Source organism: Streptomyces sp. NPDC001599, assembly GCF_042893535.1.
Taxonomy (GTDB): Bacteria; Actinomycetota; Actinomycetes; order Streptomycetales; family Streptomycetaceae; genus Streptomyces.
Genome location: NZ_JBIAVA010000003.1, coordinates 724,724 through 780,586, shown reverse-complemented (window position 1 = coordinate 780,586; position 55,863 = coordinate 724,724). Strand labels below are relative to the sequence as shown.

Annotated in this window: 53 protein-coding genes (2 of these 53 only partly in view); 37 read left to right on the top strand and 16 right to left on the bottom strand. The window is 73.0% G+C overall.

The genetic code is table 11. From position 1 onward, the window contains the following. The 23 genes from ACFYZ3_RS12425 to ACFYZ3_RS12315 form a co-directional block, all read left to right on the top strand. Positions 1–927, top strand: the 3' portion of a protein-coding gene (locus tag ACFYZ3_RS12425; protein ID WP_388515878.1) for a catalase. 537 nt of this gene lie to the left of the window's left edge; the window shows 927 of its 1,464 coding nt (coding positions 538–1,464); its start codon lies off the left edge, out of view; its stop codon occupies positions 925–927. 102 nt (positions 928–1,029) lie between these two features. Continuing rightward, positions 1,030–1,425, top strand: a complete 396-nt coding sequence (locus tag ACFYZ3_RS12420; RefSeq protein WP_388515876.1) for an ankyrin repeat domain-containing protein — start codon at positions 1,030–1,032, stop codon at positions 1,423–1,425. Positions 1,426–1,888: 463 nt separating this feature from the next. Next, the gene (locus ACFYZ3_RS12415; RefSeq protein WP_388515875.1) at positions 1,889–3,364 is read left to right on the top strand and encodes a sugar transferase; all 1,476 of its coding nucleotides are present in this window, start codon (positions 1,889–1,891) and stop codon (positions 3,362–3,364) included. Positions 3,365–3,434: 70 nt separating this feature from the next. After that, positions 3,435–4,760, top strand: a complete 1,326-nt coding sequence (locus ACFYZ3_RS12410) for a nucleotide sugar dehydrogenase (protein ID WP_388515873.1) — start codon at positions 3,435–3,437, stop codon at positions 4,758–4,760. Next, positions 4,750–6,060: a glycosyltransferase family 4 protein gene (locus ACFYZ3_RS12405; protein ID WP_388515871.1), complete on the top strand. Its 1,311-nt coding sequence runs from the start codon at positions 4,750–4,752 to the stop codon at positions 6,058–6,060. The genes ACFYZ3_RS12410 and ACFYZ3_RS12405 overlap by 11 nt, the downstream gene beginning before the upstream one ends. Next, positions 6,057–7,424, top strand: coding sequence for a Wzz/FepE/Etk N-terminal domain-containing protein (locus ACFYZ3_RS12400; RefSeq protein ID WP_388515869.1), 1,368 nt, complete (start codon positions 6,057–6,059; stop codon positions 7,422–7,424). The genes ACFYZ3_RS12405 and ACFYZ3_RS12400 overlap by 4 nt, the downstream gene beginning before the upstream one ends. Beyond that, positions 7,421–8,950, top strand: a complete 1,530-nt coding sequence (locus tag ACFYZ3_RS12395; protein ID WP_388515868.1) for a Wzz/FepE/Etk N-terminal domain-containing protein — start codon at positions 7,421–7,423, stop codon at positions 8,948–8,950. Before ACFYZ3_RS12400 ends, ACFYZ3_RS12395 begins: the two co-directional genes overlap by 4 nt. A 3-nt stretch (positions 8,951–8,953) precedes the next feature. Next, positions 8,954–10,888, top strand: a complete 1,935-nt coding sequence (gene asnB, locus ACFYZ3_RS12390; RefSeq protein WP_388515866.1) for an asparagine synthase (glutamine-hydrolyzing) — start codon at positions 8,954–8,956, stop codon at positions 10,886–10,888. 72 nt (positions 10,889–10,960) lie between these two features. After that, complete coding sequence (locus ACFYZ3_RS12385; protein WP_388515864.1) at positions 10,961–13,153, top strand: bi-domain-containing oxidoreductase; 2,193 nt, start codon at positions 10,961–10,963, stop codon at positions 13,151–13,153. Beyond that, positions 13,150–15,117 carry an alginate lyase family protein gene (locus ACFYZ3_RS12380; RefSeq protein ID WP_388515862.1) on the top strand — a complete coding sequence of 656 codons (1,968 nt, stop codon included), beginning with the start codon at positions 13,150–13,152 and terminating at the stop codon, positions 15,115–15,117. The genes ACFYZ3_RS12385 and ACFYZ3_RS12380 overlap by 4 nt, the downstream gene beginning before the upstream one ends. A gap of 22 nt (positions 15,118–15,139) precedes the next feature. Next, the gene (locus tag ACFYZ3_RS12375) at positions 15,140–16,675 is read left to right on the top strand and encodes a right-handed parallel beta-helix repeat-containing protein (RefSeq protein ID WP_388515861.1); all 1,536 of its coding nucleotides are present in this window, start codon (positions 15,140–15,142) and stop codon (positions 16,673–16,675) included. Position 16,676: 1 nt separating this feature from the next. Next, complete coding sequence (locus tag ACFYZ3_RS12370) at positions 16,677–17,909, top strand: O-antigen ligase domain-containing protein (RefSeq protein WP_388515859.1); 1,233 nt, start codon at positions 16,677–16,679, stop codon at positions 17,907–17,909. A 2-nt stretch (positions 17,910–17,911) separates the two neighbouring features. Next, positions 17,912–19,153, top strand: coding sequence for a glycosyltransferase (locus ACFYZ3_RS12365; RefSeq protein WP_388515857.1), 1,242 nt, complete (start codon positions 17,912–17,914; stop codon positions 19,151–19,153). Then, positions 19,150–20,400 (top strand): methyltransferase domain-containing protein, encoded by a 1,251-nt coding sequence (locus tag ACFYZ3_RS12360; protein ID WP_388515856.1) that lies wholly within the window; start codon positions 19,150–19,152, stop codon positions 20,398–20,400. Before ACFYZ3_RS12365 ends, ACFYZ3_RS12360 begins: the two co-directional genes overlap by 4 nt. Further along, the gene (locus tag ACFYZ3_RS12355) at positions 20,397–21,206 is read left to right on the top strand and encodes a glucose-1-phosphate cytidylyltransferase (RefSeq protein WP_388515854.1); all 810 of its coding nucleotides are present in this window, start codon (positions 20,397–20,399) and stop codon (positions 21,204–21,206) included. The genes ACFYZ3_RS12360 and ACFYZ3_RS12355 overlap by 4 nt, the downstream gene beginning before the upstream one ends. Then, on the top strand, positions 21,203–21,850 hold the full coding sequence (locus tag ACFYZ3_RS12350) for a PIG-L deacetylase family protein (RefSeq protein ID WP_388515852.1): 648 nt from the start codon (positions 21,203–21,205) through the stop codon (positions 21,848–21,850). The genes ACFYZ3_RS12355 and ACFYZ3_RS12350 overlap by 4 nt, the downstream gene beginning before the upstream one ends. Positions 21,851–21,853: 3 nt before the next feature. Further along, complete coding sequence (locus tag ACFYZ3_RS12345; RefSeq protein ID WP_388515850.1) at positions 21,854–22,879, top strand: NAD-dependent epimerase/dehydratase family protein; 1,026 nt, start codon at positions 21,854–21,856, stop codon at positions 22,877–22,879. Beyond that, complete coding sequence (locus ACFYZ3_RS12340) at positions 22,876–24,150, top strand: DUF4910 domain-containing protein (RefSeq protein WP_388515848.1); 1,275 nt, start codon at positions 22,876–22,878, stop codon at positions 24,148–24,150. The genes ACFYZ3_RS12345 and ACFYZ3_RS12340 overlap by 4 nt, the downstream gene beginning before the upstream one ends. Before the next feature lie 5 nt (positions 24,151–24,155). Then, on the top strand, positions 24,156–25,445 hold the full coding sequence (locus ACFYZ3_RS12335) for a hypothetical protein (RefSeq protein ID WP_388515846.1): 1,290 nt from the start codon (positions 24,156–24,158) through the stop codon (positions 25,443–25,445). Next, complete coding sequence (locus ACFYZ3_RS12330; RefSeq protein WP_388515844.1) at positions 25,442–26,389, top strand: glycosyltransferase family 2 protein; 948 nt, start codon at positions 25,442–25,444, stop codon at positions 26,387–26,389. The genes ACFYZ3_RS12335 and ACFYZ3_RS12330 overlap by 4 nt, the downstream gene beginning before the upstream one ends. Then, complete coding sequence (locus tag ACFYZ3_RS12325) at positions 26,386–27,618, top strand: polysaccharide pyruvyl transferase family protein (RefSeq protein WP_388515842.1); 1,233 nt, start codon at positions 26,386–26,388, stop codon at positions 27,616–27,618. Before ACFYZ3_RS12330 ends, ACFYZ3_RS12325 begins: the two co-directional genes overlap by 4 nt. Continuing rightward, complete coding sequence (locus ACFYZ3_RS12320) at positions 27,615–28,166, top strand: dTDP-4-dehydrorhamnose 3,5-epimerase family protein (protein WP_388515840.1); 552 nt, start codon at positions 27,615–27,617, stop codon at positions 28,164–28,166. The genes ACFYZ3_RS12325 and ACFYZ3_RS12320 overlap by 4 nt, the downstream gene beginning before the upstream one ends. 7 nt (positions 28,167–28,173) lie before the next feature. Then, a complete protein-coding gene (locus ACFYZ3_RS12315; RefSeq protein ID WP_388515839.1) occupies positions 28,174–29,499 on the top strand; it encodes a glutamate-1-semialdehyde 2,1-aminomutase in 1,326 nt (441 codons plus the stop codon). 41 nt (positions 29,500–29,540) lie between these two features. Here the strand turns inward: ACFYZ3_RS12315 and ACFYZ3_RS12310 are convergent, their stop codons facing one another. Together ACFYZ3_RS12310 and ACFYZ3_RS12305 are read right to left on the bottom strand one after the other, a co-directional pair. After that, on the bottom strand, positions 29,541–30,269 hold the full coding sequence (locus ACFYZ3_RS12310; RefSeq protein WP_388515990.1) for a phosphatase PAP2 family protein: 729 nt from the start codon (positions 30,267–30,269) through the stop codon (positions 29,541–29,543). A gap of 379 nt (positions 30,270–30,648) precedes the next feature. Continuing rightward, positions 30,649–31,212 (bottom strand): CGNR zinc finger domain-containing protein, encoded by a 564-nt coding sequence (locus ACFYZ3_RS12305; protein WP_388515837.1) that lies wholly within the window; start codon positions 31,210–31,212, stop codon positions 30,649–30,651. A 117-nt stretch (positions 31,213–31,329) separates the two neighbouring features. On the opposite strand from ACFYZ3_RS12305, the gene ACFYZ3_RS12300 reads away from it, so the two are divergent. Then, positions 31,330–32,022: a haloacid dehalogenase type II gene (locus tag ACFYZ3_RS12300; protein WP_388515836.1), complete on the top strand. Its 693-nt coding sequence runs from the start codon at positions 31,330–31,332 to the stop codon at positions 32,020–32,022. A gap of 33 nt (positions 32,023–32,055) precedes the next feature. Here the strand turns inward: ACFYZ3_RS12300 and ACFYZ3_RS12295 are convergent, their stop codons facing one another. Next, positions 32,056–32,874: an SAM-dependent methyltransferase gene (locus tag ACFYZ3_RS12295; protein WP_388515834.1), complete on the bottom strand. Its 819-nt coding sequence runs from the start codon at positions 32,872–32,874 to the stop codon at positions 32,056–32,058. A 98-nt stretch (positions 32,875–32,972) separates the two neighbouring features. On the opposite strand from ACFYZ3_RS12295, the gene ACFYZ3_RS12290 reads away from it, so the two are divergent. The 3 genes from ACFYZ3_RS12290 to ACFYZ3_RS12280 are packed head-to-tail and all read left to right on the top strand — an operon-like array spanning position 32,973 to position 35,441. Beyond that, on the top strand, positions 32,973–33,644 hold the full coding sequence (locus tag ACFYZ3_RS12290; protein WP_388515832.1) for a HEAT repeat domain-containing protein: 672 nt from the start codon (positions 32,973–32,975) through the stop codon (positions 33,642–33,644). Positions 33,645–33,647: 3 nt separating this feature from the next. Next, entirely contained in the window at positions 33,648–34,652 is a 1,005-nt protein-coding gene (locus ACFYZ3_RS12285; RefSeq protein ID WP_388515830.1) for a MerR family transcriptional regulator, read from the top strand. Between the two features lie 42 nt (positions 34,653–34,694). Then, positions 34,695–35,441, top strand: coding sequence for a class I SAM-dependent DNA methyltransferase (locus ACFYZ3_RS12280; RefSeq protein WP_388515828.1), 747 nt, complete (start codon positions 34,695–34,697; stop codon positions 35,439–35,441). Positions 35,442–35,599: 158 nt separating this feature from the next. Here the strand turns inward: ACFYZ3_RS12280 and ACFYZ3_RS12275 are convergent, their stop codons facing one another. Together ACFYZ3_RS12275 and ACFYZ3_RS12270 are read right to left on the bottom strand one after the other, a co-directional pair. Beyond that, entirely contained in the window at positions 35,600–36,064 is a 465-nt protein-coding gene (locus ACFYZ3_RS12275; protein ID WP_388515827.1) for a spore-associated protein A, read from the bottom strand. A 136-nt stretch (positions 36,065–36,200) separates the two neighbouring features. Beyond that, on the bottom strand, positions 36,201–37,271 hold the full coding sequence (locus ACFYZ3_RS12270) for an NAD(+)/NADH kinase (protein ID WP_388515825.1): 1,071 nt from the start codon (positions 37,269–37,271) through the stop codon (positions 36,201–36,203). 148 nt (positions 37,272–37,419) lie between these two features. Between ACFYZ3_RS12270 and ACFYZ3_RS12265 the strand changes: the two genes are divergently transcribed. Both ACFYZ3_RS12265 and ACFYZ3_RS12260 read left to right on the top strand, forming a co-directional pair. After that, positions 37,420–37,659, top strand: a complete 240-nt coding sequence (locus ACFYZ3_RS12265) for a hypothetical protein (protein ID WP_003978454.1) — start codon at positions 37,420–37,422, stop codon at positions 37,657–37,659. Continuing rightward, the gene (locus ACFYZ3_RS12260) at positions 37,659–38,042 is read left to right on the top strand and encodes a hypothetical protein (protein WP_003978453.1); all 384 of its coding nucleotides are present in this window, start codon (positions 37,659–37,661) and stop codon (positions 38,040–38,042) included. The genes ACFYZ3_RS12265 and ACFYZ3_RS12260 overlap by 1 nt, the downstream gene beginning before the upstream one ends. A gap of 27 nt (positions 38,043–38,069) precedes the next feature. Here the strand turns inward: ACFYZ3_RS12260 and ACFYZ3_RS12255 are convergent, their stop codons facing one another. Both ACFYZ3_RS12255 and sigJ read right to left on the bottom strand, forming a co-directional pair. After that, positions 38,070–38,672: a GPP34 family phosphoprotein gene (locus ACFYZ3_RS12255; protein WP_388515823.1), complete on the bottom strand. Its 603-nt coding sequence runs from the start codon at positions 38,670–38,672 to the stop codon at positions 38,070–38,072. Between the two features lie 51 nt (positions 38,673–38,723). After that, positions 38,724–39,629: an RNA polymerase sigma factor SigJ gene (sigJ, locus tag ACFYZ3_RS12250; RefSeq protein WP_388515821.1), complete on the bottom strand. Its 906-nt coding sequence runs from the start codon at positions 39,627–39,629 to the stop codon at positions 38,724–38,726. 101 nt (positions 39,630–39,730) lie between these two features. Here sigJ and ACFYZ3_RS12245 point away from each other — a divergent pair, with 101 nt between their 5' ends. Next, on the top strand, positions 39,731–40,093 hold the full coding sequence (locus ACFYZ3_RS12245; protein WP_361001724.1) for a hypothetical protein: 363 nt from the start codon (positions 39,731–39,733) through the stop codon (positions 40,091–40,093). Between the two features lie 6 nt (positions 40,094–40,099). Here ACFYZ3_RS12245 and ACFYZ3_RS12240 read toward each other — a convergent pair whose 3' ends face one another. Further along, complete coding sequence (locus tag ACFYZ3_RS12240) at positions 40,100–40,705, bottom strand: DUF998 domain-containing protein (protein ID WP_388515819.1); 606 nt, start codon at positions 40,703–40,705, stop codon at positions 40,100–40,102. A 61-nt stretch (positions 40,706–40,766) separates the two neighbouring features. Continuing rightward, positions 40,767–41,513, bottom strand: coding sequence for a DUF1838 domain-containing protein (locus tag ACFYZ3_RS12235; protein ID WP_388515818.1), 747 nt, complete (start codon positions 41,511–41,513; stop codon positions 40,767–40,769). 117 nt (positions 41,514–41,630) lie between these two features. Here ACFYZ3_RS12235 and ACFYZ3_RS12230 point away from each other — a divergent pair, with 117 nt between their 5' ends. Together ACFYZ3_RS12230 and ACFYZ3_RS12225 are read left to right on the top strand one after the other, a co-directional pair. After that, positions 41,631–42,290, top strand: coding sequence for a dihydrofolate reductase family protein (locus ACFYZ3_RS12230; RefSeq protein ID WP_388515816.1), 660 nt, complete (start codon positions 41,631–41,633; stop codon positions 42,288–42,290). An 85-nt stretch (positions 42,291–42,375) separates the two neighbouring features. Next, a complete protein-coding gene (locus tag ACFYZ3_RS12225) occupies positions 42,376–43,365 on the top strand; it encodes an NAD(P)-dependent alcohol dehydrogenase (RefSeq protein WP_388515815.1) in 990 nt (329 codons plus the stop codon). A gap of 33 nt (positions 43,366–43,398) precedes the next feature. On the opposite strand, the gene ACFYZ3_RS12220 is transcribed toward ACFYZ3_RS12225, so the two are convergent. The 5 genes from ACFYZ3_RS12220 to ACFYZ3_RS12200 all read right to left on the bottom strand — a co-directional run bounded on the left by ACFYZ3_RS12220 (position 43,399) and on the right by ACFYZ3_RS12200 (position 49,870). Continuing rightward, positions 43,399–44,424 carry a homoserine dehydrogenase gene (locus ACFYZ3_RS12220; RefSeq protein WP_388515813.1) on the bottom strand — a complete coding sequence of 342 codons (1,026 nt, stop codon included), beginning with the start codon at positions 44,422–44,424 and terminating at the stop codon, positions 43,399–43,401. Between the two features lie 42 nt (positions 44,425–44,466). Further along, the gene (locus tag ACFYZ3_RS12215) at positions 44,467–45,138 is read right to left on the bottom strand and encodes a response regulator (RefSeq protein WP_388515812.1); all 672 of its coding nucleotides are present in this window, start codon (positions 45,136–45,138) and stop codon (positions 44,467–44,469) included. Then, positions 45,135–46,313: a sensor histidine kinase gene (locus tag ACFYZ3_RS12210; protein ID WP_388515810.1), complete on the bottom strand. Its 1,179-nt coding sequence runs from the start codon at positions 46,311–46,313 to the stop codon at positions 45,135–45,137. The genes ACFYZ3_RS12215 and ACFYZ3_RS12210 overlap by 4 nt, the downstream gene beginning before the upstream one ends. A 92-nt stretch (positions 46,314–46,405) precedes the next feature. Next, on the bottom strand, positions 46,406–48,631 hold the full coding sequence (locus ACFYZ3_RS12205) for an MMPL family transporter (RefSeq protein ID WP_388515809.1): 2,226 nt from the start codon (positions 48,629–48,631) through the stop codon (positions 46,406–46,408). A 288-nt stretch (positions 48,632–48,919) separates the two neighbouring features. Next, positions 48,920–49,870 carry a PmoA family protein gene (locus ACFYZ3_RS12200; protein WP_388515807.1) on the bottom strand — a complete coding sequence of 317 codons (951 nt, stop codon included), beginning with the start codon at positions 49,868–49,870 and terminating at the stop codon, positions 48,920–48,922. Between the two features lie 198 nt (positions 49,871–50,068). Here ACFYZ3_RS12200 and ACFYZ3_RS12195 point away from each other — a divergent pair, with 198 nt between their 5' ends. The 3 genes from ACFYZ3_RS12195 (at position 50,069) to ACFYZ3_RS12185 (ending at position 51,772) form a co-directional block, all read left to right on the top strand. After that, on the top strand, positions 50,069–50,299 hold the full coding sequence (locus ACFYZ3_RS12195; RefSeq protein ID WP_388515805.1) for a hypothetical protein: 231 nt from the start codon (positions 50,069–50,071) through the stop codon (positions 50,297–50,299). A gap of 80 nt (positions 50,300–50,379) precedes the next feature. Next, positions 50,380–51,216 carry an alpha/beta fold hydrolase gene (locus ACFYZ3_RS12190; RefSeq protein WP_388515803.1) on the top strand — a complete coding sequence of 279 codons (837 nt, stop codon included), beginning with the start codon at positions 50,380–50,382 and terminating at the stop codon, positions 51,214–51,216. 22 nt (positions 51,217–51,238) lie between these two features. After that, positions 51,239–51,772, top strand: coding sequence for a TetR/AcrR family transcriptional regulator (locus ACFYZ3_RS12185; RefSeq protein ID WP_388515988.1), 534 nt, complete (start codon positions 51,239–51,241; stop codon positions 51,770–51,772). A gap of 71 nt (positions 51,773–51,843) precedes the next feature. On the opposite strand, the gene ACFYZ3_RS12180 is transcribed toward ACFYZ3_RS12185, so the two are convergent. Next, on the bottom strand, positions 51,844–52,791 hold the full coding sequence (locus ACFYZ3_RS12180) for an aldo/keto reductase (protein ID WP_388515801.1): 948 nt from the start codon (positions 52,789–52,791) through the stop codon (positions 51,844–51,846). Positions 52,792–52,875: 84 nt separating this feature from the next. Here ACFYZ3_RS12180 and ACFYZ3_RS12175 point away from each other — a divergent pair, with 84 nt between their 5' ends. Further along, positions 52,876–53,499, top strand: coding sequence for a TetR/AcrR family transcriptional regulator (locus ACFYZ3_RS12175; RefSeq protein WP_388515799.1), 624 nt, complete (start codon positions 52,876–52,878; stop codon positions 53,497–53,499). A 22-nt stretch (positions 53,500–53,521) separates the two neighbouring features. On the opposite strand, the gene ACFYZ3_RS12170 is transcribed toward ACFYZ3_RS12175, so the two are convergent. Further along, positions 53,522–54,850, bottom strand: a complete 1,329-nt coding sequence (locus ACFYZ3_RS12170; RefSeq protein WP_388515797.1) for an SGNH/GDSL hydrolase family protein — start codon at positions 54,848–54,850, stop codon at positions 53,522–53,524. 297 nt (positions 54,851–55,147) lie between these two features. Here ACFYZ3_RS12170 and ACFYZ3_RS12165 point away from each other — a divergent pair, with 297 nt between their 5' ends. After that, positions 55,148–55,863 carry the start of a S8 family serine peptidase gene (locus ACFYZ3_RS12165; protein WP_388515795.1) on the top strand. Its footprint extends 3,022 nt past the window's final position, so only the first 716 of its 3,738 coding nucleotides appear in the window; the start codon lies at positions 55,148–55,150; its stop codon lies beyond the right edge, outside the window.

Sequence of the window (55,863 nt, the reverse complement as noted above, 5' to 3'; positions counted from 1 at the left end):
ATCGTGATGTCGGAGCGCGGCATCCCGGCCTCCTACCGGCACATGCACGGGTTCGGCTCGCACACGTACAGCCTGATCAACGCCGAGGGCGAGCGGTTCTGGGTCAAGTTCCACCACCGCACCCAGCAGGGCATCAAGAACCTCACCGACGCCGAGGCCGAGGCCCTGGTCGGCAAGGACCGCGAGTCGCACCAGCGCGACCTCTTCGACGCGATCGAGGACGGCGACTTCCCGAAGTGGAAGCTGTTCATCCAGGTCATGCCGGAGGCCGACGCCGAGAACTACCGCTTCCACCCCTTCGACCTCACCAAGGTCTGGTCGAAGAAGGACTACCCGCTGATCGAGGTCGGCGAGTGGGAGCTCAACCGCAACCCCGACAACTACTTCGCCGACGTGGAGCAGGCCGCCTTCAGCCCGGCCAACGTGGTCCCGGGCATCAGCTTCTCCCCCGACCGGATGCTGCAGGGCCGCCTCTTCTCCTACGGCGACGCCCAGCGCTACCGCCTCGGCGTCAACCACCACCAGATCCCGGTCAACGCCCCGAGGAACCCGGTGAACTCCTACCACCGCGACGGCGCCATGCGCGTCGACGGCAACCAGGGAGCCACCCCGGGCATCGAGCCCAACTCCTACGGCCGCTGGCAGGAGCAGCCGGCCTACCGCGACCCGGCCCAGGCCGTGGGCGCCGTCGCCGACCGGTTCAACTACCGCGAGGACGACGACAACTACTTCGAGCAGCCCGGCAACCTGTTCCGGCAGATGAGCCCGGAGCAGCAGCAGGTTCTGTTCGAGAACACGGCGCGCGCCATCGACGGCGCCTCGGAGCAGACCATCGAGCGCCACATCGGCAACTGCACCCAGGCCGACCCGGCCTACGGCGCGGGCGTCCGCAAGGCGATCGAGGCCCTGGCCGCCGGCAACCTCTGATCCCGCCGGTCAGCAACACACGCGGTACACCCGCACCGCACCGGCGCGGGCACCCTGGGGTGCCCGCGCCGGTGCGGGCGTACCGCCACGGAGACCTATTTCATGGACATGCACAACAGCGGTGGACTGACCCCCGAGCAGACGGAGCGCGTGGTCGCCATCGCCATGGATCTGGCCCGCGAGGGCGGCACCGAGCAACTGGTGGAGTTCGTACAGCACGGGCTGCCGGTCGACGTACGGGACCCCGCGGGCAACTCCCTCCTCATGCTCGCCGCCTACCACGGTCACGCCGACACCGTGCGGAGCCTGATCCGGCACGGCGCCGACCCCGACCTTCGCAACGACCGCGACCAGTCCCCCATCGCCGGCGCCCTGTTCAAGGGTGCCGACGACGTCGTAGCGGTACTGCGTCGGGCCGGCGCGGACCTGGACTCCGGCACGCCGACCGCGCGGGCCGCCGCGGCCATGTTCGGCCGGGACCACCTGCTCGCGAACTGATGCGGCGGCGCCGCCGCGCCGGGCAGCTCGACCCTCACATGGCGTGAACCATCGGTGCGGACGTGCGCCGGAAGCGGGAGAATGGCCGCCGAACTCGCCACCCGGCATTACGTGGTGGCGCGAATACATCGGCGGACATTCACAGGTTTCTTGATCAACTCCCAAAGCGTGAGCACGAATTACACACATCCCCTCTACACAGTGGCCCCGATGGTCTAGATTGACCGTGCTTCAGCTGTTCAGGCACGAGGCGACCGGTAATGATCTTTAGGTCCGGAGCAGGGGGGTCTGCTGATGTCACTGTGCACGCTCGTATTGATGTGACATAGCCGGAACGTTGTGCGCGGGCAGGCCGGGGGGCCGCCCGTGGGGAGGAACAGCGCGGCGCGGGAGGGGGGGCCTCCCGAGGGGGAGGAACAGTGCTAGGCGAACTCGTCGAACCACTGGGAACCTGGGGGGTTCTGTGCGGCAAGGGGGATTGGTCAGCCCGTTTCCGTCTGCGCGCGGGCAGTTGGCGGACGGGGCAACCAGCCGGCTCGCGAGCGACTGGGAGCAGCGGTACCGCCGTACCGTGATCACCAGCGACGCCGCGACCACCGCTTTCGTGGTGGCGGGCATCGGCAATTTCTTCGGGGTCCGGGACGCGGCCAACTGGCACGAGAAATGGGGAATTCTCGCGTTCGGCACCTGGCTGCTGGTCCTGGGCGCCCTCGCGGTGAGCCGGTCGTGGGCACCTGCCGTACTCGGCCAGGGCGCCGAGGAATTCCGTCGGCTCGGTCGCTCACTGTTCATGGCGACCGTCGTGCTGGCGCTCGGCGGAATCGCCCTCACCTCGCGCAACATCAAACTCTGGATCTTCGTCGCCGTCCCCGCGATCGCTATCTGCACCATGGTCGCGCGCTACGCGCTGCGCGTCCGGCTGCACAGACAGCGCAAGCAGGGGCGCTGCCTCAGACCGGTGCTCGCCGCGGGAAGTCCGGCCACGGTGCGCGATCTGATCGCCCGGACCCGGCGGTTCCCGCACCTCGGCTGGCGCGTGGACGCGGTGTGTGCGACGGACGACGGGCTCGAGGGTGACCAACTGGACGGAGTGCCGGTCGTCGGCCCACTGGAGCACGTCGCCCACCATGTCCGCCGCGACGGCTACCGGGTGGTCGCGGTCACCCCGGACCCGCACTGGTCACCGCACCGCCTGCAACGACTGGCCTGGAACCTGGAGGGCAGCGACGCCGAGATGGTCGTCGCTCCCGTCCTGATGGAGGTGGCCGGCCCGCGGCTGCACGTCGACGCGGTGCTCGGGATCCCGCTCCTGCGGGTCAGCATGCCGACCTTCACCGGGGGCCGCCGCGCGGTCAAGGCGGTCGTCGACCGGTTGGGCGCGGCGATCCTGCTGACAGTGTTCGCGCCCCTGATGCTGTTCGTCGCGCTCCTCGTCCTCGTGGACAGCCGGGGCGGGGCGTTCTACCGCCAGCGCCGGGTCGGCAAGGACGGCCGCGAGTTCACCATTCTCAAGTTCCGCACCATGGTCGCGGGCGCCGACGGGGCACGTGCCGCGCTGGCCGACCGCAACGAGGGCGCGGGCCTGCTGTTCAAGCTCCGCCGGGACCCGCGGGTCACGCGGGTCGGGGCGGTGCTGCGCCGGTACTCGGTCGACGAGTTGCCGCAGCTCTTCAACGTGCTCACCGGATCGATGTCGCTCGTGGGACCGCGGCCGCCGCTGCCCGAGGAGTCCGCCGCCTACGGCCCGGACATCCGAAGACGGCTGCTGGTCAAGCCGGGGCTCACCGGCCTGTGGCAGATCAGCGGACGCAGCGATCTGCCGTGGGAGGAGGCGGTCCGGCTGGATCTGCGGTACGTGGAGGACTGGTCGCTCGCGCTGGACACGGTGATCTTGTGGAAGACGCTGCGCGCGGTGGTCCACGGGCAGGGGGCGTACTGATGCGCGGCGGCCGCCGGGCCGACGCGCGAGGCGCAGGCCGTCGGGGCCTGCCTGGGGGGAGGAACGGGTCATGAGGGTCAGCGTTTTCGGCCTCGGCTACGTGGGCTGCGTGTCGGCCGCGTGCCTGGCCGGCATGGGGCACCAGGTCATCGGGGTGGACGTGAACCAGGTGAAGGTCGACCTGGTCAACGACGGCAAGGCCCCGGTGGTCGAGGAGCGGATCGGCGAGCTGATCGCCCAGGTGGTGGGCAGCGGGGCGTTGCGCGCCACCGGTGACGTCCGCGAGGCGATCATGGAGAGCGAGATATCCCTGGTCTGCGTGGGCACCCCGTCGGAGCCCAACGGCAGCCTGTGCACCACGTACTTGGAACGGGTCACCGAGGAGATCGGGGCCGCGCTGGCGGACCGTGGTGGGCACGGCGGGCGGCACACGGTGGTGTTCCGCAGCACCATGCTCCCGGGCACCTGCACGAACCTGCTGGTGCCGATCCTGGAGAAGTACGTCGGCGGCACCGCCGGGGTGGACTTCGGGGTCGCGGTCAACCCGGAGTTCCTGCGCGAGGGCACGAGCGTGCGGGACTTCTTCGACCCGCCCAAGACCGTCATCGGCGAACTCGACCCGGCGAGTGGCGACGCGGTGCTGGCGCTGTACGACAGCCTGCCCGGCGAGGTGTTCCGGGTGCCGGTCGCGACGGCCGAGGCGATCAAGTACGCCGACAACGCCTTCCACGGCCTCAAGATCGGCTTCGCGAACGAGCTGGGCGCGGTGTACCAGGCGCTCGGAGTGGACTCGCACCAGGTGATGGACGTGTTCCTGGCCGACCGCAAGCTGAACATCAGCCCCGCCTACCTGCGGCCCGGTTTCGCCTTCGGCGGCTCCTGCCTGCCCAAGGACCTGCGGAGCCTGGTCCACGCGGCACAGCGGGCCGACGTGTCGGTGCCCATCCTCTCCCATGTGCTGCCCTCCAACTCCGCGCACCTGGAGCGCGCGGTCGAGCTGGTGGAGCGCACCGGGAAGCGCCGGGTGGGGATGTTCGGCCTGTCCTTCAAACCCGGCACCGACGACCTCCGCGAGAGCCCGCTCGTAGAGCTGGCGGAGCGCCTCTTCGGCAAGGGCTACGACCTCCGGATCCACGACGCCAACGTAAGCCTGTCCCGACTGCTCGGCGCGAACCGCGAGTACGTCGAGACCCGGCTGCCGCACCTCGCCCAGCTGCTCGCGGACTCCGTCGACGACGTCCTCGACCACGCCGAGGTGTGCCTGGTCGGGACCAGGGACCCGGCCGTGCTGGCGGCACTGCCCCACGGCGGCAGTCCACTGCTGATCGACCTCATCCACCTTCCCGACGCCGACACGCGCCGGACCGAACCGGGGTACATGGGCCTTGCCTGGTGACACGACGTCTGGTGAAACGCCGTTCGGTGGCACAGCCGGCGACCGGCCGGGGCGGCGCGCCCTGATCCTGGTGGAGAACCTGTCGGTGCCCTTCGACCGGCGGGTGTGGCAGGAGGCGACGACCCTGCGCGACGCGGGCTGGGAGGTGCACGTCATCTGTCCCCGGGGCAGCAAGCGGGACACGGAGGCGGAAGCGGTCGTCGACGGGGTGCGCATCCACCGCTACCCGTTGCGCGCGGCCACCGGAGGACCAGCCGGCTACCTGCGGGAGTACGGGGCGGCGCTCTGGCACACGGCCCGGCTGGCCCGCCGGGTCGGACCGGTCGACGTGGTCCACGCCTGCAACCCGCCGGACCTGCTGTTCCTGCCGGCGCTGTGGCTGAAGAGGCGTGGTGCGCGGTTCGTCTTCGACCAGCACGACCTGATACCCGAGCTGTACCTGTCCCGGTTCGGCCGCGGGAAGGACCTGCTCTACCGCGCCGTGTGCGCGCTGGAACGGTGGACCTACCGGGCCGCGGACGTCGTGCTCGCCACGAACGAGAGCTACAAGGACGTCGCGATACGCCGGGGCGGCCGCCGCCCCGACGACGTCTTCGTGGTGCGCAGCGCACCCGCGACCGACCGCTTCCAGCCGGTGCCGCCCGAACCGGAGTTGAAGCGGGGCAAGCCCCATCTGCTGTGCTACCTCGGCGTCATGGGACCCCAGGACGGGGTCGACTACGCCCTGCGGGCCCTGGCGAAACTGCGCGACGAGGTCGGGCGGACGGACTGGCACGCGGTGTTCGTCGGCTCCGGCGACGCCTTCGACGCGATGGTGGAGCTGTCCCGGTCGCTCGGGCTCGACGACCAGGTGCGCTTCACCGGGCGCATTCCGGACGCCGACCTGGTGCGCCACCTCTCCACCGCGGATGTGTGCCTCTCCCCCGACCCCCGCAATCCGCTCAACGACGTGTCGACGATGAACAAGGTCCTGGAGTACATGGCGATGGGCCGGCCGATCGTCTCCTTCGACCTCCGGGAGGCGCGTGTCTCCGCCGGGGAGTCCGCCCTCTACGCACCCGCCAACGACGAGGCGGCGTTCGCCCGGCTCGTCGCGCGGTTGCTGGACGATCCGGACGAGCGCGCCCGGATGGGCAAGATCGGCCAGGAACGGGTCACCGGACGGCTGTCCTGGAGCAACTCGCAGGCGGCGCTGCTCGCCGCGTACGCCGCCGCCTGCCGTGACCGCACTCCGGTGTCGGCGGGCGCCCCGGTCCGATCAGGGTTCAGGTTCAAAGCAGGGAGAAGGCCGCGCAGTTGAGCGATGACACGATACGCCTGGTCACGGTCGGGCGAATTCTCCGGCGGCGCCGGCGGCTGCTCGCCGTCCTCGTCGTGCTGGGCGCGCTGGTCGGCTACGGCGTGTCGGTGCTGTTCCCGCCGCGCTACACGGCGTCGGCGTCGGTCCTGCTGCCGGGACCGTGGGAGCAGCGCGAGCTGATCACCCAGGTGGAGATCGCGACCAGTTCGGCGGTGGTCGCCCGGGCGGCCGACGAGCTGCGCTGGAGCGGGGTGAGCGACAGCGAGCTGCGCGACCGGGTGAGCGCCGAGACCGCCGACGGGAACATCGTCAAGATCTCGGGGACGGCGGAAACCCCGGAGCGTGCGCAGCGGCTCTCCGACGAGGTGGCCCAGCAGTTCGTGACGTACGCGGCGAGGATCGCGAGCGGCACCACGGGGCCCGACGAGGCGGCGGGGCCGGAGGCACTGCGGGAGCAGGTGACGCGGACCAACCGCCGCATCACCGACCTGGCCAACGCGGCCGATCCCGGGCAGACCGTGGAGAGCGTCCAGGCCCGCACCGAGCTGGAGAAGCTGCGCAGCGCGCTGCAGGACGCCATGCAGAAGCTGGAGGAGGCCGACCCGTCGAACAACCGGGCCGGCATGGTCGTCATGGGTCCGGCGGCCCGGCCGACTGGCGAGGCTCCGCCGACGCGGCTGCAGCTGATCGGCGGCGGCGCGCTGCTGTTCTTCGTGCTCGCCGTCATCGGTCATCTCACCGCGGCGCGGATGAACCGGCGGCTGCGCTCCGAACCCGAGATCGCCGCGGCGCTGGGAACGGCGCTGATGGGGACCGTGGACGTGCCCGGCGACCGGCGCGCCCACCGGCCGAAGGCGCGCGGCGCGCGGGCCCGGTTCCGGCGGCTGCTGGGCGTCGACGTCCGGTGGGACCTGCCGGCGCCGCAGTCCTCCGGCGACGAGGCCGGCCGGCGGCTGCGCTACCGGCGGGTCCGGGCCCGCCTCAGGGAACGGGTGCCCACGGCCCGGCGGCTGCTGGTCGTCGTGCCGGACGACGACGAGGTGGCCCGCCGGGCGGCCGGGCAGCTCGCCGCCGGGGCCGAGGACGATCCGCGGCTGCGGGTGGTGGAGGTCTCGGTGGCCCGGCCGATGGTGCCCGACCGCGACACCGAGACCGGGGCCCTGATCGTGCTCAGCGCGGGCGCCCGGACCGCCGAGGAACTCGCCGGTGTCGCCGAGGCGTGCGCGGACGGCGGGCACGAGGTCGTCGGCGTCGTCGTCGCCGGCGCGGTCCGGTCCCGTCCGACGGAGTCGGCCGACGAGTCCCGGGAGAACGCCGCCGCAGGGGCTGCGGTGCACGACCACGCGACGGGAGGTGTCGCATGACGACGGGCACGGCTGCACAGCCGTCGGCCTCCGCTCCCCTGCTGGACCTGCAGGCACTGGTCGTGGCGGTGCGCAGACGACGGCGCCTGTGGGGCTCGCTGGCCCTGCTGGGCCTGCTGCTCGGCGCGGCGGTGGCGGTCCTGCTGCCGCCCCGGCCGACCGCGGTCACCAAGGTGCTGGTCGCACACAAGGACGACCAGCCCAACGACACCGGAACACTGATCCGCACGGACGTCGAACTGCTGGACACCACGCGGATCGCCGCCGCCGCCCTGCGCTCCCTCGACTCCCGGGAGAACCCGGAAGACTTCATGCGGGACTACCGGGGCACCGGACTGACGAACAACCTGCTGCAGATCGACGTGACGGCCGACAGCGACGCGGAAGCGGTCGCCCGGGCCAAGGCACTGGCCGACACGTTCGTCGCGGACCACGTGCGGCGGATGCGGCAGGCCGCCGAGGCCGAGTCCAAGTCCCTGCTGGACCAGCGGGACCGTATGCGCAAGGAGCTCGCCGAGGTCAACAGCGCGATCGGGGACCGCTCACCGGACGACGAACCGAAGGCGTCGGCGAGCATCGAGTCGCTCTTCGCCCGCCGGGCCGAACTCGACTCGCGGATCGCCGAGTTCGACCAGCGGGCCGCGGAAGCGCTCACCGGCACGCCCGAGGTCGTCGCCGGCACGCAGATCGTGGACGCCCCGCACGCGGTGGAGCACTCCCTGCCCAGGGCCGTGGGCACCGACGCCGCCATCGGGCTCGCCCTCGGGCTCGTCCTCGGGCTCGCGCTCTCCGCGGTGGGCGCCGTGGTCGCGGACCGCCCCGTGCTGCGCCGGGAGATCGCGGCGAACCTGGGCGCCTCCGTCCTCGCGGAGCTGCGCCGCGGGCCGCGCCGGTCGGCCCGGTCGTGGCGGCGCCGGCGGACCAGGGCGGCACGTGAGCGGCTCACCACCACGCTGACCCGTCTCGTGCGCGGCTCCGCGGAACCGGTGTCCCTGCTGGAGCTGGGCTGTGCGCGCGGCACCGGCCTGATCGCCCTGGACGTCGCCGGAGCGCTGGAGGCGGACGGGCCCGTGGTCGTCGTCGACGCTCTGCCCGGCACGCGGCTGGCGGGCGCCCACCGGAAGTCCGGGGGCCCGACCGTGCTGAGCGGCGAACGGGCCACGGCCGAAGGGCACCAGGGGCGCAGGCTCGGCGTCGGCTCGGTGGCGCCCGGCACGGCGTGGACCGACCTGCGGTACCTCGGCAGCCGGACGGTGCTCGTCGTGCGGGCCGGGCACGGCAGCACCGCGTGGCTGCACACCGTGGCGCGGCAGCTCGCGGACCAGCGCATCACGGTGATCGGCGTGGTCCTGATCGACCCCGATCCGCGTGACCGGACCGACGGCACCCTGTGGGACGGCACGCACGTCGCGCCACGCGGCCATGACGAACGGCCGAGGCGGCACAACGGGACCGGGAGACTCCGGGCGGAACGGCCGTCGATGCCGGCCGCGACGGTCCCGGACAGCGATCAGGAGGCTCGGTAGCACATGTGCGGCATCGCAGGCACGTACCACTGGCCGGACGGCAAGGCCGTGACCGACCGGCTCACCGACGTCCTCGCCCACCGCGGTCCGGACGGGGCGGGCCGCTACAGCCACGCCGCCGGCGTGGGCGAGGTGCATCTCGGGCACCGCCGGCTGGCCATCATCGACCTGTCCACAACCGGCGCCCAGCCGATGGTCTCGGACGGGCTCGCCCTGTCGTACAACGGCGAGCTGTACAACGCGCCCGAGCTGCGCACCGAGCTGGAGTCGGCCGGGGTCCGCTTCCGCGGCACCTCCGACACGGAGGTGGTCCTGGAGGCCTGGCGGCGCTGGGGCACGGACTGTCTGCCCCGGCTGCGCGGCATGTTCGCGTTCGCGGTCTTCGACGAGCGCACCGGTGAACTGGTGCTCGCGCGCGACCAGCTCGGCATCAAGCCGCTGTTCCTGCTCCGGCGCGGCGCGGGCCTGGTGTTCGCCTCCGAGCTCAAGGCGCTCGCCGCCGCGACCGGCGGGAAGCTGGAGGTGGACCACGCGGCCCTGGTGGCGTCGCTGCTGTACTACTGGGTGCCGGACTCGCGCTGCGCGTTCCGCGAGGCGGAGAAGCTGCCGCCGGGCAGCTGGCTGCGGTGCCGGCCCGACGGCCGGGTGGAGCGCGGCCGGTTCTGGAACCTGCGGGACGTCGCCGCCGAGGGCCGGGAGCGTGCCCTGAGCGGCGAGCGGCCGGACCTGGCCGCCGTCGTCGAGGAGTCGACCCGGCGCCACCTGCTCTCCGACGTGCCGGTGGCGACGTTCCTCTCCGGCGGGCTCGACTCCAGCTATCTGACCGCGCTGGCCGCCCGCGACCGGCCCGGGATCTCCGCCTACACGATCGGGTTCCGCGCCGAGGACGCCAGGTTCGAGGCGATGCCCGACGACCTGCGCTACGCCCGGCAGGTGGCCGAGCGGTTCGGCGTCGACCTGCACGAGATCGAGATCGCCCCGGACGTGCTCGACCTGCTGCCGCGGATGACGTACCACCTGGACGAGCCGATCGGCGACCCCGCGGCGATCAACACCTTCCTAATCTGCTCGGCCGCCCGTGAGGCCGGGGTCAAGGTGATGCTCTCGGGGATGGGCGCCGACGAGCTGTTCGCCGGCTACCGCAAGCACCTGGCCAACGTGCTGGCGCTGCGCTACCAGCGCGTCCCGCGGCCGCTGCGGCGCGGGGTGTCCGCGGCCGTGGGCCGGCTGCCGGTGGCGTCGAGCCGCCGGGGGTACCGGTCGGTGCGCTTCGCGAAGCGCTTCCTGTCCTTCGCCGATCTGCCGCAGGAGACCGCCTTCCGCCGCAGCTACACGATGTACGACCGTCAGGAGCTGATCGGCCTGATCGATCCGGATCTGGCGGGCACGGTCGAGGACGTGCTGACCGAGCATGCGGACGTCTACGAGGACAACGACCTCGACGACTTCGTGAACCGCATGTGCCTGGCCGACGCCCGGATGTTCCTGCCGGGCCTGAACCTCGCCTACACGGACCGCTCCAGCATGGCCGCGTCGACCGAGGTGCGGGTGCCGTACGTGGACGTCGAGGTGGTGAAGGCGGCGTTCGCCGTGCCCGGTGAGCGCAAGATCGTCGGGCGGCAGGGCAAGGCCGTCCTGAAGGAGGCGGCCACCTCGGTCCTGCCCCGGGAGATCGTGTACCGGCCCAAGGGCCTGTTCAGCGCCCCGCTGCGGGCCTGGATGAGCCGTGACCTGGCGCCGCTGGTGCGCGAGGTGGTGAACGACGGCGAACTCGTCAGGGCCGGGTTCCTGCGCCGGGACGCGCTGCGGCGGCTCGTCGCCGAGGACGCCGCCGGGCAGCGGGACTTCTCCAAACACCTGTGGCACGTGCTGACCCTCGAGTACTGGTACCGCGGCGCGACCTCCGGATCCGGCCATCCGTCCTCGTCGACGGAGTAGCGCCTCGGCACCTCCCGCGCACCTCAGCACCTCCCCCGCACCACGACCGGCAGAGAGACAAGAGGACCTTCGGTGAAACAGGTTGTGCAGAACTACAAGAGCGGCGAGCTGGCGCTGCTCGACGTGCCGGTGCCGGGCTGCAAGCCGGGCGGCGTACTGGTGCGGACCGCCTACTCCCTGATCTCCACCGGCACCGAGCTGATGAAGGTGTCCGAGGCCGGCATGTCGATGCTGGGCAAGGCGAGGTCACGGCCGGACCAGGTGGCCAAGGTCGTGCAGAGCGTGGCCACCAACGGGGTGCCCGCCACCTATCGCAAGGTGATGGGCAAGCTGGACTCCTACACACCCCTCGGCTATTCGCTGTGCGGGGTGGTGGAGCAGGTCGGCGCCGGAATCGACGACGTGAAGGTCGGCGACCTCGTGGCCTGCGCCGGCAACGAGCACGCCCTGCACGCCGAGCTGAACTGGGTGCCGCGGAACCTCTACGCCCCGGTGCCGGACGGTCTCGCGCCGCGGGACGCGGCCTTCGGCACCGTCGGTTCGATCGCGCTGCAGGGTGTCCGCCAGGGCGAGTCGCGGCTCGGCGAAACGGCTCTGGTCATCGGGCTCGGGCTGATCGGCCAGCTGGTGGTGCAACTGCTCGTCGCCTCGGGTGTCCGGGTGGTCGGGGCCGACCCCGACGCGGAGCGCTGCGCACTGGCCGAGCGGCTGGGCGCCGCCGCCTGCGGCGATCCCGCGTCCCCGGCCGTGGAGAGTGCCGTCGCCGAACTCACCGACGGCCATGGCGTGGACCAGGTGTACCTGGCCGCCGGCGGCGGCAGCAACCAGCCCGTCGAGCTGGCCGCGCGGCTGTGCCGGGACCGCGGCCGGGTCGTCGACATCGGCAAGTGCCGCCTGGACCTGCCGTGGAACGCGTACTACGAGAAGGAGCTGGACGTCCGGTTCTCCCGCTCCTACGGCCCCGGCCGCTACGACCCGGAGTACGAGCTGGAGGGGCGGGACTACCCGATCGGCTACGTGCGCTGGACCGAGCGGCGCAATCTGGCGTGCTTCCTGGACCTGGTGGCCCGGGGCCGGGTCGACGTGGCGCCGCTGATCACCCGAACCGCGGACTTCGAGGACGCGGTCGAGACGTACCGGAGCCTGGAGGACGGCGCCCTCAAGGCCGTCGCCGTGCTGTTCCGGTATCCCGGGCGGCCCGACGGGGAGGCACCGGCCGAGGCACCGGCGGTGAAGGTGCCCGCGGTGCGGCGCGGCGCCGGCGCGTCCGTCCCGGCACGGGCCGCCCGGACACCGGTGCGGCTGGCGTTCGTCGGCGCGGGCAACTACGCGACGTCGATGCTGCTGCCGCATCTGGCCCGGCGCGAGGGCGTCGAGCTGTCGACGGTCGTCACCACGACGGCGCTGTCCGCGGCCAACGCGCAGCGGAAGTTCGGGTTCAGGGAGGCGACCACCGATCTGGACGCCGTGCTCGGCGACGCGTCCGTGGACGCGGTGTTCGTGGTCACCCGGCACAGTTCGCACGCCGAACTGACGCGCAAGGCGCTGCTGGCCGGCAAGGCCGTGTTCGTGGAGAAGCCGCTGGCGCTGACCGAGGACGAGCTGACCGGTGTGCTCGCGGCGGTGGAGGAGTCCGGCAACGACCGGGTGCAGGTGGGCTTCAACCGCCGGTTCGCGCCGCTGCTCCAGGAGGCGGGGAAGCGGTTCGGTGCCCGCACCGGGCCGGCGAGCCTGCGCTACCTCGTCAACGCGGGGCGGCTCGACCACGGCAGCTGGTACCTCCAGCAGGGCACCGAGGGCTCGCGGTTCGCCGGTGAGGGCGGGCACTTCGTCGACACGGCGAGCTGGCTGCTCGGGGCCGACCCGGTCTCGGTGTACGCGCTCGCTTCGTCCGGCAACGAGGACCTCCAGGTCGTGCTGGGCTACCCGGACGGGTCCACCGCCACCATCAGCTACGTCACCACCGGCGCGGCCGGTTTCCCCAAGGAGACGCTGGACCTGGTCGCGGACGGCAAGGTGCTGCAACTCGACGACTTCGTCCGCAGTTCGGTCTACGACGGCCGCAAGCGGTGGGTCAGTTCGCGGCTTCCCAAGGCCCGGGACAAGGGCCAGTCGGCCGAACTGGCCACGTTCGTCCGGGCGGTGCGGACCGGCGGGCCGATGCCGGTGCCGCTCGAGTCGCTGGTCGCCACCACGACGGCCACCCTCGCCGTGCGGGCCGCTCTGGCTGCCGGCGCCCCGGTGACCCTGACGGAGGCGCGATGACCGTGACCCCGGGGAGTGCGGGCTGGTACCTGCGGCGGCTGTCCCGGATGGGGCCGCGCGAGGTGGGCGGCCGGGTGGGCGACACGGTGCGCAGGCGACGGTGGCGGTCGGCGCGGCCGGCGGCCCCGAGCGTGACGGGGGCCCGGTTCACCGCGGTCCTGCCCGCCGGGACGGTCGCCGCGGTGGCGCCGGATGCCGCGAAGCGCCTCGTCGCCGAGGCGGACCGCCTGCTGGCCGGGCACGTCGAGTACTTCGGCGTGCGCCGCGACGACCTGGTCGATCCGGACTGGTGCTTCGACCCGAAGACCGGGCGCCGGGCGCCGGGCGGCTACGCCTTCGACGTGCCGTACCGCGACGAGGAAGCGGTCGGGGACATCAAGCAGATCTGGGAGCCGTCCCGGCACCAGTACCTCACCGTGCTCGCCGCCGCCTACGCGGTCACCGGCGACGAGCGGTACGCCGAGCGGGTGGCCGAGCACCTGCGGTCGTGGTGGGCCTCCAACGCGCCGCTGCGCGGGGTGCACTGGGTCAGCGGCATCGAGCTGGGGATCCGGCTGCTGTCCTGGGTGTGGATCCGCCGGCTGCTCGACGGCTGGCCGGGCGCCGCCGCGCTCTTCGAGGACAACCCGGCGGCGCTGGAGCAGATCTGGCACCACCAGCGCTGGCTGGCCGCCTTCCCCAGCCGCGGCTCGTCGGCGAACAACCACGTCGTGGCGGAGGCCGCCGGGCAGTTGGCGGCGGCCTGCGCCTTCGGGTGGTTCCCCGAGTCGGCACGGTGGCGACACGACGCGCTGCGGTCGCTGGAGCGGCACCTGCGCGGCAACACGTTCCTCTCCGGCCTCAACCGGGAGCTGGCCACCGAGTACCACGGGCTGGTGCTGGAACTCGGCCTGGCCGCGGTGGCGGAGGCGGACGCCGCCGGTGTGCCGGTGCCCACGACGGTCCGGCTGGTGCTGCTGCGGATGACCGACGCGCTCGCCGCCGTCGTGGACGACCGGCTGCGGCCGCCGCGGCAGGGAGACGCGGACGACGGACACGGCCTGGTGGTGGACGGCGCGGGTACCGACCGCTGGGGCTCGCTGCTGGCCACCGGGGAGGCCGTGTTCGGATCGCTTCCCTGGTGGCCGGCGGTGACCGGCACGGATGTGCGCACCCCGCTGCTGGCGGCGCTGGTGCGGCCGTACGGCAAGGACGGAGCGGGCCGGGCCGTGACCCGCCCGGAGCGCAGGCCGGCCCACTTCGCGGACGCGGGGCTCACGGTGCTGCGCGGACCGGGCGGGATCTGGTGCCGCTGCGACGGTGGTCCGCACGGCTTCCTGTCCATCGCCGCGCACGCCCACGCGGACGCGCTGTCGGTGGAGGTCCGGCACGACGGGGTCGACGTGCTCGCCGACCCGGGGACGTACTGCTACCACGGGCAGCCCGTGTGGCGGGGGTACTTCCGCTCGACGCTCGGCCACAACACCCTGGAGTTGGACGGCGCCGACCAGTCCGTCTCCGGCGGCCCCTTCCTGTGGACCCGGCAGGCGCGCACCCGGGTCCTGGCCGTGGACACGTCCGACGAGACGGTGTCCCGCTGGTGCGCCGAGCACGACGGGTACGGGGACTCCGTGCACCGCCGCCGGGTGGAACTGACGGCCGCGAGCCGGGAACTGCGGGTGGTGGACGAGGTGCGCGGCCCGCGCCGGTCCGTGCGCCTGGCGTTCCACCTGGGCCCGGCGATCGCCGCGGACCTGACGGGCAGCCGCGCCGCTCTCACCTGGACCCGGGACGGCGAGGAACGCTCCGCGGTGCTCGATCTGCCAGGCGGGCTGTCCTGGCGGGCGCATCGCGGGGAGACCGACCCGCCGCTGGGCTGGTACTCCCCCGGCTTCGGGCGCAAGGAACCGGCCACCACCCTGGTCGGCACCGGTGTCACCGACGGCGTGCGGGAGTTCACGACCGTACTCGGCTTTCGCGGCTAGGAAGGGAAGGAGGGGAGGACGCATGGGGAGCAGGCGAAGGGGCGGAACGTGGTCGGCCGCGGCGTCGCTGGCGCTGGCACTGCTGGCGGCCGGCTGTACCGATACGCCCGACGCCAAGGCGCCGGAGCGGACCGCGCCGTCCTCCCCGTCCGGGGCGCGGGACGTGGCCCGGGTGTGCGAGAAGCCCGCCGCCGGTCCGGCGAAGGCCCCGGCGGGTGCGGTGACCGTCGATCCGGCGGTCGTCGGCGACCTGGCGGACAAGACCCGCAACAGTCCCGCCCGCACGACCTTCTGGCTCCGGCCGGGCAAGCACCGGCTCGCGTCCGACCGCTACTCCCAGGTCGTCCCCAAGGAGGGGAACCGCTACCTCGGCGCGCCGGGCGCGGTGCTCGACGGCGGGAAGACCAACCAGTACGCGTTCGGCGGCACCGCGCGGGACGTCACCATCAGCCATCTCACCGTGCAGGGCTTCGACGCGCCGCACGACGAGGGTGTGGTCAACCACGACTCGGCCGACGGCTGGGTGATCGAGCACGCCACGATCCAGCGGAACTCCGGCGCCGGGCTGATGGCCGGTGGCCGTCAGGAGGTCCGCGCCAGTTGTCTGCGCGACAACGGCCAGTACGGTCTCAACGCGTACAAGGGCGACGGCGTCATCAACGACCTCGTGCTCGAGGGCAACGAGATCACCGGCAACAACACCGGCGACTGGGAGCGCAAGCGACCGGGCTGCGGCTGCACGGGCGGCGTCAAGTTCTGGGCCGTCCAGGGGGCCGACGTACGCGGCAACTGGGTGCACCACAACCGGGGGACCGGCCTGTGGGCGGACACCAACAACAACGACTTCCTCATCGAGGACAACGTGCTGGAGGGCAACGACGGTGCCGCGCTGATCTACGAGACCAGCTACAACGCGGTCGTCCGCGACAACACCATCCGGCGCAACAACTGGGTCGAGGGCCGCGAGAACACCGACGGCGGCGACGACTTCCCGTACGCCACCGTCTACATCTCCGAGTCGGGCGGCGAACCCCGGGTCGAGGCGCGCACGGACAAGATCGAGATCTACCGGAACGTGCTGGAGGACAACTGGTCCGGCATCACCCTGTGGGAGAACGCGGACCGGTTCTGCAACAGCCCGGCCAACACCTCCTCGGGCGACTGCACGTTGCTGGTGGAGGACGTGGACCGCTGTGCGCGCCCGGGGATCGCGAGCGCGCCGCTGTACGCGGACTGCCGGTGGAAGACCCAGCGGGTGGACATCCACGACAACCGCTTCACCCTGGACAGGACGGTCGTCGAGTGCACGGACAAGTGCGACCGCATGGCGCTGCTGGCCAACTACGGCACCTATCCGGACTGGTCGCCGTACCAGGGCGAGCGGGTGGCCGAGGCCGTCACGCTCCGGCAGCACAACCGCTGGCACGACAACGTCTACGTCGGACCGTGGAAGTTCGTCGCCCACGACCCGAGCCGGGTGCTCGACTTCGGGCAGTGGCAGGGCGCCCCCTACCGGCAGGACGCGGACAGCACCCTGCGTGCCCGGGACGGTGGTTGAGATGGAGACCGGGCGCACGCCGAAGCTGGTCGGGGCGGTCTGGGGGCTGCTGGTCCTCAACACGCTGGGCTCCACGGGGGCGGAGACCGTCGTCCCGCTGCCCCGCTCACTCATCCAGATGGTCACCATGGGCGCGCTGGCCGTCGCGTTCTCGCTGGCCCTCGCGCTCAACCTCGGGCTGCGCGTGCGCGCCAGCGCCTTCCTGTTCCTGCTCACCCTGCTGCTGGTGCCGAGCGTGATCTCCAGCGCGGACCTGGAGTCCGGGTTCGGCGCGCTGTTCCGCTGTGCCCGGCTGGCCCTCTTCGTGGGCACCCTGTGGCTGCTCAGTCGCTGGTGGGACGGCGGCCCCACCTTCGTCCGGCACCACATCCGGATGTACTTCGTGGTGCTCTGCACGGTGGCCGCGGGCGCGCTCGTCTCACCGGGTGCGGCCATGCCCGACCTGTACGGCGGGCGGCTGGTCGGCGCCCTGTGGCCGCTCACCCCGCCCCAGATCGGCCAGTACGCCGCGGTGATCATCGGTCTCGCCCTGCTGCTCGTGCTGAGCCGGCAGACAGACCGGCGCAGCGCGGCGATGGTGATCGTTCCGTCCCTGCTGCTGCTCGTGCTGACCCATACCCGCACGGCCACACTCGGTCTGCTCGTCGGCCTGACGCTCGCGATCGGCTCTCTCGCCCTCACCAGCGCCGCCGCCCGCCGGTTCTTCTCCTGGGCGGTGCTGTGCGCGGCGGTGGCCGCGGTGGCGTTCGCCTCCGCGCTGCACTCGTGGTTCCTGCGCGGCCAGAGCGAGGAGAACTTCAGCAATCTCACCGGCCGGGCCAAGGTCTGGGACGCTCTGCTGGCGGCGCCCAGGTCGGCCGGCGAGAAGGTGTTCGGCATCGGTCTGGGCGACAAGTCGTTCGACGGGCTGCCGATCGACAACAGCTGGCTGGCCGTCTACCAGGAGCAGGGTCTGGTCGGCGTCGGCCTGGTGGCGGCGGTCCTCGTCGTGCTGGGCGGCGTCGCGTTGCTGCGGCCGCCGTCACCGGCGCGGGCCTGTGCGATCTTCCTGATCAGCTACTGCGCCCTCGCCTCGTACACGGAGGCGGGGCTGGGCGACGCCTCGCCGTACCTGCTGCACCTCGCCGTGGCCGCCTCGCTGCTGGCCTCGCCCGCCGCGGCCACGCCCCTGGCGACGCCCGAACCCCCTCGCCGACGCGTCCCGCGCTGGGCCCGCACCCCGGAGGTGACCTGAGCATGCACGTCCTCGTGGTGCACAACCGCTACAACTCGGCCCAGCCGAGCGGCGAGAACAACGTCGTCGACCAGGAAGTGGAGCTGCTGCGCGCGGCCGGCCACCGGGTCGGCGTGTTCGAGCGGCGCAGTGACGACATCGCCTCGCGGTCCCTGCTCGGCAAGGTCGCCGTGCCGCTCCTCGTGCCGTGGAACCCGGCGGTCCGCAGGGAGCTGGCCGACCGGCTGCGCGCCGAGCGGCCGGACGTGGTCCATGTGCACAACGTCTTCCCGCTCCTGTCCCCGGCGGTGCTGGCGGCCTGCGCCGACGCCGGGGTCCCGGCCGTCGCCACGCTGCACAACTACACGCAGGTGTGCCCGCCCGGCACGCTCCAGCGCGACGGCCGGCCGTGCACCGAGTGCGTCGGGGCGGCGCCGCTGCCCGCCGTGCGGCACGGCTGCTACCGGAACTCGCGGCTGGCGACGGTGCCGCTCGCGGTCGGCCTGTCGGTGAACCGGCGGCGCTGGTGGTCCGGTGTGGAGCGGTTCTTCTGCATCTCGGCGGCGCAGCGCGAGGTCCTGGTGGGGGCGGGGCTGCCGGCCGAACGGCTGGCGGTCAAGCACAATTTCGTGCCCGAGCCCGAGGCGCGCCGTGCGGGCCCCGGCGAGCACCTGCTCTACCTCGGCCGCCTCGCGGAGGCCAAGGGCGTACGGCTGCTCATGGAGGCGTGGGACGAGCTGGCCGCGGACGGCGGGGTGGGCGTCCCGCTCGTCGTCGCCGGCACGGGGCCGCTGGAACGCGAGGTGACCGCCTGGGCGGCGGGCCGGGACGACGTGCGCTACGTCGGCCTGTACGACCCGGAGCAGTGCAGGCGGGCCCTGGCCCGGTCGGTGGCCGTGGTGGCTCCCTCGACGTGGCTGGAGGCGTTCGGCCTGGTGGTCGTGGAGGCGATGGCGGCGGGGGTACCGGCCGTCGCCGCCGGGCACGGCGCCTTCGCCGAACTCGTCGACGACGGGGTGACCGGGCTGCTGCACCGGCCGGGCGAGGCCGCCTCGCTCGCGTCCCGCATCCGCCGGATCGCGGCGGAGCCGGAGCGCAACCAGGAGATGGGCCGGGCGGCCCGGCGCCGGTACGAGCAGGGCTTCAGCCCGGCCGTCGGCCTGGAGCGCCTGCTGGAGGGGTACCGCACCGCGATCGCGGGGCGGTCGGCACTGGCTCGCGGCGGGGACGTCCGCGCGGGCAGGGGGGATGGGGGCAGTAGATGACACGATGCCGACTCTGCGGTTCGGCGGCGATGGAGAGCGTCGTCGATCTCGGAGCGACTCCGCCGTGCGAGAGTTTCCTCGCCGCGGACCAACTGGACCGGCCGGAGCCGGCGTACCCGCTGCACCTGCGGGTGTGCACCGACTGCTGGCTCGCGCAGATCCCCGCGCTGATCACGCCCGAGGAGACGTTCACGCAGTACGCGTACTTCTCCTCGTACTCGACCTCCTGGGTGGAGCACGCGCGGACGTTCGTCGGCGGCGCCGTGGAGCGGCTGGGCCTCGGCCCGGACTCCTTCGTGGTCGAGGTGGCGAGCAACGACGGGTATCTGCTCAGGCACATGGTGGACCGCGGGATCCGCTGCCTGGGCGTGGAGCCGTCGGTGAACGTCGGGGCGGCGGCGCGGGAGGCGGGGGTGCCCACGCTCACGGAGTTCCTGAGCCCGGACACCGGTGCGGCGGTGCGCGCCGAGCACGGCCCGGCGGACCTGGTGGTGGCCAACAACGTGTACGCGCACATCCCGGACGTGGTCGGCTTCACCCAGGGGCTGCGCGCGCTGGTCGCCGACGACGGCTGGGTCTCGATCGAGGTGCAGCACCTGCTGACCCTGATCGAGGAGAACCAGTACGACACGATCTACCACGAGCACTTCCAGTACTACACGGTCGCGTCCGCGGTCCGGGCGCTGGCGAGCGGCGGCCTCACGCTGGTGGACGTCGAGCTGCTGCCCACGCACGGGGGTTCCGTCCGGCTGTGGGCGCGGCCGGCCGAGGTGGCGGGTGAGCCGGGCCGGCGGGTGAGTGACGTGCTGGACCGGGAGAAGGCGGCCGGGCTGCGGGAGCTGTCCGGGTACACCGAGTTCTCGGCCCGGGTGGCCAAGGTGCGCCGGGACCTGTTGCGGTTCCTGATCGAGGCGGCCGAGCGCGGCGACACGGTGGTCGGCTACGGCGCCCCGGGCAAGGGCAACACGCTGCTCAACCACTGCGGCATCCGGCCCGACCTGCTCGCGTACACGGTCGACCGCAATCCCTACAAGCACGGCAGGTTCACCCCGGGCACCCGCATTCCGATCCTGTCGCCCGAGCGGATCGCCGCCGACCGGCCGGACTACGTCCTGGTCCTGCCGTGGAACCTGCGGGACGAGCTGGTCGAGCAGCTCTCCTTCGTGCACGAGTGGGGCGGCCGCCTGGTCTTCCCCATACCGGAACTGAGCGTTGTCGAGCCCGCGTCCGAGAAGGGCACAGCATGAAGGTCGTACTGTTCTGCGGCGGCTACGGGATGCGGATGCGCGAGGGCGCCTCCGACGACGTGCCCAAACCGATGGCGATGGTCGGCCCGCGGCCGCTGATCTGGCACGTCATGCGCTACTACGCGCACTTCGGGCACAAGGAGTTCATCCTCTGCCTCGGCTACGGGGCGCATCACATCAAGGACTTCTTCCTCCACTACGAGGAGACGACGTCGAACGACTTCGTGCTGCGCGGCGGGCGGACCGAGCTGCTCTCCACCGACATCGCCGACTGGACCATCACGTTCGCGCAGACCGGCATCGAGTCGCCCATCGGGGAGCGCCTGCGCCGGGTGCGGCACCACCTGGACGGCGACGAGATGTTCCTCGCCAACTACGCGGACGTGCTCACCGACGCGCCGCTGCCCGAGATGATCGACTCCTTCGCCCGGCGGGACGCCGGCGCCTCCATGATGGTGGTGCCGCCGCAGTCCTCGTTCCACTGCGTGGACCTCGGTGAGGACGGTCTGGTGGGCGGCATCACCGCGGTGAGCGACCTGCCGCTGTGGGAGAACGGCGGCTACTTCGTGCTCCGCCAGGAGGTCTTCGACCACATCCCGGAGAACGGGGACCTGGTGGCCGACGGATGCACCCAGCTGGCCAAGCGCGGACGGCTGGTGGCGCACCAGCACCGGGGCTTCTGGAAGCCGACCGACACGGTGAAGGAGCGGGCCGCGCTCGACGCCGCCTACGTCCGGGGGGAGCGCCCGTGGGCCGTGTGGGAACGGGACGGCGCGAGGTCGGCCGCCGGGGTGGGGTCCGCGTGATACGGCTCGGTGCCGGGAGCCCGGACCGGATCGTCGCGGTGGGCGCGCACTGCGACGACATCGCCATCGGCGCCGGCGGCACGCTGCTGACGGTGTGCCTGGCGCGGCCGGGGGTGCGCGTCGACGCGTTGGTGCTCTCCGGCGGTGGCGGCGAGCGGGAGCAGGAGGAACGGGCCGCACTCGCCGCCTTCTGCCCGGGCGCCGACCTGCGGCTGACGGTGCTCAAGCTGCCGGACGGCCGGATGCCGGCGCACTGGGAGGAGGCCAAGGCCGCGGTGGAGGAGCTGCGCGGGCGGACCGAGCCGGAGCTCGTGCTGTCCCCGCGCACCGACGACGCGCACCAGGACCACCGCGGTCTGGCGAAGCTGATGACCACGGCGTTCCGCGACCACCTGGTGCTGCGCTACGAGATCGTCAAGTGGGACGGCGACCTGGGCCGCCCGACGGCGTACCAGCCGCTGTCGGAGGACGTCGCCGAAGAGAAGGTGCGGCTGCTGCAGGAGCACTACCCCTCGCAGCGCCACCGCCCCTGGTACGACCGGGAGGCCTTCCTCGGCCTCGCCCGGATCCGCGGCATCGAATGCCACGCCCGCTACGCCGAGGCGTTCGACGTCGCCAAACTCACTCTCAACCTGGGGGGTTGAACCTTGCGCGTACTGCTCACCGGACACCAGGGCTACCTGGGCACCGTGATGGCCCCGGTCCTCACGGCCGCCGGACACGAGGTCGTCGGCCTCGACTCCGGCCTGTTCGCCGACTGCGTCCTGGGCCCGGCGCCCGACGACCCGCCGGGGCAGCGGGTCGACCTGCGCGACCTCACGGCCGAGCACGTGGCGGGGGTGGACGCGGTGATCCACCTGGCCGCGCTCTCCAACGACCCGCTGGGCTCGCTGGCGCCGGAGCTGACCTACGACATCAACCACCACGCGTCGGTGCGGCTGGCCCGGCTGGCTCGCGACGCCGGGGTGCAGCGCTTCCTGTACGCGTCCACCTGCTCGGTCTACGGCGCCGCGGGCGGCGGCGAGCTGGTGGGCGAGGACGCGCCGCTGCGTCCGGTGACGCCGTACGCGGAGTCCAAGGTCCGGGTGGAGGACGACCTGCACGCGCTGTCCGACGGCGACTTCAGCCCGGTGTACATGCGCAACGCCACCGCCTTCGGCTTCTCGCCCCGGCTGCGTGCGGACATCGTGCTGAACAACCTGGTGGGCCACGCGCTGCTGTCCGGCGAGGTGCTGGTGCTCTCCGACGGCACCCCGTGGCGCCCCCTGGTGCACGCCGCCGACATCGCCCGGGCCTTCGCGGCCGCGCTGGTGGCGCCGCGGGAGGCGGTGCACGACCGGGCGTTCAACATCGGCAGCGAGGTCAACAACGTCACAGTCGCCGAGATCGCCGAGGAGGTGGCCGCGGCGGTGTCCGGCTCGAAGGTGGTCGTCACCGGGGAGACCGGCGCGGATCCGCGCTCCTACCGGGTGGACTTCTCCCGCTTCCGCGCGGCGATCTTGGGCTTCGACTGCGAGTGGACGGTGAAGCAGGGCGCGCTCGAACTCGCCGAGGCCTACCGGAAGCACGGGCTGACCCGGGAGGACTTCGAGCAGCGCTTCACCCGCCTGGCCGTGCTGCGCGCGGCCGCTCAGACCGGCGCCGTCGACGACACCCTGCGGTGGCGCCGATGACCCAGGCCGGAGGGGAGATGTACGCCCTGGTGGAGCGGTTGTACCCGCTGTGCCGGAGCATCACGGGCGACGGTGTGCGCGCGACCCTGGACATCGTCGACGAGTACCTCCCCCTGCACATGCACGAGGTGCCGACCGGGACACAGGTGCTGGACTGGACGGTGCCGCAGGAGTGGAACATCCGGGACGCGTACGTCGCCGACGCCACCGGCCGCCGGGTCGTCGACTTCGCCGCGTCCAGCCTCCATGTGCTCGGCTACAGCGTGCCGGTGTCGGCGACGATGCCGCTGGCCGAGCTGCGTCCGCACCTGCACACCCTGCCGGACCAGCCCTCCCTGGTGCCGTACCGCACCAGCTACTACCGGCCGGAGTGGGGTTTCTGCCTGGCTCAGGAGACCCTGGACGCCATGCCGGAGGGCGAGTACGAGGTCCGCATCGACTCCACCCTGGCGGACGGCCACCTCACCTACGCCGAGCACGTGGTCCGCGGACAGGTGCCCGACGAGGTGCTCGTCTCCTGCCACACGTGCCACCCGTCGCTGGCCAACGACAACCTGGCCGGCATCGCGGTGGCGACGTTCCTGGCCCGGGAGCTGGCGGAGCGGAACCCGTACTACACCTACCGGTTCGTCTTCGCGCCCGGCACCATCGGGGCGATCACCTGGCTGGCCCGCAACCGGGAGCGGGTGGAGCGGGTCAAGCACGGCCTGGTGCTGGCCTGCGCGGGCGACCCCGGGCAGGTGACGTACAAGCAGAGCCGGCGTGGCGACGCGGAGATCGACCGGGTGCTGCGGCATGTGCTGACCGCCTCCGGGCGACCGCACCGGGTCAGCGAGTTCACGCCCTACGGCTACGACGAGCGGCAGTACTGCTCGCCCGGCTTCGACCTCGGCGTGGGCTCGCTCACCCGGACCCCGTACGCGGGCTATCCGGAGTACCACACGTCCGCGGACAACCTGGACTTCGTCTCCCCGGCGGCGATGGCGGACACGCTCGCCGTCTGCCGGGAGGCAATTTCCGTCCTGGACCGCAACCGGCGGTACGTCAACCTCAGTCCTTACGGGGAGCCGCAGTTGGGAAGGCGCGGGCTGTACGACTCGCTCGGCGGCCGCAGTGACGCCAAGCAGGCCCAGATGGCCATGCTGTGGGTGCTCAACCTCTCCGACGGCGGGCACAGCCTGCTCGACGTCGCCGAGAAGTCCGGGCTGGCGTTCGAGACCGTCGCCGAAGCGGCCGACGCCCTGCACGGCGCCGGACTCGTCAAGGCATGACGCCGATGACCGTCGAAGGGGAGAAGACGACGACACCGGCGGAACCCGCCCGGCGGGGCGTCGTCGGCAGGCTGTCCTGGGGGCTGGCCGACCAGGCGGCCTCCAGCCTGTCCAACTTCGTGGTGGGCATCTACGTGGCGCGCTCGCTGGGGCTGACCGCGTTCGGCGTGTTCAGCCTGGCCTGGGTGACCTACGGCGTGGTCCTCAACGTCTCCCGCGGGCTGGCCACCGACCCGCTGGTGGTGCGCTTCAGCGCCGTGCCGGAGTCGTCCTGGCGCGGCGCGGTGGCCCGGGCGTCGGGTGCCGCGCTGCTGGTCGGCGCCGGGATCGGCACGGTGTCCCTGGTCGCCGGGCTGGCCATCGGCGGCCAGGTGGGAGCCGCGTTCGCCGCGCTCGGCGTCGTGCTGCCGGGGCTGCTGCTCCAGGACGCCTGGCGGTACTCGTTCTTCGCCGCCGGCGTCGGCCGCAAGGCGTTCGTCAACGACGTCGTGTGGGCCGTCGCGCTCGTGCCGGCCATGGTGGTGGCGGCCCACGTGGGCAGCGTGTCCGCCTTCCTCCTCGCCTGGGGCGGATCAGCCGCGGTGGCCGGGGCGTACGGCTGGTTCCAGTCCGGCATCAGGCCGAGGCCGACCGGGGCGCGCGAGTGGCATCGCGACCACCGCGACCTCGGCTACCGGTACCTGGTGGAGAACGTCGGCGTCAGCGGTGCGGGCCAGATACGGGCGTACGGGCTCGGCGCGATCGTCGGGGTCGGTGCGGTGGGAGTCGTCCGTGGCGCGGAACTCCTGCTCGGCCCGTTCCTCGCGGTGCTGATGGGCCTGTCACTGGTCACCGTGGCCGAGGCGGCGCGGGTGCTGCGGCAGGCACCTGAGCGGCTCGGGAAGTTCTGCTTCCTGCTGGGCGCCGGGCAGACCGTCGCCGCGCTGCTGTGGGGCGCGGCACTGCTGCTGGTGCCGGACCGACTCGGCGAGCTGGTCCTCGGCGACGTCTGGAGCGGCGCCTCGGAGCTCATCGTGCCGGTCACCCTCAGCGTCGCGGGCGCCGGGCTCGGCACCGGCGCGGCGGCCGGGCTGCGCGCCCTGGCGGCGGCCCGGCGCAGTCTGCGCTGCCAGTTGTTCGCCTCCGCCTGCTACGTCGCGGGCGGGCTCGGCGGTGCGGTCGCGGGCGGCACGGTCGGTTCGGCCTGGGGCGCCGCCGCCGCGTCCGTCTGCGGTTCGGTCGTGTGGTGGCTGCAACTGCGGGCCGCCCTGCGCGAGCGCGACCACCATCCCATTCCCGAAGTGAGGACCACATGACCCCCCACCCCCGGCTGAGCATCGGCCTTCCCGTCTACAACGGCGAGGAGTACCTGGCCGAGTCGCTGGACGCCCTCCTGGGGCAGACCTACGAGGACTTCGAACTGGTGATCTCCGACAACGCGTCGACCGACGGCACCCAGGACATCTGCCGCCGGTACGCCGCGCAGGACTCGCGCATCCGGTACATCCGGCTGCCCCGCAACATCGGCGCCGCGCCGAACCACAACTACGTGTTCACCGAGTGCCGCGGCGAGCTGTTCAAGTGGGCCTCGCACGACGACCTCTACGCCCGGGACCTGCTGCGCAGCTGCGTGGCGGCGCTGGACGAGCGGCCGGAGGTGGTCCTCGCGCACGCCGGCCAGGCCGTCATCGACGGCGACGGCAAGGTGAAGGTCCCCTACGAGTACGGGCTCGCCACCGACTCCCCGCGCGCTCCGGAGCGCTTCCGCAGCCTGCTCTTCGAGCCCGGGGGCGACGACTTCTACGGGGTGATGCGGTCCGCGATGCTGCGCCGGGTGAAGCCGCACGACAGCTACCACCACGCGGACCGCACCTTCGTCGCCGAGATCACCCTGCACGGCCCTTTCCACCAGGTGCCGGAGCTGCTGTACTTCCGTCGCGACCACCCCACCCGCGCCGAGCGGGCGAACCCCTCCAAACGCTCCCGGTGCGTCAATCTCGACCCGCGCCGGGCGGGCCCGCTGCACCCGACTCCCCGGCTGCTCGCGGAGTACGTCTGGGGTTTCGCCTCGGCGATCGGGCGGGCGCCGTTGTCCTCGGCCGACCGGCGTTCCTGCCACCGCCATCTGGCGGCGTGGCTGACCAGCCGCGTCCGGCCGGGCGCCGGCGAGCGGGTCGAGGACCGTGCTCCCGTGGACCCGGACCGGCTCACCGTCTCCGTCGACGACCTGGTCGCCGGCCGCGAGGGAGGGCAGGCATGACCTCCATGCGCGAAAAGCCTTTACGCATCGGCGTGTTCGGTCTGTTCGGCGCCGGGAACAGCGGCAACGACGGGTCGCTCGAGGCGGTGCTCGACCACCTCAGGGCCGCGCATCCCGATGCGGTCGTGGACGCGATGTGCGGCGGACCCGAGGTCGTCGCGACCCGGTACGGGGTTCCCGCGACGCGGCTGAACTGGTACCGCGGGGAGTACCGGACCGCGTCACGTGCCGGCGCGATCGCGGCCAAGGCCCTGGGCAAGCTCGTCGACGTCTGGCGCACCGCGGCCTGGGTGCGCAGGCACGACGCGGTGATCGTGCCGGGGACGGGAGTGCTGGAGACCACGCTGCCGCTCAGGCCCTGGGGCTTCCCGTACTCGCTGTTCCTGCTCTGCCTGACGGGCCGGTTGACCGGTGCCCGCGTCGCGCTGGTCAGTGTCGGCGCCGGCCCGATCGGCAACCGGTCGACCCGGGTCCTGACGCGCTGGTCGACGCGGCTGGCCGCCTACCGGTCGTACCGGGACACCCAGTCGCGCGAGGCGATGCGGACGATGGGCGTCGACACCGCGCGGGACGAGGTCTACGCGGACCTGGTGTTCGCCCTGCCGGGGCCGACCGCGGCCGAGCCCGCGGAGACGCGGGGCCCGGTCTGCGTCGGCGTGATGGACTTCCACGGCAGCAACGACGAGCGGGACGTGGCCGAGGAGATCCACCGGCGCTACCTCGACGGGACGACGCGGTTCGTCCGTGCGCTGGTCGAGGAGGGCAGGCCGGTCCGGCTGCTCACCGGCGACGAACTCGACCGGCCGGTGGCCGCCGCGATCGTCGACGCGGTGGGCTCGCCGCTGGTCACCGTCGCCGAGGCGGCCTCGCTGGCCGATCTGATGAAGGAGACGGCCTGTGCCGACACCGTGGTGGCGACCCGGTACCACAACCTGGTCTGCGCGCTGAAGGTCGGCACACCGACCCTCGCTCTCAGCTACTCGGGCAAGAGCGACGCGTTGATGGCCGAGATGGGGATGGGTGCCTACTGCCATCCGGCCCGCGAGGCCGATGCCGACCGGCTGCTCGAACAGTTCCGCGAGCTGGAAGGGCGGTCGGGCCCCGTACGGCGGACCCTCGTCGAGCGGAACCTGGTCGTCGCCCGGCGCGTCGAGGGCCAGTTCGCCGCGCTGACCACCGCCCTGTTCCCTGCGACCGACCACGCCCACGCCCTGCGGGAGGCACCATGAAGGCGACCGAAGTGCCGGAGATCTCCGGCGCATACCTGTTCCGACCGACGCCGCACGCGGACGCACGCGGCTTCTTCTGCCGGACCTTCGACGCCGACGTCGTGCGCTCGGTGGGTCTGGACCCGGCCGCCTTCGTCCAGGACAGCGTGTCGCGCTCGGTCCGGGGCGTGCTGCGCGGCCTGCACCTGCGCTCCGGCGCCGGTGAGGCCAAGCTGGTGCGGTGCTCGAACGGGAGGATCTTCGACGTCGTCGTGGACCTGCGGACGGACTCGCCGACCTACCTGGGCCGGGCGTTCTTCGAGCTGTCCGGCGAGACGCAGACGACCCTGTACATCCCGGCGGGGTGCGCGCACGGCTTCCAGTCGCTGACGGAGACCTCCGACGTCTCGTACCGGATCGACCGCCCGCACGACCCGGCCGAGGACGTGACGATCGCCTTCGACGACCCGGACCTCGCCATCGACTGGCCACTGCCGGTCACCTCGGTGTCCGCCCGGGACCGGGAGGCGCCGAGTCTCGCCGAGGTCCTCAAGCGCAGGGAGGGATGAGTCCGAAGTGAACGCCGAAGAACTCCGCCTGCCCCGGTCGCGGCAGGCCAACGAGCGGTTGCACGCCATGATCCCCGGCGGCGCGCACACCTACGCCAAGGGCGACGACCAGTACCCGGAGAACCTGGCTCCGGTGATCAGCCACGGCCGTGGTGCCCACGTGTGGGACGTCGACGGCAACCGCTACGTCGAGTACGGCTCCGGCCTGCGGTCGGTCAGCCTCGGCCACGCCCACCCCCGCGTGACGGAGGCCGTACGACGGGAGCTCGACCGGGGCAGCAACTTCGTCCGGCCGTCCATCGTGGAGGTCGAGGCCGCGGAACGCTTCCTGGCCACGGTGCCGACCGCGCAGATGGTGAAGTTCGCGAAGAACGGTTCCGACGCCACCACGGCGGCGGTCCGCCTGGCCCGCGCCGCCACCGGACGGCCCCGGGTGGCCGTCTGCGCCGACCATCCGTTCTTCTCGGTCGACGACTGGTTCATCGGCACCACGCCGATGTCCGCCGGGATTCCGGCGGCGACCAACGAGCTGACCGTGGCGTTCCCCTACGGCGACCTGGCCGCCACCGAGGAACTGCTCGCCCGGCACGAGGGCGAGGTGGCCTGCCTGATCCTGGAGCCCGCCACCCACACCGAGCCGCCGCCCGGCTACCTCGCCGGTCTGCGCGAGCTGGCCGACCGGCACGGGTGCGTCCTGGTCTTCGACGAGATGATCACCGGGTTCCGGTGGTCGGAGGCGGGCGCCCAGGGCCTGTACGGCGTCGTCCCCGACCTCTCCACGTTCGGAAAGGCGCTGGGCAACGGGTTCGCCGTCGCCGCGCTGGCCGGACGCCGGGAGCTGATGGAGCTCGGCGGACTGCGGCACTCGGGCGACCGGGTCTTCCTGCTGTCCACCACCCACGGGGCGGAGACGCACGCGCTGGCCGCCGCGATGGCCGTACAGAGCACCTACGTCGAGGAGGGCGTGACCGCGCGGCTGCACGCCCTCGGTGACCGGCTCGCCGCGGGTGTCCGGGAGGCCGCGGCCAGCATGGGCGTCGGGGACCACGTGGTCGTCCGGGGCCGGGCCAGCAACCTGGTCTTCGCCACCCTCGACGAGGACGGGCTGCCGTCGCAGCGGTACCGCACCCTGTTCCTGCGCCAACTCCTCGCGGGCGGGGTGCTGGCCCCGTCCTTCGTGGTGAGCAGCGCGCTCGGCGACGCCGACCTCGAGCACACCGTGGACGTGGTGGCCGAGGCGTGTGCGGTGTACCGCAAGGCGCTGGACGCCGCCGATCCCACGCCCTGGATGGCCGGCCGGCCGGTGAAGCCGGTGTTCCGCCGCCTGGCGTGAGGCCGGCGGACGGTGGAGGGGCGACGCGACCCGACGTTCCGTCAGCGCTGCCGCTGCCGGGCGGCGTCGGCCCTCCGCTCGGCCGTCCACTCGTCCGGCGGGTGGGCCGGGGGGCCGGCCCACCGGCCGGTGAGCCGGTCGGCCGTCCGGTCGGCCAGCCACGCGGTCACCGGGAGCACCGCCAGCGCGGTGCACCAGCCGCCGAGGGTGTCGGTCGCGTAGTGGGAGCCCAGGGCGACCTGCGCCCAGCCCATGGTCGCGCCGGCCACCAGCCCCGCCGCGAACACGAAGGCCGTGCCGGCCGCCCTGCCGAGACGGAGGCGGCCGGCCGCGAGCAGCGACACCATGAGGGCGATGGCGGTGAGAAAGGCGGTGTGCCCGCTCGGGTAGGACAGGTTGTCGCCGTGGATGGTGCGCCCCACCACGGGTTTGAGCAGCGTCGTCGTCCCCACGGTCAGCCCGGCGCCGGTCACGACGAACACCGCCGCGCGCGGGTGCCGGAGCAGCAGGCAGCTGGTCACGACGGCCGTGACCAGCAGCACCGCCCCCACGGGCTCCCCCAGGAAGTCCGTGACCACGGCGACGTGCCGCCACGGCGGCCCCACCCCGTCCACGGCCGCGAAGACCCGCGCGTCCGACTGGCGCGGCTCGCTCTCGTCGGCGTACGCGACGCCGAGGGCGAGGACCACCAGCGCGGCGAGGCAGGCGATCAGCCCGAACCACAGGCGCAGTGACGACGGCAGCACCGCGGGCCCCGGCCGGCCGGTCACCCGCCCGCCGCCCCGGGGCGGCCTGCGGTACTGTCCCACGTCCTCGTCCACTCCCCCGCCTCGCCCGGCTCTCCGGCGATCGCGCCGATCAGCCCCGGGTCCAAGCCACCGTAGTCGCTCCCGCGGGCCGGATAACAGCCGATTCGCGCCATTGCGCAAAGGGTGCCGTGAATCGTTCGCAGCTGTCCCGGAGCTCCCCGCCCCGCTCACCACGGCCCGTGATGGACGAGGCCCCCGCGGCCGTGCCGAGCATCCGGTAGGCCGCCGCCCCGAGGTACGGCCGGTGGTGCCCGAAGTACCAGGTGCTCGACTCCGGCCCGCTCACGCGCGTCCTGGGCCCGCACACGCGCGCGTCCCCGGTCCGCTCATGCGCGCGTCCTCACCGTTCCGGCCGTCCGGCCGGTGTGGCCGAGGTCCGTCTGCGGGCCCGGTAGGCCGCGGCCTTGACGCGGTTGCCGCACTCCTCCATCCCGCACCAGGCGCGTCGGGCGCCGCGCGAACGGTCGAGATAGACGCGGGTGCAGTCGAGGCGGCCGCACTCCTTGAGGCGGGCGCCGGGGTCGGCGAGCACGGCGATCCCGCTCCGGGCCAGGTGGGACAGTACGGCGGAAAGGTCCCCGGACATGCGCGACCCCGCGTCGTCGAGTCTGACGGTGGGCAGCGGTCCGGCGGCCGCGTCGTTGACGACCCTGAGGCTGGGGGTGTCGAAACGGCGGCCCAGGACGCGGTCGAGCGCGAGACGGTAGACGGCTTCCCGCAGGTTCAGTGCCGCGTCGAAGGACGAGGGGGTGGCGGTGACGCGGTCGGGAAGTTCGTCGCAGGCGGCCACCCACCGCTCGAGATCCGCGGGCACTGCCAGCAGGTCGACCGGTTCGTCCCGGCGGGACAGCACGGTGCCCGTCAGGTCGAGAGCCGGGTTGCCACTCACGAAGGCGAAGTCCACGTCACCATCTTGACCGGTGACGGCATGGTCGGCAAGGTGGATCCCGTCGTCACCTGTTGAAGTGGTGACTCGGAGGCGAGAGGGCGCGGCAGAGCGCGAGGGAGGGTGAGGGCGGGTATGGCTGGTGGGATCCGCGGCACCGAGGTCGTCGTCTTCGACGTCCTCGGCACACTGGTCGACGAGCCCGGCGGGCTTCGCGCGGGGATCCGGGAGGCGGTACCCGCGGCCGACGACGCGTCCGTCGAGGAGCTGCTCGCCCTGTGGCAGGGGCACGTGGAGCGGGAGCAGTGGCGCATCGTCCGGGGGCGGCGGCCCTACGCAGACAGCGGGATCATCGACGCGGAGGCCGCTCGGCTGGTGGCCGACCGTGCGGGAGTCGGCGATCCGGCGGTCGTCGACCGGCTGGCCGGGGCGGGCCGGCGTCTGCTGGCCTGGAGCGACTCCGCCGCCGGACTGGACCGGCTGGCGCGGCGCCTCGTGGTGCTGGGGCTCTCCAACGCCAGTCACACCGCTGTGCCGCGGATCGCCGCGCACGCCGGGCTGCGCTGGCACGGGGCCCTGTCGGGCGAGACCGTCCGCGCCTACAAGCCGGCGCCGGAGGTCTACCGGTTCGCCGTCGACACCGCTGGGTGCCCGGCGGACCGGGTGCTCATGGTGGCCGCCCATGCCTGGGACCTCCGCGGCGCCCGGGCGGTGGGCATGCGGACCGCGTACGTCCAACGCCCCGGCGGGGATCCGCCGACGGGCTCCGACGAGTTCGACGGACGCTTCGAGGCACTGGACGAACTGGCCGACGCGCTCGGCCCTTGAGCACGTGATGCGTGGGAACCGGGCGGTCCGGCCCTACGGCTTGCGGGCCATCCCGGCGGCGATGAGGCGCTCCCAGACGGTCAAGTCCCGTTCACCGCCGTCGTTGTGCGTACCGGCGCTCGCCTCGGGACGCCACAGGGACGCCGGTACTATTCCCGGCTCCAGGATCTCCAGTCCGTCCAGCAGGGCCTCGATCTCCGCGTCCGTCCGCCACCGGCCACGGCCGAACGTCCCCTGGAGGACCTTCTCGGCCTCCGCCGTCTCCGGGTTGTTCCCGGAGCGGAAGTGGCTGACGAAGAAGAGGCTCCCGGAGGGCACTTGGCCGCGCCAGTAGCGGACGATCGCGGCGGGGTCCTCGTCGTCGTTGACGTGGTGGAGGATGGCGCTGAACATGACGGCGACGGGACGGTCGAAGTCGATCAGCTCCCGGGTGTCCGGGTGGCTGCGGATCCCCTCGGGGTCGCGCACATCGACGGGTACGAACCGGGTCCGGTCGTTCTCCTCCAGCAGCGCCCGCCCGTGGACGAGGACTTGAGGGTCGGTGTCGACGTACACCACCCGGGTGTCCGGTGCCCGCCGTTGCGCGACCTGGTGCACGTTGTCGGCGGTGGGCAGGCCGCTGCCGAGGTCGATGAACTGACGCACCCCGGTCCTCGTCACGATCTCCCCCACCGCCCGCGTCAGCGCCGCGCGATTGGCGAAGGCGATCGCCACCGAACCCGGGAGGGCTCGTTTGAACACGTCGCCGATCTCGCGGTCCGCCGCGTAGTTGTCCTTGCCGCCGAGCAGGTAGTCGTAGACCCGGGCGATGCTCGGCCTGGTGCTGTCGATGGAGGAACTCTCTCCCGTCATGGCGTCCATCCTCTCCCGCGCGAGGACACCCCGACCACCACTTCTTTGACCTTGACACCGTGACAAGGTCTTCACTGGCTGCCAAGGAGGTGGTCCCGATGACCATGACGAGACAGGACACGGATGCCCTGCGAGCCTTCGAGAGCCTGGCCGACCCGCGTGCGTCCGTGCGGCTGCGGGCGGCCCTCGCGGTCGGTACGGCGCCCAACCCGCGCTTCGTGGACGGGCTCGTCGAGCGGTCCGCGGTCGAGCCGGAGTTCTTCGTCCGCGACATGCTGACCTGGGCGCTCACCCGCCATCCGGTGGCCGTGACGCTCCCCCCGCTGGTCCGTGAAGTGGGCTCCGAGCTCCCGCAGGCGCGCAGCCAGGCGCTGCACACGCTGTCCAAGATCGGCGACCGGCAGGCGTGGCCGGCGGTCAGCGGGGCGGTGCTGTCCGACGCCGACGACGAAGTGGCGCGCAGCGCCTGGCGGGCCGCGGTCGTCCTCGTCCCCGAGGGCGAGGAGCAAGCTCTGGCGGAGGCGCTGGCCACGCAGTTGGGGCGCGGCGACCGGGAGACTCAGCGGAGTCTCAGCCGGGCGCTCGTCGCGTTGGGCGCTGCGGCCGGGGCGGTTGTGGAGACCGCGACGACGGCCCCTGCCCCGCACGTGCGTGCGCATGCCCTGGCCACGCTGCGGCTGCTGCGCGACCCGGACTCCGGGTTCGAGGCGGCGATCGAGGAGGCGAAGCGCGTCGTGGCCCTCGGCGGGTCCGGGCGCGAGGGACGATAGAGCGTGTTGATCGGTGAGGTGGCGCGACGGTCCGGGGTCAGTGCCCGCATGCTCAGGCACTACGAGTCGCTCGGCCTGGTGCGGCCCTCGGGCCGTACGGGATCCGGCTACCGGGAGTACTCCCGTGCGGACATCCGGCGGATCTTCCACATCGAGAGCCTGCGGTCGCTGGGCCTGTCGCTGCGCGAGATCGGCCGCGCGCTCGACGAACCCGGGTTCGCCCCCGCGGCACTCGTGGCCGACCTCATCCACCGCACGCGTGAACGGATCGCGGCGGAGACGGAGTTGCTCACCCGGTTGGGCCGGATCGACGCGGCGGGCCCGGCCGGCTGGGAGGACGTCCTCCAGGCCGTCGCGCTCCTCCAGGCGCTGGGCTCGAAGAGCGCGGACGCACGCCAGCGCGCGGCCCTCTCCTCGGTCCAGGACGCCTCGGTGCCGGTGGAGGCCCTGGTCGAGGCGGCGCTGAGCGAGACGGACACCAATGTCGCCGGAGCCCTTCGCTGGGCGCTGGCGCGATCGGGCGGCGACGCCGCGGCTCTGCTGGCCCGGGGTCTGGACTCACCGGTGGCCGAGGTGCGGGCGCGTGCCGTGCGAGCCCTGGCCGAGCTGTCCGGCGCCGAGGCCACCGCGCGTCTGCGACACGCCCTCACCGGCCCGGACGCCGTGGTCCGCGGGTACGCGGCACTGGCGCTCGGGTCGCGCGGGGTGGGCGAGGCGGTGCCGACGCTCGTCGACATGATCGTGGCGGGACGGAACGACACCGACGCGGCCGACGCCCTGAGCGTGCTGGCGAGCGACACCGCGACGGCGGACCGGATCGCCGCCGGGCTCGTCGGCCGTCTCGCCGACGGCGCCACCGACGCGGCCGCGCGCGGCCGGCTGACGCAGGCGCTCGCGGGCATTCCCGGCCCGCGGGCATCCAGTGCCCTGGCGGAGCTGTCCCGGGACGAGGACCGCGCCGTCGCGCTCACCGCCACGTATCTGCTGCGGCTGCGCGAGGAGCCGTAAATGCGTCGACAGTGCGCCTCGCGCCGGGCAGCATGGCCGCCCGTGACGAGCAGCGAACTGTGGACCCGTGAGACCGCCGACCGCTACGACGCCGAGGAGGCGGAGACCGGGATGGGCTCCGCCGCCGTTCTCGGACCGACCCTCGACTTCCTCGCCGGGCTCGCCGGGAACGGCCGGGCGCTGGAGTTCGCCATCGGGACCGGACGCGTGGGCGTTCCGCTGCGCGAACGCGGCGTGCCGGTGGCGGGCATCGAGCTTTCCGAGCACATGGCGGCGGTCCTTCGCCGCAAGGCCGCCGAGGAGACGCTGCCGGTGACCCTCGGGGACATGGCCACGACCGTGGTGCCCGGCGAGTTCACCCTGGTCTATCTCGTGTACAACACCATCACCAACCTGCTCACGCAGGACGAACAGGTCGAGTGCTTCCGCAACGCGGCCCGTCATCTGAGCCCCGGCGGCCGCTTCGTCATCGAGCTGGGCGTGCCACCGCTGCGGTTCCTGCCGCCCGGGCAGGTCGCGGTGCCGTTCGACGTCTCCGAGCGGCATCTCGGCTTCGACACCTTCGACCTGGTCGAGCAGATCCTCGTCTCCAACCACTTCACGCGCGACCCCGAAGACGGCTCCTACCGCCGGGACAACTCCCGGCACCGGTACGCCTGGCCGGCGGAGCTCGACCTGATGGCCCGGATCGCCGGACTCGAGCTGGAGCGACGCGTCGCGGACTGGGACGGGTCCGCGTTCACCGGGGACTCCGCGAAGCACATCTCCGTGTGGCGCAAGCCGGCCTGAGGCAGGGTCGGGGAAGGATCGCCCGCCTGCCACGCACCGGGGCCTCGCCCTCGTCGCGCGGCGGGTTCGGGGACGATGCCGCCCGAAGCCGACGTCCCTCCCCATCGGGCGAAAGGGGCTCCACCGTACGGTGGAGCCCCCGGCCGGTCCGCGCCGCGTCAGCGTTCGCCGGCGAACCAGTCCTTCTGCGGGGCCTTGGCCGCGAGCGCGCCGCAGTTGGAGCCGTAGTTCCAGGCCTGCAGGTTGTCGATGACGCCGCCCCACTCGACGCAGGCGCCGCGCGCGGAGACGTACACCGGCCCGGCGTACGACCGGTAGTCACCCTCGTCGTACTGCTCCGCACCACTTTCGATGTTGCGCACGTAGGCCACCATGTACGTCGGCGTGCCCGTCTTGTTGCGGATGGTCACGGTGCAGTTCTTGCCCGTGCCCGAGTTGTAGGTGAGGTACACCGTGCCGGTGGAGCCGATCGGCATGGAGTTCACCACCTTGTAGCCGGAGCCGCAGACCCCGTTGTACGACGCGGTCGCGCCCGCGGTCGCCGCGCCTGCGGCGGGGGCCGTCACCAACAGCCCCGCCCCGATGGCCCCGACTGCGGTCAACGTCGCCCCTACGGCTTGCATGGAACGCTTCATGGCACCTCGATCCGTGAATCGACTGGCCTCCCCTTGGTGTTGCTGAAGCCACCAGTTGAGACCTTTGCACCCCTTCAGGGGTTGTACGTCGTTGGCAGATGTTTGCGACTGTTCGCGGAGAAGATCACCGGAGGGCCCCCTCGGTGCCCGGCACCGGCAGCGCCAGATGGGCGAGGTCTCCCGGTGGTGGCGTGCTCACCGGCCACAGCGGGGCGGGCGTGCCGTCGGCGACCGCGGCCGGGGCGTCGGTGAGCCGCATACGGTCGCGCAGGCGGCCGTAGAAGTCCATGGGCCCCAGCCGCACCGCCCGCAACCGGCGGGGAGCGGCGTAGACGCCGAGCCAGTCACCGGGATCGAGTACACCTCGCAACTGCCCGTCGATGCTCACGGCGGCCCGGCCCGACCGTTCGAGGATCCGCAGTCCGACGGGCTCGTCCGGTGCGGTGACCACGGAGCGGTCGAACGTCATGTGCGGGGCCACCGCGGTGAAGACGAGCGCCTCGGCGCGGGGCGACACGACCGGGCCGCCCGCGGCGAAGCTGTAGGCGGTGGATCCCGTAGGGGTCGCGACGAGCAGCGCGTCGGCGGAGTACGAGGCGAGCAGCCGGCCCGCGATGTAGACGCCGACGGAGATCTGCCGGTCCCTCGACAGTTTCTCGAGCACGACGTCGTTGAGGGCCGTGACGTTCAGGGCGATGCCCCACTCGTCGCCGCTCTCGCAGTCGGTCCGCACCCGCGGGGGCGGCAGCAGGGGTCCGCGCCCGTACCGCAGGAGCGCTTTCATCTCCGAGGGGATCTCCAGGAGCCGGGAGGCACGCAGAGTGAGCAGCATGCGGCTCTCCGGCTCCAGCCCGCCGTCCCGGACGGCGTCGAGGGCGGAGCGTACCGCCGGTGCGGGCACCTCGGTCAGGAACCCGACCCGCCCCAGGTCCACGCCCAGGATCAGGGCGTCGTTCTCCGCCGCCAGCCGTGCGCCGCGCAGGAAGGTGCCGTCACCGCCCAGGGTCACGACGAGGTCCGGGTCGCCGGCCGCGTCCACCTCCTCCCGCGCGCTGTGCCGCCCCGTATCGCTCCACACGTCGATGTCCGTGCAGGCGACGGCGTTCTCGTCGCACCACTCCCGGACTTCCCGTGCCGCTTCGGCGGCGCCCTCGCGGCCGCCGTGGACCACGAGTCCGACCCGCTCGATCGTCACCACTGCCTCCTGCCACCGGGCCGTGCCCCTGGAACCGCGATCGGCGAAATCCTCGCCGACCTCGCGGCGGGGCGGGCCGCGACATGCCGGGGCACCCTCTCCCGTCCGGCGAGTCGCGCATCAGGTACCGAGTAGGTACCATGCCGGTATGCCATCACTGAACGTGACCTTCACCGAGGAAGAGATGGAAGGCGTCCGCGCTGCCGCCGCAGCCGAGGGCAAGAGCCTCAAGCAGTACATGCACGACCTCGGTGTCCGCGAGATGCAGCGCAAGCGGTTCGTCGCCGGGGCCGTCTCGTGGGCGGACCGGCTGCGCGCCGAGTTCGACGAGGCCTTCCCCGACGAGATCCCCCCGTCCCAGCGCGGCGAGGGAGTCACTGCCGCCTGATGAGCGAGCCCCTGTACATCGACGTCCCCTGGCTCCTTGACGTTCAGGACGCCGCTCTGGACAACGAGGACGTGTCGGTCACGGACTACTCGGCCCTGGTCGCGGCGGTGGCCCGGCACAAGACCCGGATGCCGACCCTGGCCGCGTCCAACCCCGACAGCGCCTGGCGCGCCGCCGCGCTCCTGCACACGGTGGTGCGGCTGGAACCGCTCCCCCACCGCAACAGCCTCTTCGCGGCCTTCGTCACCGGTCAGTACATGGACCAGTCCGGGGAGGGAATCGACCCGCCCTACGGGGCCCTGTCCGACCTGATCAGAAAGGTCCGCGAGACCCGGCTGAGCATCTACGACATCGCCGACGTGCTCCGCTCCTGGCGCATCTGACCGCCGGATCTCCAGCGGTCGAAGCCGTCACATCCCGCGCCAGATGTTGTCGAACGCCGCTTCCTCGATGCTGCGGCGCTGCCGGATCGCGGCCAGTTCCACCACGGCGTCGTTCACCGCGGCGAGCACCGTGGCGACCCCGTCGTCCTCGGGATCCGCCACCTGGTCGGCCGACTCGTGCCGCACACCCACCGCGGCCGCGAGACCCGTCAGCACGGGGTCCGCACCGGACCAGCGGTCGGTGGCGCGCCGACGGGCCGACGGATCGGCCTGGGCCGGACGGTCGGTACCGCCACGTGCGATCCGTCGCGGACGCCTCCGGCCGCCCTCGTCCGCTCCCGCGGCCGCGAGGTACTGCGCCGCCAGGCCGTCGCCCCGGCGCCACAGCCAGTCCGTCACGGACTCGGCCGGGTCCGCGCCGAGCAGGGACGCCGCCGCGTCGAGGAGCCGGTCACCGGATCCGGCCGGCGACACCGGCCGCAGCAGGACACCGTCCAGCGCGACCGTTCCCGCCTCCATCAGGTCGATCAGTTCCGCTCCGGCCAGGGCCAGCGACAGGTCGCCGCGCTCGACCGGATAGTCGGAGGGAACCTCGAGAGAGACGATCGTCAGGTCGTGCGCCGTGGTCATGCGGATCTCCACATCTGTCAGATCTCCTGCGACACACCGGCCGCGATCCGTTCAGCCTACCCACGGCCCCAGCTTCTCGGGGTTGCGGACCGCCCAGATGCGGGTGACGCGGCCGTCGGCGACGTCGAAGGCCGCAACGGTCATGACGGCGCCGTCGCGGCGGGCCACCAGGCCCGGTACCCCGTTGACCGAGCGCTCCAGGAGTTCGAGTCCCGGGGCCTTGTCGGCGATGGCGGCCATGTACTGGGCGATGCGGGCACCGCCCTCGATCGGGCGCAGGGCGGTACCGACCATGCCGCCGCCGTCGGCGGTCATGACCGCGGCCGGGTCGAGGAGGTCGACGAGGGCCGCGATGTCCTTGGACTGCCACGCCTCCTTGACCTGCCGCACCACGTCGGCCCGCACCGCGGCCGGGGCCTGCGGAGCCCGCGCGCCGCGCACCCGGCGCCGGGCCGAGGCCGCGAGCTGCTTGCAGGCCGCGGGGGTCCGGCGAAGGATGCCGGCGATGTCGGCGAAGGGGTAGCGGAAGACGTCGTGGAGGACGAAGGCGACCCGCTCGGCCGGGGTCATCGACTCCAGGACGACGAGGAAGGCCATGGTCACCGACTCGTCCAGGACCATCTGGTCGGCGGGGTCGGCGGGGTCGGCGCCGTGGCCGCGGCCGCGCTCGGCATGGGCGGGGAGCGGATCCGGCAGCCACGCGCCGACATACCGTTCGCGCCGGGCCCGCGCCGAGCCGAGCGCGTCCAGGCAGACGCGGCCGGTCACGGTCGTCAGCCAGGCACCCGGGGACACGATCTCGTCCTGCCGGTTCCGGGGCAGCGCGTACCAGCGTGCGTAGGCCTCCTGCACGGCGTCCTCGGCCTCGGCCAGCGAACCGAGCAACCGGTAGGCGACATTGATCAGTTGACGCCGTTCAGCGACCGTCGCGTCGGTACTCGTCCCAGCCGTCCCCATGCCCGACCGCCCCCTCGCCTTACCTTTCACCGGCCCGCGTCGTCGTGCTGGTGAGACCTTACCGATCTACTGCCCCCCGGGGCGGAAATGGGGACCGCGGCATGGCAACCCAGGCGACGGCGCAGCGCCGACTCTCGTTCCTGCAGATCGCGATCGCCCTGCAGACACTGACCATCTTCCTCCAGGCGGTCTCCGCCGGACTGCTGCTGACCGCGTCCTACGGGGAGACGCTGCACAGCGTCGGTGCCCGGGTGATGTACGGGGCGTCGATGCTGTACGTGCTCGCGGCGGTGCTGGCGTGGAAGCCGGGCGGCGGCCCGCTGCGGCCCGTGTGGCACGCCTGCGGCTTCCTCGTCCTCGCCTCGGTCCAGGTCGTGCTCGGCATCGCGCACGTTCCGTCGGTCCATCTGCCCCTGGGAGTCCTGATGTTCGGACTGAGCGTGCTGGCGCTGGCGCGGCGTTGAGCACTCTCATGCCGCCGGGTTCACCCCCTGACGCCGGGCGTGGCGGAGGCAGGAGGCGGCCACCACGAAGGGCCACAGCGACTGGAGGGACGTCACGACGCGTTCGGCGACGCCGGCGTCACCGTGTCGCCGCATCTCGATCAGGAACCACACTCCACCGGCGGCCATCAGGGCCGTCACGACGATCGAGGGCGCCAGACGCAGCGCCCAGGGAGCGGCCGGACCTCCGTCGACGGCCAGCACCGGCCAGACCGCCAGGAGCGTGAACCCGACCACCACCACCGCGCCGTGCCGCAGGGAGCCCCCGCTGCTCGGCGCGGGGAGCACCACCAGGACCAGCGCGGCGAGTCCGCCACCGCCCAGCGCGACGCGTCCGGCGGTGGCGGCGGCCCGCAGCCCCCAGGCGGTCAGCAGGTGGCAGACGCCCAGGGCCAGGAACGCCGCCGTCATCACCCAGAATCCGGCGGCTCCGTAGGACCCGAGGACGCTGATGGTCTGCGTGACGGGATCGTAGGAAGCCCCTTCGGCGTACGCGGCGCCGGTCCAGCCTGCGATCAGCAGTACGGGTGCACATCCCGACGAGAGCAGGACCCACCTGGGAACAAATCGCATCGGGCCACCATAAAGCGGGCGGCCACGAGGCGCACCGCACGCAGCGCCGCGCTCCTGGACCTCACGCGGGCGGGTTGAGCGCGCGGAAGTACGTCCAGCTGGTCTCGTTCGGCTCGCTCCACCCCTCCGGGGCCCGTGCGAACCGCGGGTGGTGGTCGGCGATGTGGGCACGGGTGCGCTCGGGCACCTCCGTGTACGAGCCGAGCTTGCGGCCCCGGCAGTGGTAGGTGAGGCCGCCGGGCCGCCCGCCGCGGGCCATCCACGGGACCCACGGGGACATCCGGGTCCACGACATGGTCGCCGGGACGCTGGGGTCCGGCCCGGCCAGGTCCTCGCGGCGGGCGAAGAACTGGAAGAGTTCCAGGGCCCGGTACGTGTCACCGGCCGAGTGACGGGGGTACTGGGCCGCCGGCAGCGGCGAGGGGTAGGCGAGCGGGATCTCCAGGCTGAAGCAGACCTGGTCGCCGAGGGCGGTCGTCGGGACCGGGAAGGGTCGCCACTTCTGGTTCGCCGGGTCGTTCCAGACGTGCACCACCGGCAGGTCCTGCCAGGTCTCCAGGATGTCGCCGGTGACGGGGTCCAGGTAGAACGCGGCCTCCCGGGTGAGCAGCCGGTAGGCGTCGGGACCGTCCTCGGCGTCCTGGACCAGGCGGGCGACGTTGACGCCCTCGAAGCCGAAGAGGCGCTCGTAGGGCTCGTCGGGCGCCCAGGCGAACACACTTCCGGACCACCAGTACGTGACCTCTTCGCCGTCGAGGGAGGCCCGGGTGCGGGCGAGGGAGCGGAGCGACTGCGCGGGTGTCGTCATGGGACGTACTCTGCGCGACCGCCGCCCCCGTCGGCCGGGAATCGGGGCGACCCGCCCCGGAATCGACCGGAAGTCGCGGCAGCGATGAATTCGGGCGGCGGATCGGGTCCCCCCTGTATGACTCGTATCATCGCGGACATCTCGATCTCCCTGGACGGCTGTGTCACCGGGCCCGATCCCGGCCCGGGCAACGGTCTGGGCACCGGGGGCGAGGCCCTGCACACCTGGGCGTTCTCCGACGATCCCGAGGAGCGCCGGATCGTGCGCGAGACGACCGCCCGGTCGGGCGCCGTCGTCCTCGGCCGCCGGCTCTTCGACCTGGTGGACGGACCGGGCGGCTGGGACGACACCGTCGGCTACGGCGCCGCGGAGGTGGGCAGGCCGCCGTTCGTCGTCGTGACGGCCTCGCCACCGGCGTCGGTCCGGCTCACCAACCTCGACTGGACGTTCGTCACGACCGGTCTGCCCGACGCCGTCACCGCGGCGCGCGAGCGTGCCGAGGCGGCCTCGGCGGACCGCGGCCGGGACCTCGACGTCGTCCTGATGGGCGGCGGTGCCCTGATCGGCTCCGCGCTCGACGCCGGGCTGGTCGAGATGCTGTCCCTGCACCTGGCTCCCGTCGTGCTGGGCTCCGGAACGCCGCTGTTCACCGGGCGGACACAGCACACGCTCGTTCGGCGGAGCGCCAACCCCACGCCGAACGCCACCCACCTGCTCTACGAACTCCTCCGACGCACTCGCTCCTCAACGAACACACCCCCGAGGACGGCCTGTTGACGGGGACGGGCCCCGCCCCTACGGTGCCCTCACCGCGCGACCCGCGATCGGTACCCGGGGTCCCCGAGGGGATGGTGGCAGGGCGATGAAGGCAGTGCTCCAGGAGCGGTTCGGCCCCCCGGACAGCCTGCGGCTGCGGGACGTCGACCAGCCTCGCGCCGCTGCCGGCCAGGTACTGGTGCGCGTGCACGCCGCCGCGGTGAACCCCTACGACTGGCACATGCTGCGCGGAGACCCGTACGCGGCACGGTTGCTGGGCGGCATGGGGCTGACCCGGCCGAAGCACCGGGTGGCCGGCATCGACGCGGCCGGGGTGGTGGAGCGGGTCGGCGCCGACGTGCGGGCGCTCGGCCCCGGCGACCGGGTCCTGGGGTTCTGCCCGGGAGCCTTCGCCGAGTACGCGTGCACCACCGCACCGATGCTGGTGCCCGTGCCCGAGGGCATGGCCTTCGAGCAGGCCGCGGCGTTGCCGATGGCAGCGGTGACCGCCCTGCGCGGGATCCGGACCGTCGGTCGCGTACGGTCCGGGCAGCGGGTACTGGTCAACGGGGCGGGCGGCGGAGTGGGGACCTTCGCGGTGCAGATCGCGGCGGTCCTGGACGCGGAGGTCACCGGAGTGTGCAGCGCCGCCAACACCGACCTGGTGCGTTCACTGGGCGCCGCCCACGTCCTGGACTACGCACGGGAGGACTTCACCGGCGGACGCGAGCGCTACGACGTCGTCCTGGACAACGTGGGCAACCACCCGCTGGGCCGCCTGCGCCGGGCGCTCACCCCGGCGGGCGTCCTGGTGGCCAACGGCGGCGGCTCCCCCGGCCGGGTGTTCGGGGCGATCGGCGCCATGCTGAAACTGGCGGCGGCCAACGCGGGCACGCGGCAGAGGCTGCGCCCGATCCTCCCGGCGACCCCGGACGGGCCGGTCCACGAGGACCTGCTCGCCGTCACCGCGCTCGTCGACGCCGGGCAGCTCACACCCGTGGTCGGCCGGACCTTCGCCCTGGCCGACACCGCGCGGGCGGTGCGGCACGTCGAGGAGGGCCACGCTCGCGGCAAGACCGTCGTCACCGTGGCGTGAGCGTCCCCCGGCCCGAGTCGCCGTGCCCCCGCGTCAGTGGAACCCGGTGCGCGCGGCCGTGACCTCGACGGTGTCCTTCACCAGGGCCAGTGCCGCTCCCACCGGACTCGACCGCCCGCCGCTCACCGTCACGTCGCCCGCGTCCGGGCAGCCGAACACCACGGCCTTCTCGGGCCCGGTCAGCGCGTGCAGCGGGTCCCCTGGTTCCGTCTCCTCGAGCCGTACGTGCACGACGCCGGGCTCGGCCACCGACGCGCCGGCGACCGCCCGTAGCCGACGGGACCGCGAGGCCGCCGCCAGGGCCCGCCTCGCCGTGGTCGCGTCCACCGGCTCCGCCCGCACCCGCACCTCGGCCGGGTCCCAGCCCCAGGCCAGCGCGGCCAGCAGCCGGACCTTGGTGGCGGCGTCCTTGCCCGACAGGTCCGCCGAGGGATCCGCCTCGGCGATGCCCCGCAGCCTGGCGGCGCGGATCGCGTCGCTCAGCGTGTCGCCCCCGGCCAGGCGGTCGAGCACGAAGGTGGCGGTGCCGTTGGGACAGGCGCGGATCGTCCGGCAGTCCAGGCCGCGCAGGGACGTGCGCGACAGGTCGCCCGCCGGGAGCGCCGCCCCGGTGGCCCCGGAGATCCTGATCATGCTGCCGCCCGCCCTGGCGGCCGCGTCGAGGTCCCGCCAGTGGGTGAGCAGATGGCTCTTGGTGGCCGTCACCACGTGGATGCCCCGGCGCAGTGCGGTCACGGCCTCCTCTGCGGCGCGCTCCCGCAGTCCGGGCGAGGACGGAACGGCCTGGACGAACACCCGCGCGCCGGTGCGGTCGAAGATCTCGTCCAGCGGTCTCGCGGGGTCCCACTGCGGGCGCGGCGGCACCGACCCGTCCGCGCCCGGCAGGCACTGGGTCGCGCTCGCGCGTACGGCGGCCACCCTCGGTCGTACGCCGTGACGGCGGGCGAGCGCGTCTCCGTCCCGGGCCAGCCGGTCGACGAAGGCCTGCCCGACGGGGCCGTACCCGGCGAGGACCACCTCGGTCGCCGTCGCTCGGGTCGCTTCGGTCACTTCATTCATGGATCCGGGATCCTCTCACACCACAGGCCCTGACAAGGACCGTCAGTGGGGCGGCCGTACGAGGCCCGAGCGGTAGGCGTGGGCGACGAGTTGAGCCCGGTCCCGGGCGCCGAGCTTGGTCTTGGCGCGCTGGACGTGGGTGCGCACGGTCAGCGGGCTCAGGAAGAGCTCCGCCGCGATCTCCTTGTCGGACTTGCCGTCCGCGACCAGGGCGGTCACCTCCCGCTCGCGGGCGGTGAGGGCGGCCAGGTCCTCGGGCGCCACGGGGGACGTCCCGGGGTCGGGGGAATCGAGGAACCGGGTGATGAGGCTGCGGGTGGCCGCGGCGGACAGGAGGGCGTCGCCGGCGGCCACCGTGCGGATGCCGTCGAGGAGTTCCTCGGCCGTGACGTCCTTGCCGAGGAATCCGCTCGCGCCGATGCGCAGGGCCCGGGCGACGTGTTCGTCGGTCTCGAAGGTGGTGAGGACGAGGACCCGGGAGTCCCTGAGGTCGGGATCGGCGCAGATGGCGGCGGTGGCGGCGAGACCGTCCGTGCCGGGCATGCGGATGTCCATGAGGACGATGTCGGGTCGGTGGGTGCGGGTCAGTGCGATGGCGTCCTGGCCGTCGGCGGCTTCGGCGACGACTTCCAGGTCCTCGCTCGAGTCGATGAGGATCCGGAACGTCGCCCGCAGCAGAGCCTGGTCGTCGGCGAGGAGCACGCGGATGGTCATGGGGGCAGTTCCCTTGGTGGAGGAGGGGCGGGCAGTTCGGCGGTGACGGCGAAACCGCCTTCCGGCAGGGCACCCGCCCGCAGGTGGCCCCCGGAGGTCTGGGCGCGTTCCCGCATGCCTACCAGGCCGAAGCCGCCGTCGGGGCCCGGTGGGCGCGGGGTGGCGCCTCCGTCGTCCGCGACGGTGAGGGTCAGCCGGTCGTGAGTGTAGGCGAGTTGCACGTCCGCCGAGCCGGCGTCGGTGTGTTTGGTGACGTTGGTGAGCGCCTCCTGCACGATCCGGTAGGCGGTCAGGTCCACGCCGGCCGGCAAGGGGCGCGGCACGCCCTCGGTGGTGACGGTGACCAGGAGTCCGGCGGAGCCGAACGCGGAGACCAGTTCGGGGAGTCGGCCGAGTCCGGGCGGGGGTTGCAGCGGGTCCTCGGGCTCGTCGGAGCGGCGCAGGAGACCCACGGTGGCCTTCAGTTCGCGCAGCGCCGACGCGGTGGTGCCGGTGAGGTGCGTGAGGATCTCGTGGGCCTGCTCCGGGTGGGTGCGGGCGAGGTGGGCGGCGGTATTGGCCTGGGCGTTGGCCAGCGCCATGTGGTGGGCGACGACGTCGTGCAGTTCGCGGGCGATCCGGACGCGCTCCTCGGCGACGCGCCGGCGGGCCTCCTCCTCGCGGGTGCGTTCGGCGTGCTCGGCCCGGGTGTGGACGGCGTGGACGTACGCGCGTCGGCTTCTGACCGACGTGCCGGCCAGAACGGGAAACAGCATCCAGGCGGCCGGGCCGAAGCTCTCGGTGGCCCACGGCTGACCGTTGCGCCCGGAGAGCAGCGCGGCCGGAATGATCAGCGCGACGGCTCCGAGGTAGGAGACGTAGGCCGCTCGCTGGGGGGTTCGGGCCGCCGCTTCGTACAGCGCCACCAGCACCGGCGTCAGCAGGAGCGGCAGGACCGGATAGCCCACCGCCACGGACACGGCGGCGCAGGCGGCGGTCGTCAGGACCGCGGCTCGCGGGTGGTCGCGGCGCCGGACCAGGCCGGCGGCGGCCACGAGTGCCAGGGGCTGGCCCGCCCACCAGCCGAGGTCTCCCTCCACGTACTGCCGGCTCGTGGCAACGAGCACCAGCAGCAGGAAGGCCGCCTCGACGAGGTGTGGGTGGCCGTCGGCGTACCGTCGCCAACTGCTGAGCATGAGTTCCTCCTCGGACCAGGATCGCCGATGCGGCCCGCGCGCGTCGGGAGGGCCGCCCGTGGCACACGCGGGCGGCCCTCCCCGGGCGCGGGTCAGAGGCGCACCGGGTCCTGTTCCCCGACGCCGGGATCGGCGGCGAGCGCCGGGGCCAGGGCCCTGCGGGTGAGGGCCTCGCCCTCCACGTCGACCCGCGGGAGCAGCCGGTCCAGCCGGCGCGGCAGCCACCACGCCCGCTCTCCGAGCAGGACGAGGACGGCGGGCACGAAGGCCATGCGGACGACGAAGGCGTCGAAGAGGACGGCGGCGGCCAGGCCGAAGCCGACCATCTTGAGCAGGGTCTCACCGCCGGTCATGAAGCCCGCGAAGACGGCCATCATGATGACCGCGGCCGCGGTCACGACCCGGCCGCTGTGGCGGAACCCGGTGGCGACGGCCTCCGCGGGCCGCTCCCCGTGGATGACGGCCTCCCGCATCCGCGACACGAGGAACACCTGATAGTCCATGGCGAGGCCGAAAACGATGCCCACCAGCATGAGCGGCATCGTGCTCATGATCGGTCCGGTCTCCTCGATGCCCAGGAGTCCGGCGCCGTGGCCGTTCTGGAAGACCGTGACGAGTACGCCGAAGGACGCCCCGACGGACAGCAGGAAGCCGAGGGCGGCCTTGAGCGGTACCAGTACGGACCGGAAGACCACCAGCAGCAGGAGGAAGGCCAGACCGACGACGACCAGCAGGTACGGGATCAGGGCGTCCGTCATCTTCTGGGCGACGTCGATGTTGAGCGCGGTGGTGCCGGTCACCTCGAAGGTCGTGCCGGTGTCGGACTCCGTCGCGCGGCGCTCGTCGCGGATGGTGTGGACGAGTTCCTTCGTGCGCTCGCTGGTGGGCGCGGTGGACGGGACGGCCCGGATCACCGCGGTGTCCTTCGCGGCGTTGAACCGGGGCGGCGACACGGAGACCACTCCCCCGGTGCCGGCGATCTTCTCGGAGACCGCCGCGACGGCGGAGCGCGGGTCGTCGGCCTGCCTGGCGTCCACGACGATGGTCAGCGGGCCGTTGAACCCGGGACCGAAGCCGTCCGCGAGGGCGTCGTACGCCCGGCGTGCGGTGGTGGACGTGGGCTTGGCCTCGTCACCGGGCATGCCGAGCCGCAGGTCCAGCGCCGGTACGGCGAGAGCGCCCAGCACGGCCACCGAGCCGAGCAGCACGGGCACCGGACGGCGCCGGACGAACCGGGCCCACCGGGCGGCCCACTCCCCGGTCTCCCGAACCGGCCGGGCGGCACCGGGCTTCGCACCCTTGCGGACGCGGCGGGCCAGCAGGGCGTCGGGCCAGAAGCCGAACAGCGCGGGCACCAGGGTCAGTGTGATCAGCACCGCGCAGACGACCGCGCCGGCGGCGGCCAGGCCCATCCTCGTCAGGGACGGGACTCCGATCACCGACAGGCCGGCCAGCGCGATGACCACGGTGAGTCCCGCGAAGACCACCGCGGATCCGGCCGTGCCCACGGCCAGCCCCGCCGCCTCCTGGGCGTGGTGCCCCTTCGCCCGCTCCTCGCGGTAGCGGGAGACAACGAGCAGGGCGTAGTCGACCCCCACCGCGATGCCGATCATCGTCGCGAGGTCGCTGTCGGTCGCGGACAGGCCGAGGGCGCCGCCCAGCGCGATGATCGAGGCGAGTGTGAGGGCCACGCCGACGACGGCTGTGATCAGCGGCAACCCGGCGGCGGCGAGCGATCCGAAGGTGACCAGGAGAACCACCGCGGCGACGCCGATGCCCAGGAACTCACCGATCCCGGTGGACGGCTCGCTCACCAGGGCGTCGCCGCCGGCCTCGACGGTCAGGCCCGCGTGCCGGGCCCCCTCCACCGCTTCCGTGAGATCTTCCCTGCTGGCGTCGGTGACGTTGTCGTCGGTCACCTTGTAGGTGACGGTGGCGTACGCCGTGGACGCGTCCTCGCTGACCGTCGTCGCGTCGAGGGGGTCCGACACCGCGGCGACCTGCGGCCCGTCGGCCACCTCGGCCACCAGGGCGTCGATCGCCGCCCGGTACTCGGTCGCCGTGACCTTGCCACCGTCCGGTGCGACGAGGACGATCCGGGCGCTGGAACCCTCCGCCTCGGCGCCCGGGAACCGCTCGTTGATGAGGTCGAAGGCGTGCTGGGACTCGATCCCCGGCATCGAGTCCGAGTCGTCGGCCGTCTCGCCGGCGCTCATGGCGCCCAGCACGACGCCGAGGACGACGGCCGCCCACGCCAGGGTCACCCACCGGCGCCGTCGGAAGGCGCCACGGCCCAGCCTGTACAGCAAAGTTGCCATGGAGAGGTCTCCGCATCTGATCTGGGGAACCTCTCCAGACTCACGGCACGGCCACCGCCCCGTCGTCGTCCGCACCGACCGTCGCGTGTACTCACTTTCGAGTACCGCGGCAGAGGTCGGACACCCGGGTGGACGGCCGGTCTGCCTCACATGCCGAAGCGTCGGCGGGCCGCGGGACCGGTCGCGCAGACCCGCGCGGCTCTCGGGTGTCCGCCGTCCCGGCCGCGCGGTGCGTCGAGTTGGGCCCGGGCCGCCGTACGTCGGACTCAGGGCCGCCGTACGTCGGGCTCACCACGCGAGTCCGTCCAGGTGTGCGGCGACCCGCGCGCGGTCCCAGGCGCCGTCGGCGACGATCACGCGGTAGGCCCGGGCGAGGGTCTCGCCGGGCGGCAGGACCAGTTCCTCGTGGAAGGCCCAGGAGGGTGCGACCGCGGCGAAGGGGTCGTTGCGCACGAACCAGTGGGCCGGGTGGGTGCCCTTCTCGCCCGAGTGGTCGTTGGAGGGGGCGTGTTCGAAGACGAGCGTGGCGTGGCCGTCCCGGCCGTCGTGCTCGCCGACGTAGGCCAGCCAGCGTGCCCGGGAGCCCATCGGATCGGCCCCGGCGGGCTCGCCGGGCTCCGCGGACGCGGCGGACTCCGCCGTGAAGACCCGGCCGCCGCGGAAGGCGCGGGGCCCGCGCCAGAACAGCCCGGTGTAACCGGCGGCGGGGCGTCCGTGGGTGGTGGGGCTGCCGAACCGCAGTGGTTCGCCACGCCGGTTGGTCACCGCCGACGTCCAGGTGAGGGTCCAACTGCCGGTGTCCGGGTCGACGTCGCGGACCTCGATGCGGCGCTCCTCCTCGGCCCACAGGTCGCCGCCGTGCGGGTGCCAGGTCAGCCGCTCGGCGATGACGGCGCGGTCCGACTCGGCGCCGACCTCCTCGAAGGACACGTGGGCCATCGAGCCGACCCGCTCCGGCAGCGCGCGGTAACCCTCGCCGTGCACATAGGTGTTGCCGCCCCACAGGTTCTGCCTGGACAGGTGGGAGGCGGTCAGCTGGAGCCCCTTGTGCCAGCGGTGGTCGTTGGGGCGGTAGTCAGTGACGACTGCACCGGACAGGGTCCGGACCGGGTGCAGGTACGGTTTGGGCGCCTCCCATGCGGCCTCGGGGCGGTACACGTACGAGAACAGCTCGGTTCCGGCCGCCCCGTGGGCCACGGTGACGCGGTCGCCGTGGACGTGGGTGAGTGAGAGCGTCATGGAGTCCTCTTCCTCCCGGCGGACGTATGCCGCGGCGCCGTCGGGCCCTCACGATAGCAAGCGCTTGCCACAAGGCGGCTCGCCGCGCGGCCGGGCCACTTGGGCAGCGGCGGGGGCAAGGACGAGTGCCCTCGTCGAGGGCACCCTCGCTCGGCGAGACACTGGGACGCGAGCCGTGCCGCCCTAGGCTTTTTGACCATGGAAATCCCGAGACACCTCATCGAACTCCGGCACGCCGTCGAGGCGGCGGACAACCGTTACCGCAACAACAGGGGCGAGAACGCCACGGTCGCCCTGGCGGTCTGGTCCGACGCCACCGCCGCACTGGCCCGGGGCATCGCCGCCTTCGCCGACGAGACCGGCGTGCCGCACCGCGAGGTGGAGCTGGCCCTGCAACGCGCGACAGGACGACACACCCCCGCGCAGTGAACCCTCCCGGCGGGCCGTTGACAGTATTGGCTAATGGCAGTAGCTTTTAGTTAATCCTGTTAGCCACATCGGGGAGTGACATGACCGAGCACCTTGCCGTCGACGGCGGCACGATCGCGTACGAAGTGACCGGGTCCGGCCCGCTGATCGTGCTCGCGCACGGCATGGGGGACAGCCGCGCCGCGTACCGCGCCGTCGTCCCCCGGCTGGTGGCGGCCGGTCACCGGGTCGCCGCGGTGGATCTGCGCGGCTGCGGCGAGTCGGGCGTCGACTGGCCGGAGTGGAGCCGCACCGCCATCGCCGGTGACCTGATCGCCCTGATCCGTCACCTGGGCGGCCCGGCCGTACTGGTCGGCCACTCGGTCTCGGGCGGCGCCGCCACCATCGCCGCGGCCCGGGAGCCCTCCCTGATCACGGCGGTCGTCGAGCTGGCGCCGTTCACCCGCAAGCAGTCGGTGCGCCTCGGCGACCTGCGGGTGAAGCGGTTCAGGCGGGGCATGCTCCGCCTGCTCGGCGCGGGCGCGTTCGGCAGCCTGCCCCTGTGGCGCTCGTACCTCGACCTCGCGTACCCGGGCGTGAAGCCGGCCCACTGGAGCGAGCGGCTCGGCCGCATCGAGTCCCTGCTGCGCGAGCCGGGCCGGATGAAGGCCATGCAGGCCATGGGCCGCAGCGCGCCGACGGACGCCGGCGCCCAACTCGGCAACGTCCGCTGCCCGGTTCTGGTGGTGATGGGCACCCTCGACCCGGACTGGGCCGACCCGCACGCGGAGGGCTCGGCCGTCGTCGCGGACCTGCCGTCCGGGCTCGGCCGCCTGGAGATGATCGAGGGCGCCGGCCACTACCCGCACGACCAGTTCCCCGACGAGGTGGCCGCGCTCGTGCTCGCCTTCCTCCGCTCGGACGCCGCCCGTGCCTAGGGCGGGCCTGGATCCGGCGGCCGTGGTCGCGGCCGGTGCCGCGCTGGCCGACGAAGTGGGCTTCGCCAACCTGACGATGGGCCTGCTGGCCGAGCGGGTCGGCGTACGCACCCCGTCCCTGTACAAGCACGTGGGCGGCCAGGACGACCTCAACCGGCGGATCGCGGTCCGCGCCCTGACCGAGGCCGCGGACGCCGTCGGAGGCGCGGTCCAGGGATACGCGGGACGTGACGCCCTGGCCGCCGCCGCGCGCGCCTTCCGCGCCTTCGTCCTGGAGCACCCCGGCCGGTACGCCGCCACGATCGGCCAGGAGCCCTCGGGGCCGGACGATCCGCTGGCCGCCGCCGGGCAGCGGCTGCTCGGCGCGTTCACCGCGGTCCTGCGCGGCTACGACATCGAGGACCGCGACGTGGACCACGCGCTGCGCCTGCTGCGCAGCCTCTTCCACGGCTTCGCCACGCTGCAGGCCTCGGACGGCTTCCAGTGGAGCACCGACGTGGACGACAGCTTCGAATGGCTCATCGCCTTCGCCGACCGGGGCCTGCGCACCCTGTGACACCGGCGCCGCACGGGCCAAGCCTGCCGCCGGGCACCCCTGCCGGGGCAGTGGCGGCCCCGGGGCCGGTGTCAGCCGAGCGGCACGTCCGCGGAGCGGCTGCGCACGGCGTCGAGCGCGGCGAGGGACGACTCGTCCAGGGCGATCCCGCCCACGGCGAGGTTCGCGTCCAGATGGCCGGTGTCGGCGGTGCCGGGGATGAGCAGCACGTTCGGGGCGTGGTGGAGCAGCCAGGCGAGCCCCACCTGGGCCGGCGTCACGCCGAGCGTGTGGGCCACGGTGTGCACCGCGGGCTCGTCGGCGACCTTGGGCATGGCGGGGAACGCGCCGCCGAGCGGGAAGTACGGCACCCAGGCGACGCCCTCGGCGGAGCACAGCGCGAGCATGTCCTCGTCGTCCCGGCTCACGACGCTGTAGGCGTTCTGCACGCAGACGATGCCCGCCGGGAGGGCCCGGCGCAGTCCGTCCGCCGTCACGCTGCTCAGACCGATGGCACCGATCTTGCCCTCGTCGCGCAGCGCCGTCATCACGGCGAGCTGGTCGTCGAGGTCGACCACCTGGTCGCCCTCCGCGCGCAGGCCGGGGCCGGTGTCGAGGCGGCGCAGGTTCACGACCGGGATCCGGTCGGTGCCGAGGCTCCTGAGGTTGCCCTCGACGCTCGCCCGCAGTTCCTCCGGTCGCTGTGCGGGGCGCAGCGGGAGGGGGCCGCCGGGGTCGGGGTCGGCCCCTACCTTGCTCACCACGACGACGTCGTCCGCGGGGCGGAGCGCCTCGCGGATGACCTCGTTGACGAATCCGTCGCCGTAGAACTGGGCGGTGTCGAGGTGGTCGACGCCGCGTTCCACCGCTCGGCGCACGAGGGCGACGGCGGCGGCCCGGTCGGCGTGCAGGCGTTCGAGCTGCATCGCGCCGTAACCGATCCGGGAGACGGTGCGGCCGGCGAGCACTCCGGCCCCTCCGGGGCGGGGGATGCCGGCGTGCGTGACACGGGAAGAGGCGGGGGTGCCGGTTGACGTCATGGGAAGTCCGTCCTCGTGCGATGATGACAGAAGCGGAGGACCCTCCGCTTCCATGACTGTAGCACTACCGGAGGATCCTCCGCTTTGAGTCCGGACCAGGAACCGAACGCTGTCCCCGACCGGTCCGACCGGCCGGCCGGTGCCGAACGCCCGCTGCGCGCGCACGCGCGGCGCAACCGCGAGAAGCTCGTCGCCGCCGCGCGGGCGGCGTTCACGGCCGCGGACGACACCGTCCCCCTGGACGGCATCGCCCGCGAGGCGGGTGTCGGCATCGGCACCCTCTACCGTCACTTCCCCACCCGCGAGGCGCTGGTCGAGGCCGTCTACGCCGCCGAGCTGGACGACGTCACGGCCAGTGCCTCCGCGCTGCTGGACGAGCTGCCGCCCGAGCGGGCGCTGCGCGCGTGGATGGAGCGCTACGCGGCGTTCGTCGCGACGAAGCGCTCCATGCTCCACACCCTCCACAGCGGCTGGGCCTCGGGACGCCTCGCGACGCCCGCCACCCGCGAGCGCATCACGGCCGCGATCGGCGCCATGCTCGCGCAGGGGGCCCGGGCGGGCTCGCTGCGCGGGGACGTGGCCCCGGACGACGTCACCGCGATGCTGCTCGGCGTGTTCCTCTCGACGGCCGCCGACGACGAGCCGGAGCGCACGGAGCGCCTGCTCGACCTCGTCGTCGACGCCCTCAGGCCGCCCGGCAGTTCATGACCGGCACCGGTGGGTCACCGGGTCACCGGCGGGCCGACGCAGCCAGCATCGGGAGGGAAACGATGTCGGCGAGCGCCTGCTGGCCGGCGATGTTCGCGTGGACGCCGTCGCCGGTGTCGTACGGCGGGTTGATGCTGTTCGGCCGTACCGGGTCTTCGAGCACCTGGTCGAAGGGGAGGATCCCGTCGCAGGTGCCGCCGCAGCTGTTCCACTTCGAGACGAAGGTGCCGACGGCGTGCCGGTCGCGGTTGTGCTGGTCGGTGTAGCCCGGGCGCGGGGTGATGGGCGTGACGTACACCTTGATGCCCGCGGCGCGCAGCCGTTGGAAGACCTCGCGGTAACTCGCCTCGATCCGGGCGGCGTCGCAGCCGGCCGGGAGGTCGTTGGTCCCGTAGTAGTAGAGGACTCCCGTGACCCCGTGCAGGGACAGCACGTCGCGCTCCAGCCGGGCGGCGGCGTCCAGGCCGCGGACGGACTCACCGATGCCCGGGCAGGTCGCGGCGCTCGTGGTGCCGCCGATGCCCGCGTTGGCGACGGCGAACTGACGGGTGGCAGGCAGTTCCGAGGTGATCCGCCGGGCGAGGTCGTCGGTCCACCTCAGATCGGCGCCCGGGCGGCTGCAGTCCGGTCCGCAGTTCGTCGACCCGGTTCCGTCGACGACCGAACTGCCGTACGCGACCAGACTCCCGCGCAGGCGCGGATTGCGTACGTCGACCGCGCTGACCAGGAGCGTGGAGCCCGTCGTCCCGGTGAACGCGGTGCCGTCCGGGTCGGCGGTGTGGTCGCCGGAGCCGGGCGGGGTCAGGTAGTTGGTGCGGAAGGCACTGTCGTGGCGCCCCGGAGCCACGGTGCCCGAGACGGAGAGCGACACCGCGATGTCGTCCTGGGCGGCGGTGCGGAGCCCGGTGCTGTCGCTCCACACCTCACCGCCGGGTGGGACGACGACCCGGCGCCGGCCGTCGAACGTCACGGGGCGCGGGCGTCCCTCCGTCGCGGCGTCCTTGCCGTCGCTGTGGGCCACCGTCGCCGCGTCGACAGTGAGCGGTGTCTTGCCGAAGGTGTTCTGGACGCGTATCCGGACCGCGTCACCTCCCTGGCTCAGGTGGGTGATCATGCGCACCGACTGGTCGCGCAGCGGTGTGGGCGCGGCGTTCTGCTGTGAGGCGGCCCAGGACGTGAACCAGGCGTTGCCCCCCGGCCGACGGTCCGGCCCGGTGCCGACGGGAGCGGCGGCGGTGCTCGTGGACGCGGCCAGGACGGAGGACGCCAGGGTGAGGGCCAGGGCGGCCGCTACACCTCTGGTCAGGGGCGCGCGGGCGGGGTCGAGTACTCGGGCAAGGAGACGGCGCATCGGTGCCTGCCTTTCCGACGTGACGGGGGTGCAGGGCTGGATCCTCCCCGGCCGTTCCCCGGCTCACGCCACTCACGGCCCCGCGGTGCCTCAGGCATCGCCCCGCACACCAACCCCGCTCCCACCACACCGGGTTGCATCCGCCGTACACCCCGGCGGTGCCCCGGTATCGCCCCGGTGTCGCCCTTGCGACATGTCCCACCTGTGCCACCCGAATCGCATGACACCCCGTCTTCGGCAAGCTCATCCTGGCCAACGCACGAACTTGCATCGAACGCATGGGAAGGCAGCGCACTGATGAGACGGATCCGCCTGTTGGCTGCGATATCGGCCGGTCTGGCGCTGGCCGCCGGCGCCGTGGCCCCCGTACCCGCACTCGCGGGCACCCCGCGTCAAGACGCCGTCGCTCCTGCGACGGACCACGGCACCGCGGCGGACCACGGCACCGCGACGGTCAAGCTGATCACCGGGGACAGTGTGACCGTCACCCGGGCCGCGGACGGACGCCAGGCGGCGTCCGTCACGCCGGGGCCCGGCAGACGGGGCGTGCTCTTCCGCACCCTCGAGCAGGACGGCCATGTGACGGTCCTCCCGTCCGACGCCGACGCCCTGGTCGCCGCCGGACGCCTGGACCGGGACCTGTTCGACGTGACGGCGCTCCTCGCGCAGCGGTACGACACCGCGCACACCGACGCGCTGCCGCTCATCGTGGAGCAGGCCGAGGGTGTGGCGGCCTCCTCGGTGAACGCGTTGACCGATCTGGCGCGGGACGCGTCGGTCCGCGAACTCGACAGCATCGACGCGCGTGCCGTGCGGGTCGACGACGCGGACCTCGGCCGGTTCTGGAAGCGGCTCGTCCCGGCCGACGGACAGCGCGCGAAGGCCGCGGCCACCACGCCGCGCGTGTGGCTGGACGGCCGGGTGGGCGCGTCCCTGGACCGCAGTACGGCCCAGATCGGCGCCCCGGACGTGTGGTCGGCCGGTTACCGGGGCGACGGCGTCAAGGTCGCCGT

Excerpts from the sequence above, each read along its gene's own strand:
- ACFYZ3_RS12420 (WP_388515876.1), top strand. The coding sequence starts at position 1,030 with ATGGACATGCACAACAGCGGTGGACTGACCCCCGAGCAGACGGAGCGC.
- ACFYZ3_RS12410 (WP_388515873.1), top strand. The coding sequence starts at position 3,435 with ATGAGGGTCAGCGTTTTCGGCCTCGGCTACGTGGGCTGCGTGTCGGCC.
- ACFYZ3_RS12395 (WP_388515868.1), top strand. The coding sequence starts at position 7,421 with ATGACGACGGGCACGGCTGCACAGCCGTCGGCCTCCGCTCCCCTGCTG.
- asnB (WP_388515866.1), top strand. The coding sequence starts at position 8,954 with ATGTGCGGCATCGCAGGCACGTACCACTGGCCGGACGGCAAGGCCGTG.
- ACFYZ3_RS12380 (WP_388515862.1), top strand. The coding sequence starts at position 13,150 with ATGACCGTGACCCCGGGGAGTGCGGGCTGGTACCTGCGGCGGCTGTCC.
- ACFYZ3_RS12375 (WP_388515861.1), top strand. The coding sequence starts at position 15,140 with ATGGGGAGCAGGCGAAGGGGCGGAACGTGGTCGGCCGCGGCGTCGCTG.
- ACFYZ3_RS12370 (WP_388515859.1), top strand. The coding sequence starts at position 16,677 with ATGGAGACCGGGCGCACGCCGAAGCTGGTCGGGGCGGTCTGGGGGCTG.
- ACFYZ3_RS12365 (WP_388515857.1), top strand. The coding sequence starts at position 17,912 with ATGCACGTCCTCGTGGTGCACAACCGCTACAACTCGGCCCAGCCGAGC.
- ACFYZ3_RS12360 (WP_388515856.1), top strand. The coding sequence starts at position 19,150 with ATGACACGATGCCGACTCTGCGGTTCGGCGGCGATGGAGAGCGTCGTC.
- ACFYZ3_RS12355 (WP_388515854.1), top strand. The coding sequence starts at position 20,397 with ATGAAGGTCGTACTGTTCTGCGGCGGCTACGGGATGCGGATGCGCGAG.
- ACFYZ3_RS12340 (WP_388515848.1), top strand. The coding sequence starts at position 22,876 with ATGACCCAGGCCGGAGGGGAGATGTACGCCCTGGTGGAGCGGTTGTAC.
- ACFYZ3_RS12335 (WP_388515846.1), top strand. The coding sequence starts at position 24,156 with ATGACCGTCGAAGGGGAGAAGACGACGACACCGGCGGAACCCGCCCGG.
- ACFYZ3_RS12330 (WP_388515844.1), top strand. The coding sequence starts at position 25,442 with ATGACCCCCCACCCCCGGCTGAGCATCGGCCTTCCCGTCTACAACGGC.
- ACFYZ3_RS12325 (WP_388515842.1), top strand. The coding sequence starts at position 26,386 with ATGACCTCCATGCGCGAAAAGCCTTTACGCATCGGCGTGTTCGGTCTG.
- ACFYZ3_RS12320 (WP_388515840.1), top strand. The coding sequence starts at position 27,615 with ATGAAGGCGACCGAAGTGCCGGAGATCTCCGGCGCATACCTGTTCCGA.
- ACFYZ3_RS12300 (WP_388515836.1), top strand. The coding sequence starts at position 31,330 with ATGGCTGGTGGGATCCGCGGCACCGAGGTCGTCGTCTTCGACGTCCTC.
- ACFYZ3_RS12295 (WP_388515834.1), bottom strand. The coding sequence starts at position 32,874 with ATGACGGGAGAGAGTTCCTCCATCGACAGCACCAGGCCGAGCATCGCC.
- ACFYZ3_RS12290 (WP_388515832.1), top strand. The coding sequence starts at position 32,973 with ATGACCATGACGAGACAGGACACGGATGCCCTGCGAGCCTTCGAGAGC.
- ACFYZ3_RS12275 (WP_388515827.1), bottom strand. The coding sequence starts at position 36,064 with ATGCAAGCCGTAGGGGCGACGTTGACCGCAGTCGGGGCCATCGGGGCG.
- ACFYZ3_RS12265 (WP_003978454.1), top strand. The coding sequence starts at position 37,420 with ATGCCATCACTGAACGTGACCTTCACCGAGGAAGAGATGGAAGGCGTC.
- ACFYZ3_RS12260 (WP_003978453.1), top strand. The coding sequence starts at position 37,659 with ATGAGCGAGCCCCTGTACATCGACGTCCCCTGGCTCCTTGACGTTCAG.
- ACFYZ3_RS12255 (WP_388515823.1), bottom strand. The coding sequence starts at position 38,672 with ATGACCACGGCGCACGACCTGACGATCGTCTCTCTCGAGGTTCCCTCC.
- sigJ (WP_388515821.1), bottom strand. The coding sequence starts at position 39,629 with ATGGGGACGGCTGGGACGAGTACCGACGCGACGGTCGCTGAACGGCGT.
- ACFYZ3_RS12245 (WP_361001724.1), top strand. The coding sequence starts at position 39,731 with ATGGCAACCCAGGCGACGGCGCAGCGCCGACTCTCGTTCCTGCAGATC.
- ACFYZ3_RS12240 (WP_388515819.1), bottom strand. The coding sequence starts at position 40,705 with ATGCGATTTGTTCCCAGGTGGGTCCTGCTCTCGTCGGGATGTGCACCC.
- ACFYZ3_RS12235 (WP_388515818.1), bottom strand. The coding sequence starts at position 41,513 with ATGACGACACCCGCGCAGTCGCTCCGCTCCCTCGCCCGCACCCGGGCC.
- ACFYZ3_RS12230 (WP_388515816.1), top strand. The coding sequence starts at position 41,631 with ATGACTCGTATCATCGCGGACATCTCGATCTCCCTGGACGGCTGTGTC.
- ACFYZ3_RS12225 (WP_388515815.1), top strand. The coding sequence starts at position 42,376 with ATGAAGGCAGTGCTCCAGGAGCGGTTCGGCCCCCCGGACAGCCTGCGG.
- ACFYZ3_RS12220 (WP_388515813.1), bottom strand. The coding sequence starts at position 44,424 with ATGAATGAAGTGACCGAAGCGACCCGAGCGACGGCGACCGAGGTGGTC.
- ACFYZ3_RS12215 (WP_388515812.1), bottom strand. The coding sequence starts at position 45,138 with ATGACCATCCGCGTGCTCCTCGCCGACGACCAGGCTCTGCTGCGGGCG.
- ACFYZ3_RS12210 (WP_388515810.1), bottom strand. The coding sequence starts at position 46,313 with ATGCTCAGCAGTTGGCGACGGTACGCCGACGGCCACCCACACCTCGTC.
- ACFYZ3_RS12205 (WP_388515809.1), bottom strand. The coding sequence starts at position 48,631 with ATGGCAACTTTGCTGTACAGGCTGGGCCGTGGCGCCTTCCGACGGCGC.
- ACFYZ3_RS12200 (WP_388515807.1), bottom strand. The coding sequence starts at position 49,870 with ATGACGCTCTCACTCACCCACGTCCACGGCGACCGCGTCACCGTGGCC.
- ACFYZ3_RS12195 (WP_388515805.1), top strand. The coding sequence starts at position 50,069 with ATGGAAATCCCGAGACACCTCATCGAACTCCGGCACGCCGTCGAGGCG.
- ACFYZ3_RS12190 (WP_388515803.1), top strand. The coding sequence starts at position 50,380 with ATGACCGAGCACCTTGCCGTCGACGGCGGCACGATCGCGTACGAAGTG.
- ACFYZ3_RS12180 (WP_388515801.1), bottom strand. The coding sequence starts at position 52,791 with ATGACGTCAACCGGCACCCCCGCCTCTTCCCGTGTCACGCACGCCGGC.
- ACFYZ3_RS12170 (WP_388515797.1), bottom strand. The coding sequence starts at position 54,850 with ATGCGCCGTCTCCTTGCCCGAGTACTCGACCCCGCCCGCGCGCCCCTG.